Source organism: Marinomonas polaris DSM 16579, assembly GCF_900129155.1.
Lineage (GTDB): Bacteria > Pseudomonadota > Gammaproteobacteria > Pseudomonadales > Marinomonadaceae > Marinomonas > Marinomonas polaris.
Window position 1 is genome coordinate 1 of sequence record NZ_FQVF01000013.1, and the last position, 57,671, is coordinate 57,671.

Below are 57,671 nucleotides of genomic sequence, written 5' to 3' on the forward strand. Positions count from 1 at the left end.
TTTTAGTTGTCGAACCCATCGGTCCATTGCAGATTTGCTGACGTTCATAGCCTTAGCTGCTTCGATAATTGAATAGCCTTGCTCTGTCACCAATTGCGCAGCTTCAAGTTTGAACTCTGTACTAAAAGTGCGTCTTGTACGATTTTTCATATAGTCACCTGTCTAGTTCTGAGATGCATCTTAACATCCCTAATCAGGTGGCCAAATTAACTATGCCACTACAGCAGTGGGTAAAAGGGGATACAGATAAAGCGGAAACTTCATTCTTCAATATTAATATGAAGGGAACTCCGTTAGATCCCCTTGAAGAATTGCTACTAAGGAATAGAAAAAGACCTGTACCAATTGCTGCAAGAGCAATAATTAGAGCTGGCAAAGGTCATCGTTATTGGTCTTTATTTGAAAAAAGCAAAACAGAGATTATTGAAGCTCAGTCTCTTAAATTACATCGTTTATTATTTGACCCGGAGATTAGAAAACCTATCAAAACTTTAGATTTACCGCTAAGTGGTTCTAAAGGAATCAGAAGCGCCATTCAAATACTGATTGATTTTATCTTAATTGCCAATGCTAGCCAGAAAAGTGGAGTAATGAAAATAGATAAATATCCTGAAGACTTTACTGGTGAGGGCACCCTAGATGTATTGAAGAAAACTATTACGTTGGCATCCAGAATCACAGGAAATGAACGTGGAAGTCTTGGTCTACATCCTGCCATATATTTCTATGGCCCAACAGGTCGTCACTCAAGTGCAATGTTTTTAGGTGTCGTAACGCTTTTCAATGAAAAGCTAGTACAAAACAACAAATCATTTTTCAGTAAATTCACAAGTATCAGAGCAGAATTAGAGGAAATACTGATTAGTAACAAAGAACTTATTGCTACTATATTACAAAAACATATTAGCCATAAACGAGTTAATATATTCAAAATTTTACTAGATAAAATTGTCTCAAAATTAGTCGACAACCAAGATATTACCCAAAATGACTTAATTATATTTTCTCAATTAGACGGGAAATTAATTTCTGGAGATGTTCAAAATGGCAGCTCTAAAATATCAGACGAACAAAAAAGTAAACTATTTATCAATGTTGCTTTAAAAAATGCTCTTACATGTCCTGTTTGTAATGGCTATTTAGATGTCGACAAATCTGTATCTTATGATCATATACAAAGAGTTAGAGAAGGTGGTTTGGGAAGTGCAGACAACGTACAACTCACACACCCCTATTGTAATCAATCAATAAAGCAGTAGAACGTTATAAAAAATTGCTTAAAGAAAAAGAAAAAGAAAAAGAAAAAGAATTAGAGTTAGTAATCGCATCGTAATTATATAACGAGGGGTTCCAACTAAACATTTACCCTAGGGTAGTCACAAAACTACTCCTAAAACTTGTCACTCTTCAACCGCTCTATCAGTCTCATTGCTCCGTCTTTATTCTTGGTTCTATCTGGATAGATGAGGTAGTAGGCTTTTCTTAGTGGAAGTGTGATTGGGCTGAGTGTGACGAGTTGCCCTGTTTCCAGGGCGTTTTGGATGAAGAGTCCTTGGCCGAGTAGCAGGCCTTTGCCTTGTATGGCGGCGTCGATCGCCATGCTGGAGAGGTTGAATTGTGGGCCTTTGTTGGATTTTCGGTTGTGGTAACCTGCGGCAGTTAGCCAGTCTTGCCAGTTGGGTAGGTATGGATTCTCGTCGCCCCAGTCGATATGGATCATTGGTTTTTCAAGTAATGCATCTAAATCCCCCTGCGCTATTCCGTTAACGAGTGATGGACTGGCGACGAGGTGTACTTCGTCTTGGAATAGAAAATCGTGGTTTAGTGATTTGTCTTGTTTACCAAAGCTGATGCTTGCATCACAGCGGCTCAAGTTGAAGTCTACCGATGTATGGCTGGCTTCCACTCGTATTTCTAGGTCTGGGTGTTGTTCCATTATGTGCAGTACTTTGGGCATTAACCATAAGCTAGCAACTGAGGGTAATGTGTGCAGTGTAAAAATCCTTTGCTGCTTTAATTGGTCTAGGCTGGCTTGTCCACGTTGCAGGCTTTCAATCGCTTGGTTGGCAAAGTATAGGTATTGCTGACCTGCCTGAGTCAGTTCCACACCCAGTTTTGAGCGTTCAAACAGCGTTGTGTCTAGATGAGATTCTAGCTGTTTTATTTGTTGACTGACGGCCGCTGGCGTTATGCACAAGGCTTTTGCCGTTTTCGCAAAGTTGCCTGTGTGCGCTGCGTTTATAAAAGTGATTAAGCTATTCAGGTTAGGCAGTTTTAACATGATGCTCTCGTAGAATGAAGGCTGTGCAAAACGTGGTCACTTATTAACATTATTGTTAAGCAAAAATTAATGATGAGTGTATAAAATATTGATTTAACTGTTTTGCTAACTTCATTAATCTGGACTATATCCTTGGCAATATAAAAGATCAAAAACTAAAGGGGAACACTAATGTCGTTATGCAATATTATTAATGAGACAACTTACCCTATTGAAGATAATGACTTTAGAGAAGATTGTAAAAAGACTTTGGCAGAAAACGGGGCTTTGGTCTTGCCTGATTTCCTCAATCATAAGGCGATTCAAGCCGTTATTGAGGAAGGCGAGGCGAAGAAAGGTCTTACTTGGTATACCAAGTCTACTCATAACGTTTACTTAACGAATGTCGATCCAAGTTATGATGCTGATCATGCGAGAAATAAGCAGGTCATTTCGTCTAAAGGCTGTATTACGGACGATCAAATTGCTGAAGACTCGCCACTACGACAGCTTTATGATTCGCCTGTATTTCGAGCCTTTCTTGCCAGTGTGTTAGACGAAGAGGCGCTATATAACTACGCTGATAATCTTTCGTCGATCAATTTGCATTACGCCAGCGAAGGCCAAGAGTTAGGTTGGCATTTCGATAACTCATCTTTTGCCATTACTTTGTTAATTCAAAAACCTGAGGGCGGCGGTGTGTTTGAATATATTGAAAACATGCGTGACGCCGATGCTGGAGAGATGAATTATAGCGGTGTTAGTGAAGTTCTCGCGGGACAGAAAAAAGTCAAAAAATTGGCAATCGAACCAGGTGCTTTGGTGCTTTTCCGTGGTCGAAATGCCATTCACCGAGTCACACCAACACAAGGCGATACCACTCGTATGTTGGCGGTTCTCGCCTATAACTCACAGCCCGGAATTGCGTTATCAGAAGCGGCAAGCAAAACCTTTTATGGTCGAGTGAATTAAGGACAATACGAACGCTTTAAAGCGCTCGCATCATGACTTTGGCATCTTCGCCGTAGCTCTCGTTTGCTTGTTGATTCGTCACTTCAACAAAGCCATGTTTTTGCCAAAACGGTACTGAAACCAATAAAGCGCTTTGGAAACCCGCTGTGGTTAGTCAGTCTTTCAGCTTAGATAAATACGAATGTTCATCACCCAAAATCAAGATACAACTAAGATTACTTAAGGTGTTTCTGAGGAAGTTGAGATCGCCCTAATACAGCAACGATAAGGATGGAGTCAGTTTCTTTGATGTAATACGCAACATGTTTACCCACTGGGAAGTAAAAACCATTGTGGTGTATGTCATCACAAGGCCTTCCTAACTCAGGGTTATCAGCTAGCGTCTGAAAACCTGAAAGTAATGTGGCTTTGTATTTACGCCATTGAGGTTTAAAAGATCAAAACCTAAAGAGGAACACCAATAAGTGTTGGGGTCAGATCAAGAAACTAGAAACACAATGTCACATGATGACAATGAGCATTAGTCAATAAAGCATCACATGATTCGCCAAAATGATTAGTTTTTGATCTGACCCCAAACTCGCCAAACTCGCGAGCAAAAGCGTATGAACTGGGCGTAACGACATCATACAGTTGCCCCAGAGCGAGTAACGACAACCTTTTTGCTGAGTCACTGTTTAAAACGCCCGGATGGGGCTTCTCATGGGTTCAAAAGTCTAGAAGAGGCGGGCGGTGGGTGTTAACGTTTACGCGCTGGTATAACTATGAACACAAACACAATCAACTTAGGTTTGTGACGCCGCCTTAGCGCCACACGGGACAAGATAAATCGATGAAGACGAAAACGATGAAGACAATCATGATGATGAAGAGGATAATAGCACAACATCGCGTCGCTCGGCGGTGCTTCTCGACAGGACCCGTGGCAGCGGCTTATGAACTCAAGGTGGACGCGGGGGAGGTGCGACGAGATGACGCGCAAGTCGCTCTGGCGGCAAAATTCGATGTCCTGCACGAGTCTCTTGCCTTGCTCCCACCAGTACCCGTACGCATCGACGATCCGACAGAGAGCAGCGCTACAAGCAGCAGTCCACTGTTACTGGCGCGCTCCCTGGCATCCGCCCAGTCCTTTCTTCGAAAGAAGTTCCATTTGTGGTTTTTTGGTACACCACCGCGAGGTATGTACATTTATGGACCGGTCGGGGTCGGCAAAAGCTTTTTAATGGATCTCTTTTACGCGTCGGTTACTGTTCCTGATGATGATTCTTGCTGTAATAATAACAGCCTTAAACACACAAAGATTACCAAACGCCGCGTCCACTTTCATGAATTCATGCTAGACGTCCATCATCGAATCTTTATCTACAAACAGAAGCACCCACGAGGTGATGCACTTCCCATCATTGCGCAACAATTGGCACAAGAAGCCCAACTCCTCTGTTTCGATGAATTTCAAGTGACAGACATTGCCGATGCCATGATTTTGAAGCGACTGTTTTCACTATTATTGGATTGGAATGTCGTGATGGTGGCCACCTCGAATCGAGCCCCCGATGCCTTGTATAAGGGAGGCATTAACCGATCCCTCTTTTTGCCATTCATCGACATGTTGAAACACACGTCCGACATTATTTCCATGGAAAATTCCCGAAAGGATTATCGACTCGAAAAACGAGCGTGTGGTCAATCCTATTTTTGGTCAAACAAGGATGTTCATGGCGATAATAGTATTAATAGGGACATGCAGGCGCAGTTGGAAGAAATATTTGGTGGCACTGCATCCGGAACTGAGGCCGAGATCATTCCCGTCCTCTTTGGTCGCACAGTCCAGGTCGCCCGATTGAATGACCGGTGCGCCTGGTTTGACTTTTCCGAGTTGTGCTACCAACCGCTCGGGGCGGCCGATTATATTTCCCTCTGCCGCCGATTTCCGGTCATCATCATGGAACGCGTCCCCCAACTGGACGCCAATCACCTCAACGAAGCACGACGATTCGTGACCCTCATTGACGCATGTTATGAATCTCGCACCCGCTTGGTGCTGGCGGCACAAGTCCCGCTCGACGAATTGTTTGTCGATTTTGCAGCGCAAGTCGAAAGCAGTGACGGAGAGGAAGAATTGATTGTCAATGATAAGGGAGGAAACTCGAGTTCCTTTGCGACCACCATGATTCGCACCAAAGAGGGGGAATATTATGAGTGGTCGGCGACGGGTCGAATTGGCGTGTCACTGGCACAATTATCGTCCACCAATGATCTCGCCTTTTCCTTTCGACGAGCCGCATCTCGGTTAGAAGAAATGGGTGGAAAGGAATGGGGACGGCAATGACGAAAGGTCTTTACCTTGCAAACCACTGAACCTATGGCAGAGCAAGGGCTTGCACTAGGCTGTGCCGCAAAAGTGGCAGGCTTCAGTCTCCATGCAGGTGTCATGATGAGCAACGCACAGGATAGAAGTAAACTCGAAAGGCTATGCCGTTATATTACCCGCTCTGGAGTGTCGGAAAAAAGGTTAGCAATCGAACCATGTGCTTTGGTGCTTTTCCGTGGTCGAAATGCCATTCACCGAGTCACACCAACACAAGGCGATACCACTCGTATGTTGGCTGTTCTCGCCTATAATTCACAACCTGGAATTGCACTTTCCGAAGCGGCAAGCAAAACCTTTTATGGGCGAGTGAATTAGGAACGTTACGAGCGTTTTAAAGCGCTCGCATCATGACTTTGGCATATTCACCGTAGCTCTCACTCGCTTGTTGATTCGTCACTTCAACAAAACCGTTTTTTCCAGAATAGTACTGAAATCAATAAAGCGCTTTGGAAACCCGCTGTGGTTAGTAAGTCTTTCAGCTTAGATAAATACGAATGTTCATCACCCAATATCAAGGTACAACTAAAATTACTTAAGGTGTTTCTGAGGAAGTTGAGATCGCCCTAATACAGCAACGATAAGGATGGAGTCAGTTTCTTTGATGTAATACGCAACATGTTTACCCACTGGGAAGTAAAAACCATTGTGGTGTATGTCATCACAAGGCCTTCCTAACTCAGGGTTATCAGCTAGCGTGTGAAAACCTGAAAGTAATGTGGCTTTGTATTTACGCCATTGAGGTTCGGCAAAATGCTCCACTGTGTAGCTTTTTATCTTGAGCCAATAGGCTCAGTTTGAAGTGTTTATTTTGCATATCGGTGTAGTGAACAATCAAAGAGAGTTTAGAAAAGTCGCACCATCAACCACGACACCGCTGTCGACATCTTTTTTTGCTGATTCAAAACAGTATTTGAGGTAATCGACCTTCATTGCTTCTAGTTCTTCGAAGTCTTTCATCGACATAACAACAACTGTATCTTTACTATTTTTACTAATGATCACAGGCTCACGCTGGGCGCTTAAAAGAAGCTCGCCAAAATTTCGTTTTGCGTCATTTGCCGTTAATGTGTTCATTGTAAAACCCCTCATTCAAAGTTATGAAAAGTATAGCTTATCGTGCGAATCGATTAAAGCGATCGAATCGTGCGATTTTAAAAGTAAAACCTTGTTGAATTTATTCTGCGCAATGAACTATAGAAAAGCCAAAATCTAACAAGCCATAACTAGATTTTAAGTATGCCGTTTTTCTACTCTTTTGTTTGTCCCTAAGCTTCCTCGAAGCGGCTCCCACAAGAAAGATTCTCTCCTAATAGGTATCTAGCAAGCAAACTAGGCAGATGCAGAGAAAGGCCGCCTTGTATAAGGTGCCGCCATCGCAACAGCTATCGTTGCCATATTTTGTCGGTTAGAGTAACAGTATGATATTGTCATACTGTTTTGAATTAAGGGTTCTAGCTATGGGCATGCATAGAAAAACAATCACGCTGACTGAACAACAAAACAATTGGGTAAAGAGTCAAATCGAAAGTGGTCATTTTGGCAATGACAGCGAGTATATCCGTGATCTAATTAGAAAGGATCAACAAGCCAAAGAGCATCTTGCCATTCTTAGGCAGGCTCTCGTTGAAGGCGAATCGAGCGGAGAATCTAAACCACTTGATATATCAGCCATCAAGACGGCAGGTCGCAAAAGAATAGATGCAGCCAAGTAATGCTCAGGCTTAGCATTACACCGAAGGCAGAATCAGACCTAATCGGAATTTGGGTTTATACCTGTGAAGAATCGGACGTTGATCAAGCAGATACTTGCATTGATCAGTTGGAAACAGAAATGAAACAATTAATGAATCACCCATCTCTCGGTACCAATTATGCCCATGTTTTCCCAGGATATCGTCGATTACTGCTTGAACATCATGCTGTTTTTTATCAAGTACTTGAAACTGAAATACTTGTTGTTCGTATATTACACGAGGAAATGGACGCCCCCGAACGACTTCTTGATTAGCGACAGTTATAGATAGTTTACGTAATCAAGCTCCGAGCTCACTTTGCGGAACCAGATGATGAGACCAAACACCTTAAAGCGCTCGCATCATGACTTTGGCATCTTCACCGTAACTCTCGCTAGCTTGTTGATCCGTCATTTCAACAAAGCCGTGTTTTTGCCAAAATGGTACTGAGTCTTGTACAGAAACCAGTAAGGCTTTTTGAAAGCCAGACGAGACTGCAGTATCAAGTAAATGCTTAACCATTTGAGAGCCCACTCCCCTTCCCACGGCACGTTTTGATAGTGCTAGGTCGTGCAGAAACAATGTGGGGCCATGGCTTCCTTCTGGTAGGGTTTGGTATAACTTGGGCGGCGTTTCACCGTGCCAAGCATGAGCCAATAAATATCCCAATATGTTCTTTTCTTGCCCGCTTTGCTCTTCTAGCTCACTTTTTTCTTCTAACCAGCTTCGTTCTCCTAAATAGGCAAAACAGCAGTCTGGGGATTGCTGCCATTTGCTTTGCAGTACTTCTAGGCTTTCAGGTTCAATGTCTGAATAAGCTTCAGCTTGGATCTTTAATATCTCAGCCCACATGGTTTGGGTAATTGGCTGTATCGGCATGATCGTCCTTCAATGGTGGCATTTGTCTCTGATGCACCTTATTTTTCTATTTCGTTTAAGTCAATAATGACACTAATACTCTTTCCATTTTTTAAACGGCCAAACTGCCTATCTTCAATATACACAAGCCTCGACAAACATTAATCAGACAAAACCGTTTACAGTTAGCCGATTAGAAATTAAATTAGTCACGCTCATTTTCTTCAGAAAATAGCTCTCTCTAAAAGGCATTCAGCTGTGACTAAAGCACTGAACCTTTCCTCCCAAATACAAAATGTGGAAGCTATGAACGAAAAAGTTACGAATGTGCCTAATACGCCACCATTCAAGGTGATTAGTATTGCCTGTGTAGTGTGTCTAATCTTGGGCTTTGGAATTCTGAATCCTGGTAGTTTGCCAATTAACTCTGTGGTGTTGGCGATTGGACTGATGATTTTCCTTTGTGTTGCGCGAGTTCCTGTCACTATTGCTCTAATCGCTTCCGCTTTGGTGGGTGGTTTGCACAGTGGGCTTTCCACTCAAGAAGCCATTGCGGCGATCAATGACAATTTGTTGGTCGGTTCGCAAGTCGGTATGACCTACATTATGGTGGGTGCTCTTGCGGTTGCTCTTGCTCGTAGCGGTGTGCTCGATTTGCTCGCTAGAAAGTTAGTGAGCATGCTGGGCAATGAAGATACTCGCCACCAAAACAAAGTGAAGTGGCTGCTTTATGGAATTTTCATGGTCGCTTCGATCTTATCTCAAAATGCCGTGCCGGTTCATATCGCTTTTATTCCAGTGATGATTCCACCACTTTTGGTTATTTTTAATAAGCTGCGTATTGACCGTCGCGCTATTGCTTGTATTTTGGCGTGTTCAATCAGTTCTAGTTATTTGTTACTGCCTACAGGCTTTGGGGCAATTTTCTTAAATGAAATTTTATTGGCAAATGTCAATGAAGTCGGTTCTGCATATGGTCTAGCGGTAACGGCTGACATGGTCCCAAAAGCCATGTTTCTTCCTGTTATGGGCATTCTTGCTGGTATGTTGGTGGCGATATTTTTCACTTATCGTAAACCTCGTGACTACACGACAAATGAAGCCGCGCAGCAGCATCTTGATAAAACCAAAGATACTGTGTTGAAACCTTTCCAGCTGGTTATGACGCTAGTCGCTATATCGGTCACTTTAGTGTTTCAAATCACGTTTGATTCGCTGCTTGTGGGTGCCATGATAGGTTTTATGATTCTATCGATTTCAGGCATATTCCGTTGGAATCAACAGGATGATGTCTTCACTGAAGGCATGCGAATGATGGTGCAGATTGCGGTAATTATTACCATCGCGTCTGGCTTTGCGGGTGTGTTAGAAGCGACTGGGGAAATCAAACCTTTGGTACAAGCTTCCGCTGAAATGATCGGTGATCACAAAGCTTTAGCAGCGGCTATCATGTTGATTGTTGGGTTGTTTATTACGATTGGCTTTGGTGATTCATTTGCCAGTGTGCCAATTCTAGCGCCTATTTATATTCCTCTCGCACTAACTTTAGGCTTCTCGCCAATGGCGGCGGTTGCATTGTTGGGTGCATCTGCGGCACTGGGTGATGCGGGCTCACCAGCTTCAACTATTACTCTTGGCGCGACCTCTGGACTCAATGCCGATGGTCAACATGATCACGTTCGCGATTCGGTTATTCCTACCTTTATGCACGCTAACTTCGGCATGATGATCTTTGCTTGGATTGCAGCCATGATTCTGTAAGGCATGTAACCCCTTTTTTGACTCCTGTACGAAAAGGCTAAAGTACAAAAATACCTTTTCAACAGCGATATAAAGCCCCAGAGACGGGGCTTTGTTTCCTAATTGATACGAAGAAGTAAAGGTGTTATCAGCGAAAATAGTGACGCTATAAAATCACTCTTTAGCTGTCGTACTAACAGCAGAAGCAAAATACGCTATAATTTCTGCTCTAGTCATTTCTTTCGTTTCATTAGAAAAACAATAGTAATCAGGACGTTGATCGCTGAAATATTGCATGTCCATTTCAATACCATCAAGGTTTGAGAAAATCCCTACTGACATGTTATAAGCGCCGCTTTCTTTCAACTTATAAAATAAATGTGTACCGCATTCTGCACAAAAACTCCGTGAAGCCCATGCCGAAGAATCATACTCTTTGATGTGAACTTGACCTTCAATAACCACGTCAGTACCACATTGAACCGCAAAAAAAGGCGCACCACTCCACCCACGACAAGAATCACAGTGGCAAACGGTGAATTTTGGATTAATCTGATTGGCCATAATGGTCACCGCGCCACATAAACACTGTGCTTTTGCTTTTAGCATTAGGCTACTCCTCATTAAATAAAAGCTTTTGAATGTATGTCTCAATACATTTTATGATCACCTAATGACAGCACTATGTCAGGGGTAAAAACTTATTTATAATAACGATGAAACCATCAACCATAACGACAAAAATAGTCTTCTAGCGTCATATCGTGGGGCGCAAATGTTTCAGAGAGTAAATCAAGGTTTTGTATTCTATCTAAGCGGAAGTTTCTAAAATCTTGTCGTAAACGACACCATGCAACCAGTATCCAGCTATTTCTCGTACTTAATAAAGCAAAAGGTTCAATACGTCTTTGCGTCAATAGACCGGCTTCATCCGTGTAGCCGATATCAATGAGAAAAAAATTCGTTAACGCACATTGTAGCGTCGATAAATTATCGCTGTTTTTCTCTTGCATCTTCATTTGGCTAAATTGCGTTCGTTCAGAGAGAAGATTAACCTTCGCTTTGCTCTCACTATTAAGCGACGACTTAATTTTATCAATGGCATCAGAGTAATCTTTTACCAGCGAAGAATCCTTATTATGAAGTACCAACTGCTCAACCATCACCAAAGCATTAGCCTCGTTTTCGGTAAACATAATAGGCGGCAAACGATAGCCGTCTACCATTCGATAGCCTTTACCTTCTTCTGTATAAATAGGGATACCCGAACTTTCTAATGCTCGAATGTCTCGGTAAATCGTCCTGACACTTACAGAAAACCGAGCCGCCAACTCAGTCGCCGTAACTAACGATTTCGCCTGTAATTGTGTCGTAATCGCTGTTAACCGCGAAAGTCGTTTTACATCACCGTCACCCAAAGTACTTTCCCCATTTAAAGATCTGAAGTCTTGATGCTTGCGTATTATTAGCTAAGTTCTACTGTTGAATTTAAAGTATAAGCCCAAATTATAAGCTGCTATTAACCTAAAAGTGATTTTTCCATGTTTGTGATCAAACTCTTTCTTGCCTTGATTCTTGTGCTTGTTCTAGCGGTTTATATCGTTAACCTGAACATTATGTCCAAAGTTAATCCCATCAAGGAGGTCACGTCTGCGCCTTATAAAGATGCCAAGTTTCATAATACTGCACCGCGCAAGCCTATGTCTTTTGCAGACACGGCTACTTTGTGGGTGCGCTTTTTTACTGAGAAAAAAGTCGATACTACGCCAAACATCAATATTCCGGTACGTGCTGTTAGCCGAGTAGATTTAGATATGCTGAGTAATGATACGCTGCATATGGTTAAGCTTGGGCATTCTTCTATTTTGCTCAAGGTGTATGGCGAATATTGGCTGATTGATCCTGTATTCTCGGATCGCGCTTCGCCCTTTCAGTTTGCTGGACCAAAACGATTCCACCAGCCACCCATTAGTTTAGAAGACTTACCGCCTATCGATAAGGTGTTGATTTCCCATAATCATTACGATCATTTGGATAAAGCGAGCATCAAGGTTTTATTAGCCAAAACGAAGCAATTTTTGGTGCCAAAAGGCGTTGATGGTGACTTAGTTGATTGGGGCGTTGAGGCAAATAAAATTACTACTTTCGATTGGTGGCAGGAGCTTCAAACTAGCCAAGGTTTGGTAGTCTTTACACCGGCTCAGCATTTTTCGGGACGTGGTATGGGCGATGGCAATGCGACCTTATGGGGAGCTTGGGTAATCAAAACACCGCAGGAAAGTATCTTCTTTAGTGGCGACTCTGGTTACTTTTCAGGTTTTAAAGAAACGGGCGATAAGTACGGGCCATTTGACCTCGCTATGATAGAAACAGGCGCTTACGATAAAGACTGGGCCGATATTCACATGAAGCCAGAAGAAAGCGTTCAGGCTCATATCGACTTACAAGGAAAAGTGATGATGCCGATTCACAATGGCACTTTCGATCTGGCTTTTCATACATGGCATGATCCGTTTGACCGAGTGGTTGCTGAATCAGAACGTCGAAATGTGACCTTAAGTACACCTGAATTTGGTCGTATTTTTTCTATTAACGATTTGCCCCCTCTAACGACTTGGTGGCAAACAACACCTTAATTTTTCTATTCGCCTTCGTTCTTTTCAGCACTTTTACTCTCTGTTTTTGGGCAGTAAAAGTGCTGCTAACAAGACAATAGAATTAACTCTCTAGACTTAATAAAAGGTCTTAGCTTCTTCTCTTAAGTATTGAATCAATGTGTGCATTTTTTTCGGTAAATGACCAAAAGGATATTGTAGGTAAACAGGTAATGATTTGCCCTTCCACTCAGGTAAACAAGAGACAAACACTTCAGGATGGCGCTTTAAATGTTTTTCAGCAAAATAATGTGGCAATAATCCAACACCTTTTCCTCGGATAATAGCCTCAGCGTGAAGTATGTATTGATCCACTGTAAGACGAGACTTAGGTAAATCAAAAGACACATCTCCCTGCGTTTCATGCTCTAGTACTATGTTGTTTTGCTCATTTTTAAGCGTATCGACCCAAGCATATTGATTTAGCTCGCTTGGATGTTTCAACATGCCAATTCGCTCTAAATATTCGGCGCTGGCATATAAACCTTGGCTTAATGTGCCTATCTGTTCTGAGCGTAGTTGATCGTTGATAGGCTCTCCCACCCAAACACAAATATCATTACTTTTTATCTCTTGAGATAGCTGATTACCTGTACGTACCTCAATATTAACTTGAGGAAACTCATCCAAAAAATCAAACATTAGCCAAGAAAACCAACCTCGAAGCAAGGTTGTATGAACATAAACCACTAAAGATCCACTAATTTCATCTTTTAATTCTTCGACGGCTTTATGACCTTCATCGGCGACATTGAGCATTTTTTTTGCAAAAGGTAAAAACTTAATTCCTGCTTCATTAGCGAAAAGCCGATTGGCTTGACGGCGTAATAACGGCTGATTTAATGCTTGTTCCAAATGGCTAATACGACGGCTCAGGGTAGACTTAGATACCCCCAATTTTTGAGCACTTTCTTTAAGACTGCCCGTTTCCATCACAGAAACGAATGTCCTAACTTCGTTCAGATCGTACATTCACTTTTCCCCTGATCTACCTATAAACATCCCTAAGATGCAGTCCAAATTTTGCTTTTCTGTTCGCTTTAATACGGCCCCCATAAAACCAGCTGATCTTGAGGTCTCTTGTAGGTGTTGCAAAAAGAGGAACAGAACGTGCCACCACAAAAAATGAATATTATCAGATAATACAAATGATAAGCATTCTTAATATCTTTTGTATGACAAATTATACGAGATAAACTCTACTTCTACTACGGAGAAATTGTTCATAATGACCCCTTCAACTCGCCATTATAAACTGACCACTTTAGCCGCACTAATCAGCGCCACAACGTATTCTGCAACGCTGCTAGCAGAAGAAAGCACTGTCGACCTAGATAAATTGGTTGTATCTGCTTCTGGCTATGAACAACAAATTTCTGATGCGCCAGCAAGCATATCTGTTGTGACTCGCGCAGACTTAGAAACCAAGCAATTTCGTGACTTAGCAGAAGCATTAGCTGATGTAGAGGGAGTTGATGTACGCGGAGGAACAGGAAAAACAGGTGGGTTAGATATCAGTATACGCGGCATGCCGAGTGACTACACCTTGATATTGATTGATGGCCGCCGCCAAAACGTTGCAGGTAGCGTCACTCCAAATGGATTCGGTGCTGCGTTAACAAGCTTTATGCCCCCGATTTCCTCTATTGAGCGGATTGAAGTGATTCGCGGCCCGATGTCGACCCTATACGGCTCAGATGCTATAGGCGGCGTAGTCAATATCATTACACGAAAAATAGCGGCAGAACCTAGCGGCTCTATACGCATAGAGATGGGGTTACCAGAAGACTCTAAATGGGGAGCCTCTCAAAAAACAGATCTGTACGTGACCAGTCCAATAATTGACAACAAATTAGGAGTTGCAGTTCGCGGTAGCATTTATAATCGCGAAGCATCAGATTGGATCTTAGCACCAGGGGCATCAAAAAGCGGCCGTAATCCAGCGCCAGCAGAAACACAACAATACAATATTGGAGCTCTTTTTACATTAACTACAAACACCAATAACGACATATGGTTAGACCTAGATACAGCAAAAACGCATTACAATAACGACGATGGTCGACTAGGAGGTCGAGACGCTACCATTCTTGAAAACGGCTCTGGCACATTGCCTGGTTATAAAGATGAACTTAGTTTTAATAGAGACCAAGTTGCCGTTGGACACACTCGTCGATTCTCTGACAGCAAGCTGGAAACCAGTCTAAGTGTCAGTAAAACTGAAACATTAGGACGCACTATTCCTGGTAAATATGCCGATATTGGCAATGCTTTTACAGGTTTCCCTAATATTATTATTGGCGATGATCGCCTGTTAGAGACCACGAATACAATATTGGATACCAAATACGTCAATTATTCCTCAGATTCTCATGTGATAACGCTTGGCGGACAATATTGGGATGCTGAATTAAAGGATGGGTTGATTCCAAATACACTCGATCAGACCATGTTAGCGGTATTCCTTGAAGACGAATGGTCCATTACCGATACGGTTGCGATGACACTGGGTGGTCGTTACGATGATCATGATGCATTTGGTGGTAACTTTAGCCCTCGTGTTTACTTAGTTTGGAACAGTACAGATAACTTAACTCTTAAAGGTGGCATCAACCAAGGCTTCCGCGTCCCTCGTCTAGAACAACTGTCTAACGGCGTGAGTGGTGTTAGCGGTCAAGGTACTAATATAACTATAGGTAACCCTAACCTTGAGCCAGAAATTAGCACTAATACAGAGATAGGTGTTCTTTTCGATAACCATAGAGGAACCACGGCATCAGCTACGCTTTTCCATAATCAGATTAAAGATCGAATTAGTAGCGGCGGTGATTGTACCGTTAACGCCATTTCTAGCTGCTCAGTCAATCCCACCGCGACTTATGACATTAACATTGATGAAGCCAAAACATGGGGAGCAGAACTAGCTGCCAACTTCGAGTTAATTAAGGATTGGAATCTAGGGCTTAATTACACTTGGACAGACAGTGAAATTACTGAAGCAGGAAAGAAAAACGGCAAATTAGGTAATACTCCCAAACATATGGCCAACGCCAGTTTACGCTGGACAGCTAACGAAAAACTGAACTTGTGGCTACGCGGTGAATACCGTGGCGATGCTCAACGATTTACAGGCTTATCATCAAATCTAACCGGAAATGATAAGCTTGCTTATGAAGCCGCAGGCAACTTAAAATCTTATACTGTGTTCAATTTAGGCGGCGCTTATAAAGTATCAGAAGCACTCGTTGTTAATGCAAGTATAAACAACTTGCTAGATAAAGATTTTGCTAAATTTGAAACGTACACAAATACCAACGGCGACGTAGCTTATGTAGGTGAATACTTCCAAAGTGGCAGAAGCACAACAGGAGGTATTATCCAAGGCCGTACTGTAATGGTCGCCGCAACTTACAATTTCTAATAAAACTGTCCTTTCAAAACAAAAAAGCCGTTACGATGGAAATCGTAACGGCTTTTTATTCATAAATTTGACTAGTACATCAAACTTATCTCAAACCAAATTAGTTTTGGTTGATGAAGTAGTTAATCACGTAAGCTGGAAGATCTGCCGCGTTCACAACAATCTGTTCCATAGTGTCACGATCACGAACGGTTACTGGTGCGCCTTCTTGCTCGATAGAGTCGAAGTCGACAGTCACACAGATTGGCGTACCAACTTCGTCATGACGACGGTAGCCTTTACCTACGTTACCGGTGTTTTCATAAAGAATACGACCAAGGCCAAGCTTCTGAAGCTTATTTTTCAATTCTTTAGCAAGAGCAACGATTTCTGGCTTGTTCTTCTTAAGCGGCATAATAGCCACTTTGATAGGCGCTAGGTGCGGTTTGAACTTAAGTACAGTACGAGAAGTGCCGTTTGGTAGCTCTTCTTCCGTATAAGCTTCTGTCATTACAGCCAATAGACCACGGTCTAGACCAGCAGAAGGTTCAATACAGAAAGGCACTTCCCATTTATTTTCTTCAAGATCGCGAATCGCCAACTTAGCCGTTGAATGCTCGTTCTTTTTCACTTTCGCAGAAAGACCGAACTCTTCTTGTGCTTTGGTGTGAGAACCTAGATCGTAGTCTGTACGGTTAGCAACGCCTTCTAATTCTTCAAAACCATGTGGAAACTTGTACAAGATATCCACAGTAGATTTTGAATAATGAGCTAAGTCATCGCCAGTCACATATTCAAACTGGATATTCTCTTCTGCTAGACCTTGATCCAACCACCATTGTTTACGAGCATTAACCCAGAATTCATGCCATTTTTCATCTTCACCTGGCTTACAAAAGAATTCTAATTCCATTTGTTCGAATTCACGAACACGGAAGATGAAGTTACGCGGAGTAATTTCGTTACGGAATGATTTACCGATCTGCGCGATACCAAATGGCAAAGTGCGAGAAGTCGAATCGACAACGTTTTTGAAGTTAGTGAAGATACCTTGTGCGGTTTCTGGACGAAGGTAAGTGTAAGACTCTTCGTTCACCATTGGGCCAACGTTGGTTTTGAACATCAAGTTAAAATCACGAGGCGGAGTAACATTGGTAGAACCACAGTTATCGCATACTTTGATGTCTTTCATGTGGTCAGCGCGCATACGAGACTTACACTCGTGGCAGTCAACCATTGGGTCAGTAAAGGTATCTTCGTGGCCAGAATATTTATAGACGTATTTGTTTTGGATAATCGCAGCATCCAAACCTTCTACATCGTCACGCTCATAAACCATTGAACGCCACCAAGCGGCTTTTAGGTTGTTTTTTAATTCAATACCTAGCGGACCGTAATCGTAAGCACCTTGCATACCACCGTAGATTTCACTGCCTTGGAAAATAAATCCGCGACGTTTACATAGGGAGACGAGTTCATCCATTGTTTTAGCTGGCATTTCTAAACACACCTTAAGCAAAATTCGTTAATGAGGACATAAAAGCCAATCTGGCATCATGTTCAAGTAATAATAGCCGTCCATTGTACTCGTTGACCCTATTTCGCTCAATGGCGATTCCACGCAAGCAATGAATAAGTATTCTTTACCCTTTTTCAAAAACCGGCAGGCAAGATAACACCTGCATATCCCAGCCAAATGGCCATAACAAAAAACTTTACACTTTTATGCACAAAAATAGGACAAAATAAGGAACTGGATTGCTGTTTTAAAGTCCATTTTGTTAGATAATTCGTATTGTTTACATATTCTCATTTACATATAGCATTTATTTAAAGGTAACGGCATGCGTTCTTATAAGCCAGTAGTGGCTACATTAGCAATATTGGGTATTTTTCCATTTCTCTTTGCGACGTATTTGAGCCTAACTAACGGTAGCTTCCTTGGTAAATCTGGAGTGACACTTTTTGCAGCTTATGCAGCTGTTATTGTTAGCTTTATTGGCGGAACAATGTGGGGACGATTAATAGAATTACCTGAAAGTCGTAACGGCGCAAAACTACTTATCTGCTCTTTCGTAACGGTATTTTGCGCTTGGATTTCCTTGCTTTTAAAAACGCCTGAACTGTCAGTCGTGCTTTTATTACTTAGCTTGATCACCATTTTCTGGGTTGATGCTCGTTGGTTAAAACAAGCCAATAATGCAAAGCCGTATTACACCTCGCTAAACTTTGGTCTAACGTCGGTTACCTCTATTATGCATTTGCTGGTGCTGTACCCACACTATTAAGCCTGTAACAACGAGTCAGCAATAACAAAACCTGCAATAACAAACTGATCTAACTCTCTCTTCGCTACGTATCATTACTCGTTAACCACACTAAAAGAGTAATGATACATGCTAACAATCTTCTACGATGGCCATTGCCCTCTTTGCGCCGCTGAAATGCAAACATTACAGTCATTAGATACGCAAAAAAAACTGCAGCTAGAAGACATTCACGCTAAGAATTTCAGTGAGAGGTTCCCTTATATTGATAAGGTCGAAGCTGATAGATTACTGCATGGCCAACTCGCCAATGGAAAAATCATCAAAGGATTAGACGTAACCTGCCTTGCTTGGAAATTGGTCGGAAAACACAAATGGATGCAAACGCTCCGCTGGCCGGTAATTCGTTTTTTTGCGGACATGGGCTACAAATTCTTTGCGCGCTACCGCCACCAAATATCATCTTTTGTAACAGGAAAACCGCGTTGTGAATCCTGTTTAAAAGACCGCTGCGACCTGTAAACCATCTAGTTTATTTTGCTTATTGTCGGAGTTTTAACATGCCATCTTTCTATGCCTTGGTAATTGGCGCAAGCAGCACAATTGCTCAAGCAGCTATTCAACAGTTTGAAGCGGATAAAGATTGCCTTGGTGTATTTGCCATCAGTCGATCCTTACCAAACTCTGAAACCGCCACAAAAACACAATGGCTAGAGTCTGATTATAGTGAAGACAGTATTCAGCAGATCTGTAAAAGCCTTGCGTCCTATTCTGGAAAGATAAGCAAAGTATTGATTTGCAATGGCATATTACACAACGACAGCATGATGCCAGAAAGAAAGTTAGAAGAAATCAGAGCCTCTCAGCTAGAAGCTATATTTCACACCAACACTATTATTCCCATGCTGTGGTTGAGCCAGCTATTACCCATTTTACAAGGTGAACAAGTTACTCAAGTTGCGTTATTTAGTGCTCGAATTGGCAGCATTTCAGATAATAAAACTGGCGGCTGGTACAGCTATCGAGCCTCAAAAGCGGCATTGAATATGCTGATTCAGACCAGCTCGGTGGAATACGCCAGAAGAGCAAAAAACGTTAAGCTCATCGCTTTTCACCCAGGCACTACAGACACACCACTTTCTAAACCTTTCCAACGATCGGTGCCGAAAGACAAACTCTTCACTGCAGACTTTGTGGCGACACAACTTTTATCCATCATGGAAAATGTCACCATGGATAACAAAGCGGCTTATCTTGATTGGAATAACCAACCGATTGAATGGTGATTTTTTCAAACACCATTCAAGGAAGAAGTAGGCGATTTGTTAAATCATGTCCAAGCTTAAAAACAATCGCTTATTCTCAAGGCTTGCCGAAGGCGAACGATGAACCACACCGCGACCCAATGACGTTGGCCATTCGTCACCTTTCATTAACGCCACATCACCCGCCTTTAATTGATTAATACGCCCTTTTTCGTGCAGGCCACTATTGTGATCAGCCACATGACCACCTAGCCCCAAGAGGTCTCTGATCACATGAGCCTCATGTAGCCATTCACTACCGCTTCCAGCATAAGTTGATACCAATCGGCAGGGGATTTTATCTACATGAAAACGCGGACACATAGCAGTGGAAAGAACATTCAAACGTAGACCGACTTCTTTAAGATCAAATAAACACGCAAACATGTCTACCAATAACGTTACGTCTTCCACAAACAAGGCTTTATTTTGAGCATCAGGCAGAAGTTTTGTTAACGTGGCGTTAAGTTGAGTTGAATTTCCTTGAGATTTGAAAACAAAATTCGGGGCAGATACTAATAAAGATTCGGCATATTGCGACAACCGCCCAAGCTGTCGTTGCCAAACTGCCATACTAATGTTGTTTTGATAAATATCGGCAAGAACGTCTTGATGAGACGATTTAACCACCCCCATTAATCTTGGTGTTTTATCTAGACTGTTTTGATCCATTCGTTCTGTATCAACGAAGTTGAGATCAATATTCGTTAAATCAACTGATTGCGACATTTTTTGTAAACTAAGATTCACCTTCAAGATAACTTCCTCTAAAAATGCAGACAGACTAATAACATCAAAAACGAATATGTTACGTTATAACATTTTATAAATAAAGTATTGAAATGAAGTAGGTGAATCCATTATGTTAATCTCGACTTTTAAGAGATGGATCCCATGGAACAGTTAGACTCAACCGATCGTAAGATTCTTAATTTGCTGCAACACGATGGCAGCCTGAGTGCAACTCAAGTAGCGGATAAGATCGGCTTGTCACAATCGCCCTGCTGGCGACGTATTAATCGCCTAGAACAAGATGGTTACATTCGTTCGACGCAAGCGATTTTAGACAGAAACAAATTGGGATTGGGCATCGTCGTCTTGGTAAATATCAAACTCTCTTCCCATGGCCGAAAAATGCTGGATGAGTTCGAGCAAGCCATTGTCGACTATCCCGAAGTGGTCGAGTGTTGGACGATTTCTGGTGCAATGGATTACAGCTTAAGAGTGGTTTCCAACAGCATTGAAAGCTATGAGCACTTCTTGCGTAGCCAGTTATTGCAACTGCCACACATACAAGAAGCGCAAAGTCACTTCACCATGCGTGAAGTAAAAAATATCACCACTCTTCCGCTGGACTTTTAATTATTAACCCAGCAACACTTAATTATTAACCCTGTAACTCTTACTTGAGAAGTGGATCATCTTTAGGTAATAGCTTCTGAATCCACAACGCCAGTTTGTGTTTCATACTTGGCAAGTCTTCTTTGTCCGCAGGCAAACCCACTACCAACTTATCAAGCACTAATAAACGATAAATTGCCTCGGTTTTTTCATTAGCAGACATGGTTGAAGAAAAACCTGCATAACCTCGTTTAAGGGCATAGTTCTCGCCAACTTGAATGGCTTTTTTACTTAGGGCCGCTTCATTTTTAATTTTTTTCATAGTTTCCCCTACCTGTTGGGTAATCAAACAAACCGCCAAGCGAACAAGCCTAGCAAAGCGATTGTCGACACATTTGATCATAACAATATTCAAATGATTCTCCCGACTTTATCAGCTTTTGATATTCAACCAAGCGTTTCTAATCAATAAAGCCCAAAAATCACTTAATAAACACAATGTTAGTAGCTTATCTATCCTCTATCACGCTCACACGTACGACTAAAAGATAAAATCGGAGCCAATAAATTGTCGACAATCCAACTTGATAAATCGAAAAAATACGACTATAACTAGTCACATTGTCAACAATAAAGTGTTTTGTGCATTTATGAACAACCTTATTTCGATCAAATCCGCGACACTGTCTGAAGACATCGCCCAGCAGCTCACCAACGCTATTGTGCAGGGTCATATTCCTCAAGGCAGCAAGATTTCAGAGCCAGAACTCGCCAAGCAATATGGCGTCTCTCGTGGGCCATTAAGGGAAGCCATTGTCAAATTAGAAGGACTCGGCTTGGTCACGCGTACCGCCAATGTGGGCGCTCGTGTTATCCAACTAAACACACAAGACATGCTCGACACCTTCACTATGCGTGAGGCCTTAGAAGGCATGGCCGCTCGATTAGCTGCCACCACTATGCCAGCGGACGAAATAAACAGTTTGTATGCGCTACTCGATAAACATCAAGCGCACCTAGATGCCAACCAAGATGAACACTACGTGCAACAAGGCGGGAATGACGATTTTCACTTACGTATCATTCACGCCAGCGGCAACGCCAAGCTTATTCGTTTATTAACAGAAGAATTGTACGCGGTAATTCGCATGTATCGACGTCACACGTCGGATCAACGCAGCGATCCACGCCAAGCATTACGCGAACACAAAGCCATTCTCGATGCGATTGCAAATCACGAAGGTGATCTCGCAGAACTACTCATGCGCCGCCATATCAGCCGCGCCAGCCAGCTATTAAAGCAAGCGATGGAGCATTCCTCTGTCGCTTCCCGTATTTAATTAAAATCGTTCTAAAGAGAGGAAAATAATGACAATACTTTCAGCAGGCGCCCGTTTTAGACAAGCCGTCGCAACCCAATCGCCATTACAGGTTGTTGGCGCCGTGAACGCTTATTGCGCCATGATGGCAGAACAAACGGGACATCATGCCATTTACTTATCTGGCGGAGGCGTTGCTAATGCCTCCTATGGTTTGCCAGACCTTGGTATGACAGATTTACACGATGTATTAGAAGATGTGCGACGCATTACTTCCGCTTCGAATTTGCCATTACTAGTCGATATCGATACCGGCTTTGGTGGCGCATTTAATATCACTCGAACCATTCAGCAAATGGAAAAAGCTGGCGCGGCGGCAGTGCATATTGAAGACCAAGTACAACAAAAACGCTGCGGACATCGCCCGAATAAAGCCATTGTCAGTCAAGACGAAATGGTCGATCGAGTGAAAGCCTGCGTCGACGCTCGTGTCGATGACAACTTTGTCATCATGGCACGCACTGATGCTTTGGCTGTGGAAGGTATGGAATCGGCTATCGAACGAGCCATTGCTTGTGTTGAAGCTGGCGCGGATATGATCTTCCCAGAAGCCATGATCACCTTGGATCAATACAAAGAATTTGTTGCTGCCGTGAAGGTTCCCGTATTGGCGAATATCACCGAATTTGGCGCGACGCCTTTATTCAGCAAAGAAGAATTGGCCAGCGCTGGCGTGGATTTAGTGCTCTATCCACTGAGTGCGTTTCGCGCAATGAACAAAGCCGCGCTAAACGTGTATCAGCATTTATTGAACGACGGCCACCAGCGAAACGTAGTCGACAGTATGCAAACCCGTAATGAGCTTTATGAATTTCTCAACTACCATGAATACGAAGACAAATTAGACGCGCTTTTCTCTAAAAAATAAGAGCCTAAAAAATAAGATCCCAAGAAATAAGAACTTAAGATAATAACTGGTAAAGCGTTTAAATATTTTCAACGAATCTCAAAACAAATAAAAATATGAGGTAGGAAAATGGCTAAAGTACTTTCTGGCGCAGGTCTACGCGGCCAAAGCGCAGGCGAAACCGCACTCTGCACCGTTGGCAAAGCGGCCTCCGGATTAACCTATCGCGGCTACGACATTGATGTCTTAGCGGACAAAGCGAGTTTTGAAGAAGTCGCTTATCTTCTGCTGTACGGCAAGTTACCTAACCGTACTCAGTTACACGACTACGAACAAAGACTGATGAGTTTGCGTAGTTTGCCAGAAGAATTAAAAACCGTCTTGGAACTTATTCCAGACACAGCCCACCCAATGGATGTGATGCGCACCGGCTGTTCTTTTTTAGGCAATCTTGAGCCCGAGCTCGCTTTTGAAAAGCAACCATCTCTAGCCTTACATACCGCTGATCGATTAGTCGCGACGCTGCCGGCTATGGTCGTTTATTGGTATCGTTTCACCCACGATGGCGTACGTGTTAATACTCATAATGCCAACGTACCTTCTTTGGCTGGTCATTTTCTCACCATGCTGCATGACAAAGAACCAAGCGCTCTTCATACACAAGTGATGAACGCGTCTTTGATCTTGTATGCTGAGCACGAATTCAACGCTTCAACCTTTACCGCTCGTGTTTGTGCTTCCACCTTGTCAGACATGTATTCATGCGTTACTGGCGGTATCGGCAGCTTACGTGGCCCACTTCATGGTGGCGCAAATGAAGCTGCGATGGACATGATAGAACCATGGAAAACCCCTGACGAAGCCGAAGCGGCGTTGATGCAAAAACTTGCCAATAAAGAAAAAGTCATGGGCTTTGGTCACGCTATTTACAGTGAACGCGATCCACGCAATGACATCATCAAAAAATGGGCAAAAAAACTCAGCGAAGACGTTGGCGACGATCATTTATATGCGGTCTCAGAACGTTGCGAAGCCGTGATGTGGCGCGAGAAAAAACTCTTCTGCAACGCGGATTTTTTCCACGCCAGCGCTTATCGCTTTATGGGGATTCCAACCAAATTATTTACGCCAATTTTCGTTTGCTCTCGTGTCACTGGCTGGGCTGCTCACGTCATGGAACAACGGTCGAACAACCGCATTATTCGACCAAGCGCGGATTATATTGGACCAGATCATTCTGAATGGGTTGATATTGACGACCGTCATTAACCCAACATCAGCATTAAAATTTAACGATTAAGGAAAAGAAATGAGTAACAACGTAGATTTAAACAACCGCCCGGATTATGACCAAGTCATTCAAGACATCGCGGATTATGTACTGAATTTTAAAGTAGAAAGCCAAGAAGCCCTCGACACAGCACGCAACTGTTTAATGGATACGCTCGGCTGTGGCTTACTCGCCCTTCGCTTTCCAGAATGTACCAAGCACCTTGGCCCAATCGTACAAGGTACTGTTGTGCCAAATGGTGCTCGTGTACCGGGCACGTCTTTGTCTCTCGACCCTGTAAAAGCGGCATGGGACATTGGTTGTATCATTCGCTGGTTGGATTACAACGACACTTGGTTGGCGGCAGAATGGGGGCATCCTTCCGATAACCTAGGTGGCATTTTGGCGGTAGCGGATCATCTTTCACAAGTTCGACTATCGAAGGGTGAAAGCCCGATGACCATGCGTGAAGTGTTAGAAGCCATGGTAATGGCCCATGAAATCCAAGGCGTTATTGCCCTAGAAAACTCTTTCAACCGTGTGGGTTTGTGTCACGTTTTATTAGTTCGTGTTGCCTCTGTTGCTGTAGTAACCAAAATGATGGGCGGCGACAGAGAACAAATCATGGCGGCAATTTCGCAAGCTTGGGTCGATGGCTCTGCTCTGCGTACTTATCGTCATGCGCCAAACGCAGGCTCACGCAAGTCTTGGGCAGCGGGCGATGCGACTTCTCGTGCAGTTCGCTTAGCGGATATGTCGATGCGAGGCGAAATGGGAATTCCTGGTGTGCTTACCGCAGATCAGTGGGGCTTTTATGAAGTATCTTTCTCGAAAACCAACAAAGACCAAGCCATTAAACCAGAAGCGCAACGCAAGTTTTCTTTCTCGCAAGATTACGGTACATACGTGATGGAAAACGTCTTGTTCAAGATCTCTTTCCCTGCAGAATTCCATGCTCAAACCGCTGCCGAAGCATCTGTAATTTTGCATCCTCAAGTGAAAGATCGTTTGGCAGAGATCGACAAGATCGTTATTCGTACTCATGAATCAGCGATTCGCATTATTTCCAAGTCCGGCCCATTGGCGAATGCCGCCGACCGCGACCATTGCTTGCAATACATGGCGGCTGTTCCATTAGCGTTTGGTAACTTAATCGCCGAACATTATGAAGATGACTTCCATGCGGCAAACCCAATCATCGATGAGCTTCGTAACAAGATGGAAATCGTCGAAGACAAACGCTTCACTGCTGAATATTTAGAAGCGGATAAACGCTCTATCGCTAATGCGATTCAAGTGTTCTTTAAAGATGGTAGCAGCACTGAAGAAGTAGTGGTGGAATATCCAGTTGGACACCGTCGTCGCCGTGAAGAAGGCATTCCGTTATTAGAGCAGAAGTTTAAAAACAACTTGGCAACACGTTTTCCAAACCGTCAGAGCCAAGCTATTTTCTCACTCTGTAAGGATCAAGCCGCTCTTGAAAGTACAGCGGTAAATCGCTTCATGGACTTATTTGTTATCGCGTAAACTTAACAAGCGCTGGCGCTTCCTTGTGGTCACAGTATGATAGAGGCCTTTGCATGATGTCACGAGCAAAGCCAAAACGAGGCGAAGGTCTCTAATAATGTGATCACTAGGAAATTTATTTTTTATGTCTGACAACCACCGCCACTGTTTTATTTTAAAGGGCTCGCCTCGCGAGGTTTTGTCAGACTTTCTTCGTCTGTGTGAAAATTTCTCTACTCCACTAATTGCCGCTCATGATGTGAGCCAGTATGACGAGTTACTCGTTCCGTCGTTAAAAACGAAACAATTTAAAACCTGTTCTTTTAAACAAGTCCGACAAGAACTAGGCAGCAACCATGACGCTATCTTGGTGGATTTGACTCATGGCGTATCTGCCAGTGCATTGGCTATTTTGTCTGGTACGGTTCGAGGCAATGGCCTCTTTGCCATTGCACTGCCTGATGTCGAGTGGTTATCAATGGCAGATCAAGACTTGTCGAGATATTTACCTTGGCCTTATGAGCCAGAACAAGTGACATCGCACTTTAAACATTACCTGCTCGATAAATTACAAGACGCGACATCACCTTTTAAATTATTACTCTCTGGCAAGAATAAAAAACACAGCGTAAACCCGTTACCGGCTTTAAAACCAATAGAACCTAACGCGCAGCTAACCCAAGAACAAGCTGAAGCTCAGTCGTGTTTATTTGCAGAACTAGCCAAATCCTATGTACTGATTGCACCACGTGGCCGAGGCAAATCCACCTTATTGGGCGACAGTCTGGCAAAGCTAGTCAAAGAAGGAAAACGTGTAGCGATCACCGCGCCTAATCAGGACGCTATTGTGAGTCTTAAATCTCGCTTTGAGCAGGTGCTTGATCAAGACAAAACGACTCTGCCTTTTTTTGCTCCTGATGCTCTGATAAGTAACTCGACTCACTGGGATTTTCTCTTTGTTGATGAAGCGTCCATGATTCCTTTGCCCATGCTTATAGAATTAAATCAGAAAGCTGAGCATTGTCTTTTTAGTACCACAGACTATGGCTATGAAGGCGCTGGTAAAGGCTTTGGCATTCGCTTTTGCCACTATTTAGAATCACAAAAAACTTCTAAAACATTGGCGCTGCAGCAACTAACTTTGAGCCTGCCAATTCGATGGGGGGGAAATGACCCACTGGAAAACGGGATCAATGATTGCTTCTTTTTAGCGAAGCCAGAGCCTAACTTTGACGCACCTAATAGCACTAATAAAAGTATGACTAAGCCGACAAACTTTAGTCATCTTACTGGCGCTGATTGGCTAGAAAACACTAACTTGCTCGCCGATACTTTTCAATTATTGGTAAGCGCTCACTATCAAACTTCGCCTGACAACTTGCGCTGGGTGCTAGACGACCCTTCCGTGTCGACATATCTTTATCTATCAGAAGGAAATGCCCAAAGCGTTGCGATTATTACCGAAGAAGGCAACCTGCCAAGCTCACTCTGCCAAGAAGTCATGCAAGGGAAACGTCGACCAAGAGGACATTTAGTACCACAATCTCTACTTGCTCATGAAGGCGTTGAAAACGCCGGACAGTACTGTTACTGGCGCATCAGCCGAATTGCAACGGAACAAAGCCAACAAAATAAAGGCTTGGCGAGTCAACTACTTACGCATATCGAAACCGCAGCCAATGATCGTTGCGATTTTCTATGCAGCAGTTTTGCAGCGACTCCCGATGTGGTGTCTTTTTGGTTAAAGAATGGTTACGTACCTGTTCGATTGGGAACTGCCAAAGACCAAGCAAGTGGCAGCTACTCTTTGATGATGGTGAAGCCAACGACGGAGCACGCCACTAAGCTAGCCTACAAATGGCAAGCACGATTTATTGAACAGTTTCTAATTAACTTGCTGCTGCAATATACCGACTTATCAACCGATTTGGTTATGCTCATTCTAGGTCAAAAATATTATCAACAAAACGAACTTCCCGTGCTGGCTAAATTGTCATCGCAGGACTTGCAGGATATAGAGCTATTTGTAGAGCATCATCGTCAGTTTGACAGTATTCGCCCTGTTTTCCTCAAAGCGACACTGTCTCTTGCTTTAACAGGCCAGTTAACCCCCAAGGATCCAACCCACCAACTATTAATCGAAGCCGCTTTAGGCCGTAATACCGAACATAGCCGTCTAAAAGCGCAATTATCTGGAAAGAAAGCCATGCACCAAACCTTCAAAAAGCTTTTAACACAAACTCTTAAGTGAAAATGGGTGAATAACCACCCATTAAGAATTTAATTATGAGTGTAATCCCCCCTATTAAATTTCTTCCATAAAGCCTAAAAACCACAAATAAAATAATTTTACAAATAAAATCAAACACTTAAATAAAACATAAAGACTTGGCACAGATTGTGTAAACAGTATGAATAGCACCACCTGTTTTGCTTTGTCTGTATCTGGCGAAAAACCAGAAAAAATCAGGCTAAAAAACCGGTACACAATAATAATTCAGTTTTTGGAGTTTTATAAAAATGAAAAAAATCAGCCTTGCTCTAACATCTTTAGCACTTGCTCTTTCTGCTACTACTGCGATTGCTGCCTGCGATCCAGGTGAGCGCGTTGTAAAATTCAGCCACGTAACTGGCGGTACCACTCATCCTAAAGTGGTTGCTGCAAATAGCTTCGCAGAACGTGTAAATAAAGAAATGAATGGAAAATTGTGTGTTGAAGTTTTCCCTAACTCCACACTATTTGGTGATTCAAAAGAACTTGAAGCTCTACTTTTAGGCGACGTTCAACTGCTTGCTCCATCACTTTCTAAGTTCGGTTCTTACACTGATAAATATGGCGTGTTTGACCTTCCTTTCATCTTTAAAGACATGGACCATGCAATTCGCTTTACTAAAACCAAAGAAGGTAAAGCGCTATTAACAGAAATGGATGACTACGCAGGCTTTGTTGGTTTAGGTTACTGGATGTCTGGTATGAAATACTTTTCTGCCAAAAAACCACTTTTGGTCCCTAGCGACGCAAAAGGCATGAAATTCCGCGTACAAACGTCTGATGTTGCAAAACAAATGATCGCGGCAATGGGTGCATCTCCTCAAGCTATGGCGTTTTCTGAAGTATACGGCGCGTTACAAACTGGCGTTGTAGACGGACAAGAAAACACTTGGTCTAACATTTACACGCAAAAATTCTACGAAGTTCAAGACAGCACAACCGATACTAACCATCAGTTGTTGGCTTACTTGTTCATGACATCTTCTGAATTCTTGAAGAGCCTTTCTCCAGAAGACCGCGCTCAATTCACTCAAATTGCGGATGAAGTAACACAAGAAGCAAACTTGAGTGTTAAAGCAGCGGAAGAAGAAAACCGTCAAAACATAATCAAAGCTGGCGGCAAGATCAATACACTTACTCCAGCGCAACGCCAAGAATGGGTGAATACAATGAAACCTGTTTGGCAACAATTTGAAAGCTACATTGGTAAAGATTTGATTGACGCTGCTGCCGGCGCTTAATCTATTTTTATCCCGCAGCGAGCTGACCTTAACAGGTCAGCTCTTGTGGTTTTATTCTGTGCTTTCTTGGTCCGCAATCTCTCATCAGCGACTGATCCTAGAACCTACGAGAAACCCCACAAAGCTGCACTTTAACTTGTTCTGGTCCACTTAGTTAAGGAGACCCCCATGGCACATTGGCCGCATCTTTACTTACTTATTTTTATTATTGTTCTTTGGCTATTAGAAAAGCGCTTCCCAAAAGTCATGGAACGAGCTGAAGAAAACCTACTGATCCTCGTTATTTCGTCAATCATGGCGGTATCCTTTGGTCAGGTAATCGCTCGTTATGGGTTTAATACTGGCTGGGACGCAGCGCTTGAATTCAACATGGTGGCTTTCTCTTGGCTAATTCTATTAGGCATGAGTTACGGTATTAAAACCAACCTTCACCTAGGTGTCGACATTGTTTTAAATGCGGTACCAAAACGCATCGCAAAAGCATTGTCTTTATTTGGTGCTGCAGCAGCCATGCTTTACGGACTTATCCTACTAGACTCTACGTGGCTAGCAATGCTTGGCGTAGACGTTAGTGGTGGCGCTATCGAGTATTGGTTGAAAATGTTCAAAATTGGCATAGGTTCAGAAGAGCTTCGTTACCCTGAATTTGTACAAGAAATGTTTGGTTTACGCCCTCGTGTTCACCGCTGGATAGTTCTTGTTGTTCTACCAATCAGCTTGGCTTTACTTTCTTATCGTTCTTTACAAGCATTCATCGATATTGCCCGCGGCAAACGCGACATGTTGATCAGTGGCCATGAGGCACAAGATCTTGTTAAAGAAAACCAAAACGTCTTGAAAGACTAGCGCAGGAGCATCATTGTGGAATCAATCATTCTATTTTTATTAGTAATCGTCCTGTTGTTTATTGGCTTGCCGGTTGGTATTTCATTGGGCTTATCGTCCATACTGTTTATTGCTTTTTTCTCTCACGACTCATTATCGTCAGTCGCGATTTCTCTGTTTGGGGTTGGTCAGCACTATACGTTGTTGGCTATCCCGTTTTTCATCATTGCCTCGTCTTACATGTCGACGGGTGGCGTAGCGAAGCGTTTAATTAACTTCGCAATTGCCAGTGTTGGTCACTTCCGTGGCGGCTTGGCAATGGCGTCTGTATTGGCTTGTATGATGTTCGCAGCCTTGTCTGGATCTTCTCCAGCAACCGTTGTAGCCATTGGTACTATTGCTATTGCAGGTATGGTTCAAGTAGGTTATTCAAAAGACTTTGCAGCCGGTATCATTGCTAACGCAGGTACGCTGGGTATTTTGATTCCGCCTTCTATCGTTATGGTGGTCTATGCGGCTTCTGTAAACGTCTCAGTTGGCCGTATGTTCTTAGCAGGGGTGATTCCTGGGTTAATTGCTGGCGGTATGCTGATGTTGGCGATTTACGTGGTCGCTCGTATCAAAAACCTTCCTTCTGAAGAATGGAAAGGTTTTGGTAATCTAATTCGTGGTGGTAAAGAAGCAGGCTGGGGATTGTTCCTAGTCGTAATCATCATGGGTGGTATTTATGGTGGTGTATTTACACCAACTGAAGCGGCGGTTGTTGCTGCTGTTTACTCTATGTTTATTGCCTTGTTTGTTTACCGCGACATGGGTCCTTTAAAAGGCCAAACATGGACAAACGATAACGATGCACCACATGCCCGTGTTGGTTTTAACGGTACAGTGTATGGCGTATCTTTCTTCCTTGTGTGGGAGATCATGTCCTTCTTCGCTTTTGCAGACAGTGAAACCGTCACTGGCGGTGATCGTGCATTGTGGGGCGCCATCATCTCGATTGCTATCGCTATTTTCTATGTCTATAAACGTTCAAGCAAACTAGAAGAATCTGTTGGCTCTTGCTTAGCTGCAGGCACACCAATTTGGGGACGCAACCTGTCCATGATGCTACGCGGTTTCTTCCCTTCTTTGTTCGGTGAAGAGTCTCGTAAAGTAATGCTAGAAGGTACTAAAACAACGGTTATGTTGATGTTTATCATCGCCAACGCCTTGTTGTTTGCTCATACCTTATCGGCTGAACGTATCCCTCAAGCAATCACTGAATGGATGCTCGACGTTGGCTTTAACTGGTTCACTTTCCTAATCGCCGTTAACATTTTGTTGTTGATTGGTGGCCAGTTCATGGAACCATCAGGTTTATTGGTTATCGTTGCTCCTATCGTGTTCCCTATTGCAATGGAGCTGGGTGTCGATCCAATTCATCTAGGTATCATTATGGTGGTTAACATGGAAATCGGTATGATCACGCCACCAATTGGTTTAAACCTGTTTGTTACCTCGAGTATAACGGGTATGAGCTTAGCCCGAGTGGTGAAAGCTGCGATGCCGTTCGTATTAGTATTGATGGTGTTCTTAGTGATGGTAACTTACATCCCTGCACTATCTACTGCGCTACCGTACAGCATTATGGGACCAGAAATCGTTCAATAACAATTCCTCTAGTCCTAAGTGTTCTTAGCAACACATGCAAAAAATTTATAAAGTTTAGCGCCCTCCGGGGCGTTTTTTTATACCTACACAAAACGAACGATACGCGACATTTTCGTTTTCTTTTCTCTAAAATCACATCATTGTTTATTTTATGGCTTCACGCAGCAGCGTATTTTTGTTTTGATGGGACCAGACAGTTTCCACTTTCATCAATAAGGATTTTATGATGCTAAAAAAGCGCTGGTTACAAGCCTTAACCCTCGTTCCTTTGCTTGCCGTTAGTCAATTCAGTATAGCTGCAGAACAAGCAGCTGATGGCGTTGCGCCAGAAGATGCGAGTGGTATCGAAAAGAAGAGTCTAGCTCACGCTCAGAAATTCATGGTCGCTACCGCCAATCCAGAAGCCAGTAAAGCCGGTTACGATGTGTTAAAGGCTGGCGGTTCTGCTGTGGATGCCCTGGTTGCGGTACAAATGGTACTTGGCTTAGTTGAGCCTCAATCGTCTGGTTTAGGCGGCGGCGCTTTTGTTGTGTATTACGATGCAGCAAATCAAAAACTCACTACATTTGATGGCCGAGAAACAGCACCTCAAGAAGCCACACCAGAACTTTTCCAAGATGAAAATGGTGAGCCACTGTCCTTCTACGATGCCGTTGTTGGCGGTCGTTCTGTCGGCACGCCTGGCACAGTCAAATTAATGGGCGAATTGCACGACCGCTATGGCACCATGCCTTGGGAAGATTTATTAGCGCCAGCAACTAAGCTCGCGCAAGAAGGCTTTATTGTATCTCCTCGCTTAGCAGATGCGATTAAAGGCAGTGAGGAGCGCTTAGCTCGTTATCCAGAAACCAAAGCCTACTTTTTTAATCTCGATGGCACCCCACTTGAAGCAGGTAGCCGCTTACAAAACGCCCAATATTATGAAACCTTACGCTTCCTCGCCACGTATGGAGCTGATGAATTCTACACAGGACAAATTGCGAAAAAGATTGTCTCTCAGGTACGTGGAGCGCTAGATAACCCAGGAGTTTTATCCGAACAAGATTTTCTCAGCTATCGCGTAAAAGAGCGAGCTCCGGTGTGCTTGCCTTATAAGGAATATGATATTTGTGGCATGGGGCCACCAAGTTCTGGCGCGTTAACGGTCGGCCAAATTCTTGGTATTACCGAACAATTTGATCTAGCGGCTTTAGGTCCAAACTCACCTGAAGCGTGGCAAATCATCGGTGATGCTTCGCGTCTTGCCTTTGCTGATCGCGGTCGTTACATAGCTGATACAGACTTTGTACCTATGCCACAAGGTTTATTGGACAAACCTTATTTAGCCGAGCGTGCAAAACTCATTACTAAAGGCAAAGCCCTTGAAAGCGTTGAAGCAGGTGAACCTGAGTGGCGTCATCCAATTAAACAAGCCGACGACATTGCCATCGAACTGCCTTCCACAAGCCATATTTCTATTGTAGATAAAGACGGCAATGCTGTGTCTGTTACCACCACAATCGAAAATGGTTTTGGCTCGAATTTAATGAGTAATGGCTTTTTACTAAACAATGAACTAACAGACTTTTCATTTAAATCTCACCAAGATGGCTTCCCAATTGCCAATCGCTTAGAACCGGGCAAACGTCCTCGCTCTTCTATGTCACCAACCATAGTGATGAAAGACAACAAGCCTTATTTGGTTGTTGGCTCACCAGGTGGTTCTCGTATAATCGGCTACGTAGCAAAAACACTTATTGCTCATCTTGAATGGGGCATGGACATTCAGGAAGCCATCACGCTGCCAAATATGCTCAACCGCTTTGGCACCTACGACCTTGAAAAAGGCACAGAAGCAGAAACCTACGCTAAGGCTCTAACCGACATGGGATTTAAAGTATCTGTGCAAGATTTAAACTCTGGTGTACAGGGTATTGTCGTAGAGAAAGGCGGCTTACTTGGTGGAGCTGACCCAAGACGAGAAGGTTTGGTCTTAGGCGACTAATATCAAGCCATCTACAAACGTTATAGTAAGGCAAAGGACTGCCATACTAAACGTAACGCCATTAAAGTAAGAACAATATTAAAAATTCGATGAAAGTAACGATCTGGCATACGTTTTAATACTCGAAGACCAACCCAAGTACCAATCGCACCGCTGATAATCATACAAACTAATAAAGGCAACCAAGCTGTTAATGGAAAACCTGCAACCTTAAATACCCCAACCTTCAAAATATGCTGTAACGACATCGCCATAGCAAAGGTTGCAACTGTGCGAAACCGATCCGCATGAATTTGCTTTACAAAGGCTGCTACTAATGGACCTGTTGCGCCAGCAAAAAGCGTAATGAACGTAGTGATAGCACCAGCAAATGCTGTTCCCCAATTACCCAATACCATCTTAGGAAGCTTCGGCCCCCAACATAAATATAAGATAAATAAAGCAATCGTCAGATACATAATGGCTGGCGGCAGAGAAACTAAGACAAAACTACCAATGAAAGCACCCAGCATCGCTCCGGGTAAAAACGTACTAATAAGTTTCCAATCAATATGTCGCCAACTCATCGCTGCGCGTCCAGCATTTGAACCAAGCTGCGCCACACCATGCAGCGGAATTATTAGTTGTGGCGGTAATACTTGTGCCATGACACCAAGCAACATAACACCACCTCCAGCGCCAAAGCTGGCGGTAAAAAAAGACGTTAGTCCAGACACAATAACAAGAAGGGTAAATACATGCGGAGAAACTTGGTCAAAAAGCTGTGCAGATAAGGCCATATAATCGACAGGGGGATCAAAGGAATGAAGTCGAAAGAATAGCAAAATGGGCTGCAGAAATCTCTGCTCGCCCATTCTTGTTCGTTATATAGAAGATACAAAAGTACTAATTATTGTTTGTAAATGTCCTTATCCAAATCATATTTACGCATCTTGTCGTAAAGCGTTTTACGCGGCAAACCAAGCGCATCCATGGTGTCTTTAATAGAGCCTTTCTGACGCAGCAGCTCTTGTTCTAATAAAGTTTTTTCAAAGCGCTCTAACTGCTCAGGGAGCGTCATCACACCGGGATTATTTTCATTGATAATGATCTGATCAAACTCAAACGAACCTGCTTCCCCCATCAGCACATAACGCTCAGCAAGATTACGTAACTCACGCACGTTCCCCGGCCAATCGTAACTCAACAAGCTGTGCATTCGCGCCGCCGACAGTGGCTCAGACTCTCGCTTATATTGTGCAATCGCCACTAAACAAAAATGCTGCCACAGTAGAGAAATATCATCTTTTCGCTCTCGTAATGGTGGAATATCTACTCGCACCACGTTGAGTCGATAATACAAATCTTCGCGGAATGTGCCACCTTCACTCAGTTGCTTCAGGTCAACCTTGGTCGCGGCCAGAATACGCAAATCCAGATCAATCGCCGTATTGGAACCCAAACGCTCTAAGCGACGCTCTTCCAACACCCGCAACAAGCGAATTTGCATCGACATCGGCATGCTTTCAATTTCATCAAGGAAGAGCGTTCCACCGTTAGCATGCTCAAGCTTACCGATACGTTGTGTTTTGGCATCGGTAAAAGCGCCTTTTTCATGACCAAATAATTCAGACTCCATAATAGAATCAGGCACTGCGCCGCAGTTAATCGCCACAAAAGTGTGACCTCGACGAGAGCTATGCTCGTGAATGTAACGCGCCACCAGCTCTTTACCTGTGCCTGTCTCCCCTTGAATAAGAATATCCGCGCCGGTATCTGCTACATGCAACAACGCCTGACGCAAACGATGAATACCTGGCGTGTTGCCGATAATCCGCGGACCTGGCGCATTTTGCGCAGCCAATTCCAGACGTAAGTTGCGGTTCTCTAAGGTTAAATGACGTTTTTCAGAGGCACGACGCACCACTTCTAGAAAGTCTTCATTGGAAAACGGCTTTTCAATAAAATCGTAAGCACCGTCGCGAATAGCGCTCACCGCCATGCTAATATCGCCGTGGCCAGTAATTAGAATAAAAGGGATTTCCGCATCAATCTTTTTAACTTCGTCAAACAGCTCTAAACCACTTTTGCCAGGCAAATTGATATCGCTTACAATCACGCCAGACCAATCCAGAGACAACTTTTCAATCACGCCTTGAGCCGATGCGAACTCTATAACATCAAAATCTTCAAGCTGTAATGTCTGAGAAATTGCCATACGAACCGCTTGCTCGTCGTCAATTAATATTACTTGCTTGCTGTCCGGCATTAGATTTCCTCTTTAGGATCTATAGATTCTTTAGACTCTCTAGAAAGAGACTGGAATTGAGATAAGTGGTGGTTAAAGCAAGGTAGCCTAACACAAAATTCGGCACCGCCAGAATCTCGATTTTGTGCGCTAATTTGTCCACCCATTGCCTCGACGATACGCTGGCTAATCGACAAGCCTAGTCCTAATCCCAATCCTGAGGATTTGGAAGTAAAGAATGGTTCAAAAAGATGCCGAATAGCGTCATCACTTAAGCCATTCCCCGAGTCTTGAACACAAATCATCACTTGATTTCCTGTGGATATTTGCTCAATGTGAACTCGCCGTGGGTTATTCGGTGTTTCTAAAATTGCATCTGCAGCGTTGGCTAATAAATTCACCAACACTTGCTCCAAAAAGACCATGTCACCATTCACAATAAAGCCTTGATCTTCCGTTACTACCAGCTCAATACCTACTTCTTTATAGCGTGGACTCATAATTTTCAGAGCCCCCATAATGGCAGTCTGTACGGCAATAGGGCCTTGATGAACGTCACCTTTACGAGCAAATACTTTAAAGCGAGCGATAATATCGCCCATGTGATGACCCAGCTGACTAATATGCTGCAAGTTAGCATGGGCTTGTTCGTACTGGCCGCGATCCAGAAACTTCAATCCATTCCCTGCGAAAGCTCGAATCGCAGTCAAAGGCTGGTTCAACTCATGATTCAAACCCGCACTTAATTGTCCTAATACCGCAAGCTTAGCTGTTTGTATCAGCTCTCGTTGCGTGCCTTTATGCTCTTCAATTTCATGGCGAAGACGAGTATTGGCACCTTGTAGTTCAAACGTTCGTTCTTTCACCCGTTCCTCAAGCTCGATACGCGCTTGAGTGATATCTTGCTCGTAACGTTTACGCTCGGTCATGTCATGAAAAGTCACCAAATAACTTAGGCGATTCGGCAATTGCATCTTACATAACGTCATTTCCACCGGAACTGTTTGATCGGAATAACATAAGCGTCCTTCTCGCGTCAGCACTTTAATGCCTAAATCATTAGCAGCTTCCAGAAAATCATTATGAGAAGACAGAGCTAACGCATCTTGCTCGTCGGGTTGAAATAAGACGCCAAGTGGCTGTCCAACTAGAGGAGATAACGGCTGACCAAGCAGCTTTTCAACCGCCGGATTAAAAGATTCTATTTTGTGATGCTCATCCAAGGTTACCAAACCCGCTTGTGTATTTTGAATCACTTCACGAATGTACGCTTGGTTGTGGCGCGTCATTTCATTAGCATCAGAACGCTCTCGTAACATGCGCCGACGCAACATAGCCAAACCCAATAACAACGCTGTAATAGTCACGCCACCCGCAAAAATGGTACGCCACAAAGAGATTTCTTCATTGATGATTTTTAAAGGCGCAAGGATAGAAATTTGAAAGCCTAATAGGCGAATCGGGCGACTCATCCTTAAAAACGACAGCCGCTCTAATTCTTCGGTGCCATCTATAACAGTATTTTCTAACACATCAACAATTTGCGATTTTTCATCAAAAGGCTTTTGATAAACAATTGCCAGCTTTTCAATGGATTTACCATAATAACGCTGTGAATCAGCAATACGCTGCAACTCAGTATGAGACAACTCGCCCAATACCCGATACAACCAGTTAGCACGCGAGCTGCTAAACACAATGCCATCCGGATCGAGTAACAAAAATTCATAATGCTGATTGGCAAAACGTTTTTCGAATTGAGTCAAATCCACTTTTACAACGGCAATACCAATAATCGAATCGCCTTCATAGACAGGATAAGAGAAGTAATAACCGCGGCGATTCGATGTCGTACCAAGCGCATAATAGCGACCCGGTTTTCCTTGAATCGCGTCTTTAAAATAAGGTCGAAATGCGAAGTTACGACCGACAAAACTAGTGACTTCCCGATAGTTAGACGAGGCTATCGTTAGTCCATCTGTGTTTAAAATATAACTGTCTGAGGCTTCGGTGATGCGGTTAATTTGCTCAAGTTCACGATTAAGCTGATTAATATCCGAGTCGAAACCGTCTCGCAGGGCTTTTCTTACTCGGTCATTAGACGCCAATAACGTCGGCATATGTTGGTACTTGGCAATCGCGCTTTCCAACACACTGGCAAGTTGGTTTAACTGCTCAAAAGAATCAATACGCAACGCTTTGATCTGTTGATTACGCAGGGCTTCACCGCCTTTCCAAATCAACAAAACCACCACAAAAAAGGCACCAAGATACAGCCAAATTAACTGTTTAGATGAAAAAAGCCATCTTATGCTAAAGCCGTATTTTTCTTTCAATGCACTCACCTAAAATACCTTGTTATTATTATCTCGACATTTATTTCAACTCAAAAAGCGCTACCTTGAGTAAAATTATTAAGCCCTAGCATGAGCAAAGGGCAACACCTCAGCAATATGCGATTTATGACACATTAACATCAACAAGCGATCCACTCCTAACGCAACGCCGGCACAATCTGGCAAGCCGTTTTCTAGTGCTGTGATTAATCGCTCATCAAACTGTCGATTCGCCAAGCGCATTTCCTTGCGTGTTTCTTTATCTTCAGCAAATCGTCTTGCTTGTTCCTTAGCATCAGTGAGTTCATGGTAGCCATTCGCTAGCTCCATGCCTTGCCAGTAAAGCTCAAATCGTGCGGCTACTAACAGCCCTTTTTCATCAAGATGAGTCTTGGCAAGTGCGGCCTGAGAAGCCGGATAACTATGAATAAAACAAGGGACGTATTTACCAATAGCTGGTTCTACCACGCTCGAGAAAAGTAACTCAAGCAAGGTATCGCGATCATCTTCCTGCAAACCGTATTCTGTGTGTTCGTGAGCACACTCTTGTAACTGGAACAATGTCGCGGTGAAAGGATCAAGTCCGGTATGACGTAAAAACGCCATTTGATAACTGAGTCGTTCGCAAGTCAGCGCCTCTTCATTCAATAGTGCCGACAACAACTGTTGGATCTCATCCATTAATTGCCAATGATCAAAACCTACTCGATACCATTCCAACATAGTAAATTCGATACTATGTCGGCGGCCAATTTCCTCGGCTCGGAACACTTTTCCCAACTGATAGATAGAACCAGAGCCTGCGCATAATAAACGCTTCATGGCGAACTCTGGGGAAGTTTGAAGATAGTAAGTAAGGTCTTCACCTTGGGAACGCGTTTGGCTGGTTAATACTTCAATATGTGGATCTGTAATACTACCCAAAGACAGACATTGAGTATCCACCTCCATCACCTCACGCGCATCGAAAAAAGCGCGAATAGCTTTTAGTAACTGCGCACGCTTTTGCAAAATCGAGAGATCAGCACTGGGTTGCCATAAAGAAGCGTTGTACATAGAAAAACACTCTAAAAATAAAGTGCATCATAACAAATACAGACTTATATATTCACTTTACTCAGCAATATTTTAATGCCCGCAACGCCAAACATCAGCGCGAAGGCAGCATCAAAGCCGCGTTTCATTTTAAAATAGCTTTGGCGAATTCTTGGGTTCGAAAACAACACAGCGTAGCCCAAATTTATGCAGGCACTTTGAATCATTAATAAGACAATCACAAACAACAAACCTTGTGTGGAAACCGAACTCGGCATCCCCATGGCGAATAACGATCCTAGAAACAAAATCGCTTTAGGATTGGTTAAGTGGATGGCTAAACCACGAAAATAAGCAGTGCGCAAAGACGTTTGTTTAGTCTCTAACGTGGCCAACATTTTGCTCGCATCCAATTTATTAGTCATCGCTGAACGGCAAGATTTATAAGCTAAGAATAATAAATAGACCGCACCAACATAACGTAAGCTTTCGAATAGCCAGACATTCGCATACAGCACAGCACCTAAACCAAAGGCAGCCGAACAAGACCAAAATAGCGAGCCTGTGAGTATGCCTGATGCTAACGCCAAACCTTGCACTCGCCCCTGATTCATTGACGTAGATGCAATCGCCAATGTCGCAGGCCCAGGACTCGCCATAGCGACAAAAGCACCAATTAATATCAGGACATAGTGGATTTCTTGCATGAATCACCTCTCAGTCTTTTAAAGAAACTCAATTTCGGCAATGCCATTTGCCCGACAAACAGACCTAATAAAATCAGCACAGCAGCGATTATCTGATTCGTTTCTATTGGCTCATTGTAAAACCAATAACCACCAAAAATACCAAACACAGGTACCAGTAACGTCATTGGCGCGACACTGGATACTGAGTATTTCATTATCATCTTATTCCAAAACCAGTACCCTAATAGTGTCGTCGGGTAAGCTTGGAACAAAGCGGAAAACAGTGTCCATTGGGTAAATTGATTCGGCAACTCAGTGACGACTTGCGTTCCTTCAAAAATAACCGCTAGTAACAACAAAGGCAAAGGTGCAAACAACATTCCCCAGATATTAAAAGCAAAAATAGCTTTGGTATTCGCGCGTTTTACAATCAAGCCATTAACGCTCCAAAACACCGACGCCATTAATACCAGCACTAAACCTTTTCCAGTCACCGAACCACCTTCGGAGTAGATGATCAAAGCAAGTCCAAGTAAAGCCAATCCAGCGCCCAGCAACTTATTGCGAGTAATGGTTTCGTTTAAACATAACCAACCCACCAGCAAACTACTGACAATACTCATATCCAATAATAAAGATGCCATTCCCGCAGAGACACCAGCGCCAATAGATAAGGTCGTTAATCCCCAAACGCCAACACCAAAAGATAAACCATAAGCGATCAAATAACGCCACGGCACATCTGGCTTCTTAATAAAAAAGATCAAAGGAAACACCGCAAAACTAAATCGCAACGCGGTGAGTACTAAAGGATGAACGCTATTCACGCCAAGCTTGATCACACTGAAGTTCAATCCCCATAACGCCATCAAAGCAAACAGCAACCCAAAGTCTCGTAGTTTCATTATTCGTTCCTAGTAAATAAAATCTGTTGTAAACAATAACGAAGGCGCTCAATTACACGCGGTGTTTCTATTCGAAACTACCGCCTACCTCACAGAAACACCGCGTGTAACTGAACATAGCTAAGCATTTCCTTCAGAAAGAAGTATCACTAGAAAACCAAAAAGAACACAGATTCAATTTTTGATAAAAATAAGAGTACAATTCAAAGAAAGGAAATACTTTGGGGGAATGTTATGGCGCTTTACGAAACACTTGCTCAGCATTTTATTGACGACATACAAGCGCAAAGACTCCCAGCCGGAAGTCGCTTGCCAGCGCTACGAACCATGGCGAAACAGCATCAAGTCAGCATGACTACTGCGACTAAAGCCTACGATTACCTTCAACAAACAGGTTGGATTTATGCACAGCCACAGTCTGGGTACTTCGTTGCCAATCAACTGGAAAGCACCTCCTTTCCAAGTCTTAACATCAAAAGTATTGAACAACGGGATCCAAAACGCTTTGCGCCGTTAAATGGCTATAACCCTGCCTCGGCGCTTTTTAGCCCGCTTGGCACCTCGATGATTTCGCCAGAATTACAACCTAGCGTCGCACTGCAACGCAGCATTAAACGTGTCACCCAAAGAGCGGGAAAGCATCTCTTTCAATACCCAGAAACACAAGGCGACAAAGGCCTGAGAAGCGCCCTTGCGGAACATTTCCGCCATGACAATCTGGCCTTTTCAGCAGCCGACTTTGTGATCACCAATGGCTGTATTGATGCGGTAAGACTGGCGATAGAAAGCGTTAGCAAAGCGGGTGACACCATTGCCATTAGTTCCCCTTGTTTTAGTGGCTTGCTCGATTTACTAAGTGCCCTATCTCGCAAAGTGATTGAAATCCCTATTAGTGAGAAAGGCTTAGATTTAGACCATCTAGAAACCTTGATGCAACAAGGTTTGATAAAAGCCTCTCTGTTTAGCACATCGAACATGAATCCAACTGGAATGACGCTGCCCGTTGAACAAAAACAAGCTCTAGCAACACTTGCCGCGCAATACAAAACACCGATGATAGAAGACGACGTCTATTTCGAATTAAGCCACCAGAAACAACAAACGCTGCCAGCAAAATATTGGGATAAAGAGGGATATGTGATTTGGTGCGGATCTTTTTCAAAAACCTTAGCCGCTGGACTGCGACTTGGTTGGTGTGTTCCGGGTCGATATTTAACGTCTTATATCAATCAACATTCCTTAACCAGCTTTGGTGTGAATGGACTTATACAGTCTTGTATGGCGGAGTTTATCAACACCGGCGAATATCGCTCTCATGTGAATAAAATACGTACGGTTTTGAATCAACACATACACAGTTATCAACAATTTTTAATCAAATACTTGCCCACCAATGCAAAAATCAGTGCCCCACAAGGCGGAATCGTACTTTGGGTACAGATCCCCAGTTTAAATGCTGTACAGCTTGAAAAAGAAGCTAATAAACAGGGCATCGACATACGCAGCGGCGCTTGTTTCAGTACCCATGACTTTTATCACGATTGCTTCCGTATAAACTGCGGTTGGCCGCTCGAAAACACTGGGGATAAACACAGTACTTATCAACAATTGATAAGCTTATGCGACATAATCAACAGTCTGATGAGAGCAGAGACTTAACAAAATTGGAGCGATTGCACATTTACTTCTTTAATCTTAACCTTTAGATCAACAAAAATGCTCTAGACTCTATTTCAGGATAAATAGAAATTCATGCACAAAAGGATTCATCTCTATGTCTTACCATTCCGTAAAACTGATAAAACGTCCTGAATTAGAAATCACCGAAGATATTTTCAATATTGTTACTCAAGACATTCCAACGCCAGCAGAAGGCGAAGTATTGGTAAAACTCTCTCATCTTTCTTTAGATCCAGCCATGCGCGGTTGGATGAGCGCGGATGAAAACAGCTACATTCCCCCCGTAAAATTAGGTGACACCATGCGCGCCAGTGGCATAGGTGAAGTCGTTAAATCCAACAATGAAAGATTCCCAGTTGGCGCTCGTGTTATGGGGCTTATGGGTCTAACTGAATATGCGATCAGTGATGGTAATGGCTTAAACGTCATTCCAAAAGAGCTTCCTGCTGAAGCGATTCTCTCTGTTATTGCCTTACCCGGCATTACCGCGTACCACGGTGTCTTTGAGGTACTTAAACCCGAAGCTGGCCAGACGCTTATCGTCACCGCGGCAGCAGGTTCAGTTGGCTCTCTTGTCGGTCAAATGGCCAAGAACCTTGGCTTAACGGTTGTTGGCGTGGCGGGCTCTGATGAAAAATGCCAATGGTTAACCAAAGAACTTGGCTTTGATCATGCGATTAATTACAAAGATGCAGACTTTGTCGAACAATTGACGCAAGCGACGCCAAACGGCATCGATCTTTTCTTTGAAAATACGGGTGGTTTGGCACAAGGTCCTATCTTTGAACGCATAAATCCTCATGGTCGCATTGCTGTGTGTGGCCTAATCGCTGACTATCAAAAAGCCGAACCAGCACCAGGGCCAAGTTGGGTTGGCATCATCAAACGCCGCCTATCGATCCAAGGCTTCACCATGCCAGATCATTTCCATCGTATCCCTGAATACGGCCAAGCACTGGGATCTATGTTAGGCAAAGGAGAATTGAAATATCGTACCCACGTTATTGAAGGAATCGAAAACGCAACTAGTGGCATTAACCTGTTATTTGACGGTAAAAATACCGGCAAGCTGATTGTTAAGCTATAAGCTCTCCAGAGATAAGATACAGTAGAAAAGTAAAAGGGAATGGTCGAATGACCATTCCCTTTTTAATTAAAATAGATTTAATAAGCTTAATGGCGAGTTATAAATCAAATTGTGACGGAAGCATCACCACATCCCGAATCGTCACATGACGAGGACGCGTTAACATAAAGATCAAGGCTTCTGACACATCGCTGGCTTCCATCAAGCTGCCTTTTGACTTGGCTTCTGCGAGTTTTTCCGCAGGCCAATCAGATAATAAAGAAGTAATAACTGGGCCGGGAGATACCGAGCCAACGCGAATCCCATGCTTGCTGACTTGTCTACGTACCGTTTGCACAAAACAATTCATCGCCCATTTTGATGAGGCATAAACCGGTTCCCAAGGTGTCGGAAAATGACCCGCTAAGGAACTGGTTATTAAAATATCGCCCACACCTCGTTCAATCATATGCGGCAAAACATCACGCACGTTCTTGATGACAACGTTAATATTCAGATTTAGCATTCGGTCTATGGCGTCGTTATCGGCATCAACTAAATCACCACCAACATACAAGCCGGCATTGGCGTGAAAAATATCGATCACTTTGGCTTTTTCTAAAATCCGCGGAACCATCGCCGAGCAAGCGGCAGGATCCAACAAATCGACTGCAAGGGTGATGACTGCATCGCCATGTTTGTCTTGCAAGGCTTGTAATGCTGTCTCATCACGATCCACGATCACGACCCGAGCACCTTCAGCTATCATGCCTTCGACACTAGCAAGACCTATTCCTGATGCGCCACCAGTCACAACGGCGACTTTTCCCATTAATGCTTTAGACATGTTTTATCCTGTTTCTTGTTATTTATAGAGATAACAACACGCTACCATTCTATAGACTGCAAACTCTGCTACTTTTTTGCCTATAACTGATCCAAATTAGCCTTTAAGCCGTCGTAATACACAGTGACAGAGAATCCAATAAAATTAGTAGAGATTCTCAATAACAAGAGAGTTTCAGCCAAATATTGGCATCAAAATCGTAGATCATTTCGATAGTTCAATTTTTTTGATCATTAACCTCAAAATACTCCGTTACACTATTCTGTTTTTTTTATATATAGTGCCTACATATTAAGTAACACCAACCCAACACTAAGGTAATTCAAAATGACAACATCGTTAATCCAAAAAATCACTAACACAACTTCTGGTATCGCTAGCACAATTTTGCGTATTCCAGTGGGTCTAATCCTAATGGCACATGGCGCGCAAAAATTGTTTGGTGCGTTTGGCGGTTACGGTCTTGAAGGCACTGGTCAGTGGATGGCATCTATTGGTCTAGAACCTGGTTATCTGATGGCTCTTTTAGCAGGTAGTGCAGAATTCTTTGGTGGCTTGGCACTTGTTATCGGTTTGCTTGTTCGTCCAGCTTCTGCAGTTATTGCTTTCACTATGCTAATGGCAATCTTCTCTGTGCATATTTCAAACGGTTTGTTCATGGCAAACAACGGCTATGAATACGCACTAACACTTTTGATTGTTGCCGTTTCTTTAGTATTCAGCGGCGCGGGCTCTTTCTCCGTTGATAAAGCGATTTCTGCTAAAAACTAGCCTAATAATACATTACTTTAAAAGCTTCGATGGTCCGCTATCGAAGCTTTTTCATATACACGCTATCTAAAAACAGCAAAATCGATTCAGGAACAATGTCTTACCTTTATGGTAAAAAAACATCGATGTAATAAAAAATAATAATCAAAAACATAAATAGTTTATTTTATAAACAATACTTCTCTTTAATAGTTTCATGAGGTATGTTTTAGAAAGGTCGAACTAAAAATAATAAACAAAGTGCCTAAAATCGATCTACACTTACGGAAATACAGTCGCCATCTTGTTGATAGAGAACTGATTCATCTTTAAGGAAAATACTGGCACCTAGTTGTTTGACAACGCGGAGGCCATCATGATTGAAAGCTTTTTGAATCAACTTTTACCGAAGATTTATAGTTGCGTACAGCACCCAAATCGATGGATAAGTATTCTTGATGAGCTACGTGAAAAGTTAGAAGTGGAAAGCATTGCTGCTCAAATACACGAACTATCGGACAACTCTAATCCATCTGAAATTTGGCTGATGCGCGACTCCCAGTCGACTATAAATGCAGACTTGCACGATAAATGGGTTAATAATTCTGATAATCCCCGTCTAGATTATGATTTTAGCGAATACACAGCCATAATCCGCGATGAAGAGCTCTTCTCTGACTCCTGCCCACGATATATTGATTTCCAAGAGCGGCTCGCGAAGGCAGGGTTAGGATTGGCGATTTCCCTAGAAATGAAAATTTCTCCTAATCGCTATCTCAACTTAATTGCTCACCGTAAACACGGTGATTTGCGCCTCTTTGACCACAACTGCGAATCATTACTTCAGCAACTTGCGCCTCATATACAACAAACCATTCTTTTGTATGATCAATTTCAGGCGCTATCGAGCAGCAATACTATTATTAAACAAATCGCAGATAAATTAACCACAGGGATCATGCTAATAAATCAGTATGGCAAAGTTAGCTGGTTTAATAGCAGTGCAGCTTCCATAATATCGGAATCAGATTACCTAGAATTGATAGATAACGAATTGCGCTTTGAACACAAGGCAGACAGAAATATTTTCATACAGCTATTGCGCCAAACACAATCGCCTACAGGAATAACATCTCACCCTCTTGCTAGAATTGGGGAGCATCAAACTAGTCAAATACAGTTGCTACTTACCCCTATTTTGTCTTCTATATCAGTCGGCCTGATACAATCCAAACAGCCTCTCACTTTTGCCCTATTTTTATCCAATAGCCATAATGAAGTGATACTTTCAGAGCAGAATATTGGTCGCTTATTCAGCCTTACACCTGCAGAAGTAAAACTAGCGAGCGCTTTAGCAAATGGTTTTTCGTTGACGGAATACGCTATAGAAAAAGGCATAACCGTTGGCACCGCACGAATCCAACTAAAAAGTATTTTTTCAAAAATGGGAGTCACCCGCCAACCAGAACTAGTAAAAATACTGTGGTCTTCAATACTTCCCCATGTAAGCCAACTAGAAAATACGCCTTTCTCACAAAAAATAAGCTAATGATAGTTTGGTCTATCCTATTTGGGATATGACAAGCTGAAGCGAACCGAGCATTATTTGTTTTATAGACAAACAATTGTCTAGTTAAACTTTAATCAAAATGAGAGAGACAGACATGCAAACAAAAATAAAAAACATGCAATGTTTTATGGGCGCAAGCTTACTATCTTCAATCGTTCTACTCCCAATAGCTGCACACGCCGCATCAGAAGTAGACCCAATAGTTGCGGGAATTGGTCCAGTATCTGAAGTTCCTATTGCCATCCAAAACTTACGCTGGTCAATGCTCGATGGCGATGTTAATACACTAACATTTCGCTCGATGGATACTTTATTCACCACACGCCAAGTTGGTCATTCAGGAAACGTCACCCCATTTGTCCACAATGATAAGCCATTAGATTTTACCTACGAGTATGAAGGTAACAACTATACGCCAGAGCAATTCTTAGACAGAACCTATACCAATGCGATGATCATTATTAAAGACGACAAAGTCGTCTATGAAAACTATCGCAACAACAGCAACCAAGATACGCACTTCATGGCTTGGTCAATGACCAAATCTATGGTATCTATCTTGGTTGGTGTTGCCCTTGAAGAAGGTCGTATTAAATCATTAGACGACGATATCACCACTTACCTACCTGAATTATCTGAAGGTGCCTATAAAGGCGTGACTATTCGTCAAATTCTTGCCATGAAATCCGGTGTCGATTACGAAGAGCGTTATGACTTTGCCAATCCAGGTATAGCAGCTAAGAACCATATTTTGGCTTTAGTTAAAAATGTAGCGCGCTTTGTTGAGCCAGCAAAAACCATCAAGCGCCTTCATAAACCAGGTACTTTCTTAGCCTATAAAACCATCGATACGGCAGTGTTAGGCTTGTTGCTTGAACGTGTCAGCGATGGCGGTAATGTGGCCTCTTACATGCAGCAACATTTATGGGAGCCAATAGGTGCTGAATCAAATGGCTTCTTCATCATGGATGGACAGCCAGGTGTTGGACGAGAATTCACTGGCGCAGGCTTCAATGCAACCGTTCGTGATTTTGCTCGTGTGGGTCAAATGATGCTGCATAACGGCAAGATCAACGGCAAACAAATTGTTTCACCAGAATGGGTTAAAATATCAACAGCCCCGGTAGATAAAGAAGACCCTAAATTAGGTGGATACGGCTACCAATGGTGGACCATGCCAAATACAAATGCTTATTCAGCAATCGGCTTACAAGGTCAGTTCATTTACGTGAACCAAGATGAAAATACTGTCATTGTCAAAACGAGCTATTTCCCTCAAGACCAAATGGATGCAGCAGAAGTTGAAACACTAAACTTCTTTGATAAAGCAGCTAAATGGAAACCTGCTAATTAAACTGCATTTTTGATAGGCCTCCCTTTTATTAAGAAGTTATGATGAGAAACACTTCCTCATAGCTTCTTAATTTTTTAATTCGTCTTCCTGCTAAACACCTTAGAAAATCTAAAGGTTCAAATACAATCTCAGCATGTCTTGATGTTGAATACCCTGTTCAAAAATGGGTTCTAAGTAATGATCCAAAAAGTAATCTTTGGCAACAGAATCAACACGAAAACCTGCACGTTGATAATAGGTCAACTGATAACCAAAACAGCCTGTTCCTAACTCGACTCGCTTGAAGTTATGTTCTTTAAGCTCTAACAAGACAAAATCAAGTAACGCAGAACCAATTCCCTTACCTTGATGTGAAGACCAAACAGACATATTTAAAATCTCTGCACAGTCATCCGTAAGAGACTTCACCACGCAAGCACCAACAATATCTTCGCCCTCAACAGCTGCAAAACATAATGAGTTCTGTAAAGAGGAACATACTTTTGATTCTGAAGGATCAGCCTCTAATAAAAGCGATATTGGAATCACGTCAGAATGAATTTCAATATACTTCACCGTATTCTCTCAATTTTAAGTACTAAACACGAGATATCACAAACTCCGCTAACCAGACTTATATCGATACTTACAAAACAGCGCTCTCTTTCATTATAGAACAACAATTTATGCTATTTACAATATGCATATACATATAAATTTTCCGTTTGAAAGGTTTGAGAAAACGTATTCCAAGGTAAAAAATCATAAAAACCTATGCAAATAACAATTTTGATCAGGACAATAATAAAAATAAAGCAAAATTGGTCAGTACAATTTTTTTAAATTGTACTGTTTACTTTTCGTATTGATCTGCTATCTTGTCTAGATAGCTAGGGTCAGAATGCTATACTTAATCAACTTAATTTAGACTCTAGGTAAAATGATGAGCGGCGTTACAAAAAGACTGTACATAAAAGTTGCAAACGAAATTATTGAGCAAATCAAAAATAAACAATACGAAATTGGAGACTGCATTCCACCTGAGCGAAAATTAGCAGAACAACTTGGCGTTAGTAGAACGGTTGTCAGAGAAGCGATGGTGTATCTGGAAATGCTAGGGATTGCAGATATTCGTAAGGGTTCAGGAGTATTTGTTATTCGTAGTACCCCGAAAATGGGGATTGGAGTCGCACCAGAAGTGACTCCCTTTGAAATACTTGAAGCCCGTTTATTGATTGAGCCAGAGTTAGCAGGCAGAGCAGCAGAAAACAATACTCCAGAGTTGATTGCTGAATTATCACAGTGCATTCAAATGATGGAATCTTCGATGCATTTTTCCGAAGAATCCTTGAGACAGCAGACATCCGTTGATGCGGACCGGAAGTTTCATAAGACAATCAGCGGCGCCTGTAACAACCCGCTTTTAATTAAATTTTATACAGAATTAAGCTCATTACATATGGAAGGCGATATGTGGATGAGGATGGATGAATTAGCGAATGAGCCAGCGGCCAGAGGACAGTGGGTCAATGATCATAAGGCTATTTTTAATCAAATTAAAAAAGGAAATTCAGAAAAAGCGCGTGAAGTAATGTATCAACACATTAGTAACGTCATCAACGAAATCGCAACGTAGAAATATTTAATCCTAAAAAAAACAAAAAAGGTAAAAATATGAATATCAAAGCAAAAATACTAGCCCCTTTCTTAATTGCCGCTATTCCCATGGCAGCTATGGCCAATGACTACACATTAAAAGTGTCGATGTCTGTTGGCGAAAAAGATCCTATGTTTGCAGGGGCTCAGTATTTAAAGACAAATGTTGAAAAACGTACCGATGGGCACTTAAAGGTCGAAATATTCCCAAGTGGTCAACTTGGCTCTGTTGAAGGGGTTCAAGAAATGGCGATGTTTGGACAAAATGTTGCAGCTATTACAGATAGCGGTCGTTTAAGTGTTTTTTCAAAGGAAATTGGCGTTATCGGAGTGGCTTATGCTGCTAAAGATTACGATGAAATGAAAAAAATTGTTGAAACCGATTTGTTCAAGTCTTGGGAGAAGAAACTAGAAAAAGAAGGTCTGCACGTATTGTCCTTCAACTGGTTCCAAGGAAGTCGTAGTTTCATGACAAATAAACCTGTCAATAAACCTGAAGATCTAAACGGCATGTTGATTCGTACTCCAGGTTCTGCTGTTTGGTCTGAATCTATTAGTGCATTAGGAGCTACACCAACTGCTTTACCTTGGGCCGAAACATATCCAGCTATGCAACAAGGAGTTGTTGATGGCTTTGAAGCCCAATTACCCGCGACTATTGCCGCAAGTTTGCAAGAAACAATTAAGTATGTTGCCGAAACAGAACACTTTCAGTTAATGACTGCATTAGTTGCAGGTGAAGAATGGTTTAGCTCTTTGCCAAAAGAATATCAAAAAATTCTACTTGAAGAATCCTCCAAAGCTGGAGCCTATGCTTCTGACATAACAAATAAAAATATCGCTGACTATAAGCGAACTATGGAAGAAGACTATAACGTCAAATTTATTCCTGTAGATAAAACACCTTTTATAGCTCGTGCCAAAACTGTATTTAAAAAGTTAGGGTATGAAAAAGAATATAAAGAACTTCAAGACGCATTGAAGTAAATTTATCTGGCTATAAAGAAGGTTAGGGTCAATGAAGTATTTAGCTATAATTCACCTTAAAATGATGAAATGGGAAGGTAACTTAGCGTACCTATCTCTATTTTTAATTGTCTTCCTAGTCTTCTTTGCGGCACTTCTACGCTTAGTAGGAGTGCCTCAAGCTTGGATGGGAGATTTGAGTAAAATATTATTCGCTTGGGTTATTTTTCTGGGCAGTGACGTAGCAATGAACGTAGGACGTCACATTGGCGTAGAGTTTTTTGAAGAGCGACTACCCATATTATGGCGTAAACGAATAGCGCAACTCTGGTCAATTCTTATTGTGGCATTCTTGTCATTCATTACTTATTACGGTTGGTTTTTAACTCAAAAAAGTAGAAGAGAGTTTGATTCTATTATGGTAAGTGATTTTTCACTAGCAATTGGGTTTTCTACATTTTTAATTTTTTGTGTTGCATTTGATTATTTTAAAAGCGACCAAAAAAACAAGAAAATCTATCTAGCAATTATTTCTGGCATTATTCTTATAACCGCCTATTTATTGATTACTATAGATTTTAGCCATACAGCAGAAAATATTAGCTACTCTTACCTTATCGCATCTGTCCCAATCGGATGCATATTAATGATTCGAACAACGTTTATTTTATTTATTAAAAACTGGAGCTTGAAAAATGTTTGAATCTATAATTTTTTCAATCTCTCCTATGACAATTTTAGTAATAAGTTTTACTGTATTCCTTGTACTAAGAATGCCACTAGCCTTTGCAATAGGTATTTCAAGTGTGCTGTTTTTTTTAGCAGATGGAAGCTCATCTTTTATAATACCTATACAAAAAATGGTAGTCGCCTCTCAAAACCCTGCATTGCTTGCTGTTCCATTTTTTGTCTTTGCTGGTAATCTAATGAATGCTGCAGGCATTACTCAACGGCTTATCGTATTTTGCTCAACTATTACTGCACACTTAGCCGGTGGCTTAGGTCACGTCACAGTGCTACTAAGCGCCATCATGGGTGGTGTGAGTGGATCTGCGGTTGCTGATGTGGGAATGCAATCTAAGATTCTTGGTCCTTCTATGCTCAAGGCCAATTATTCAAAAGGTTTTGCAGCTGCATCGATTGGCTTGAGTGGTCTTATTACTGCAACTATTCCTCCTAGTATTGGCTTGATCCTATATGGTTATGTGGGAGGAGTATCTATAGGTCGTCTATTTTTAGCTGGAATCATTCCGGGTATACTGATGACGATATTTTTAATGTATACCGTCAGTATCATTGCAAAAAAACGTGGATACGCTGCAAGCCAGAAAAAAGCAGCGCCGGCTAAAAAAATTATTTCAACTTTCCTTCAGTGTTTTTGGGCTATTCTGTTTCCAGTCTTATTAATTGTAACAATAAGATTCGGTATATTTACGCCTTCAGAAGCGGGATCTTTCGCTGTTTTTTATGCCATGTTTATCGGTCTTTTTGTTTATAAAGAGTTAACTTGGAATAAAATTGTCGAAGTACTAAAACAAACGGTGATAGATAACGCAGTTATCATGCTGATTATTTCTTTTTCAAGTATTTTTGGCTTCATCATTGTTGATAACCAAGTACCGCAAACATTATCACAAGGTATTTTAGGAATATCTACAGAAAAGTATTTCCTACTAATTAGCATTCTCCTTTTCTTGGCTCTTATAGGTATGTTTATGGAAGCAACTGTTAATGTTTTGCTTCTTACTCCAATATTTTTGCCAATAGTTCAAAGTGTTGGAGTGGACCCTGTTCATTTTGGTATTTTGATGATGACAATTGTGACTCTTGGAGGAATGACACCTCCTGTTGGAGTAGCTATGTTTACAGCATGTTCAATATTAGATTGTCCTACCAAAGATTATATAAAAGAGTCTGTTCCATTTCTGATCGCGATTTTTATTTTATTAGCTCTACTAACCATTTTCCCAGATCTCGTTTTATTTCTCCCTAATGCTGTTTATGACTAAAAGGTTATTTCACTCTTTGATGCTGATAACCTTTTAAAAATTAAAAAATAGACTGAAATTTTATATACAAACTTTCAGTCTATCCCTTAAACATTGATCTAATTTAATATTTATTTTACTGAGGCCAATAATGAAAATTGTTAAGGCAGAGGTTTTTGTAACCTGTCCAGATCGAAATTTTGTCACCTTAAAAATCACAACCAGTGAAGGGTTTGTAGGCATTGGTGACGCCACACTAAATGGACGAGAGCTATCAGTAGCCTCTTATTTAGAAGATCACTTATGTCCGCAGTTAATCGATTTAGATCCTTCTCGAATTGAAGATATCTGGCAGACTTTTTATAAAGGGGCTTACTGGAGACGTGGACCAGTTACCATGACAGCTATTGCGGCAATTGATATGGCACTATGGGATATAAAAGGAAAAGTAGCGGGATTGCCTGTTTACGATTTACTTGGTGGCGCTTCTCGTGAAGGTGTGATGGTTTATTGCCATGCTACCGGACACAGCATTAATGACCTACTAGACGATTACGCAAAACACAAAGAAATGGGATTTAAAGCGATTCGAGTACAAAGCAAAGTCCCAGGAATTGAGCGCAGTTATGGTATCAGTAAAAATCAAGGCGAGGCTTATGAGCCAGCAGCAAAAGGAATAAGACCTAATGTTGAGTCTTGGTCATCAGAAAAATATTTGAATTTCGCGCCAAAAATGTTCGATGCTATTCGTAATAAATTTGGTTTTGATGATCATGTTCTACATGACGTCCACCATAGATTAACCCCTATTGAAGCCGGACGTTTAGGAAAGAGCATTGAAGAATACAGCCTTTTCTGGATGGAAGATCCAACACCTGCAGAAAACCAAGAAGCATTTCGTTTAATTCGCCAACATACCACAACCCCTATTGCTGTAGGCGAAGTGTTCAACAGCATTTGGGATTGCAAGCAACTGATTGAAGAACAACTTATAGATTATATTAGATCTACGGTGACTCATGCTGGTGGTATCACACATATGCGCCGTATTGCTGACTTTGCCGCTATGTATCAAGTTAAAACAGGTGCTCATGGTCCTTCAGATATATCTCCAATTGGCATGGCTGCAGGTTTGCATTTGGATATGTGGGTACCAAACTTTGGTGTTCAAGAGTTTATGGGATACTCAGAAAAAATGTTATCGGTATTCAATACAAATTGGCGATTTGAAAATGGCTATATGCACCCAAGTGATAAACCTGGGTTAGGCATAGAGTTTAATGAAGTGGAAGCTAAAAAATATCCCTATCAACCAGCCAGTTTACCAATAGCTCGACTTGAAGATGGCACGCTTTGCAATTGGTAATAATATTCATCAAGAGTGGTTCTTGACGGTCAACCTCACAGTTAAGTTAAAGAGATATAATGAGAACTAATGCAACAACAGCGCTACCACAGCAAGTTATTGTGCCTGCCTATGATCGTAATCGCCTAACTACCAAGATAGTGCATTTTGGTTTTGGAGCCTTTCACCGTGCGCACCAAGGTGTTTACACGGATGAATTGGCTAATCAATTTAATAGTGACTGGGGCATTTGCGAAGTCAGTTTATATAGTGGTAAGCCGCTGCTCGAACAGTTGCAACAACAGGATCATTTGTATTCCGTCGTTGAAAAAAACGCAATTGGACCTGTGATTAAAGTCATAGGTTGTGTACGTGAATCAATGCATCCAGATATTGATGGTAAACAAGCAATCATAGATAAAATGGCAGAGCCACAGATAGCAATTGTTTCATTAACTATCACGGAAAAAGGCTATTGTTGCGACACTAATACTGGCCAATTAAATTCTTTGCATCCTCTTATCCAACACGACCTGCAATCACCAACAGCGCCTAATTCAGTTATCGGTTATCTGGTTCAAGCATTAAGAGTTCGGCGTGATAAAGGCCTACCCGCTTTTACCGTGATGTCTTGTGATAATTTGCAAGAGAATGGACATGTCACTCGTGATACGGTAGTGGGTTTTGCCCGTTTACTTGATACCTCTCTCGCAGATTGGATTCAAAAAAACGTGACTTTTCCTTGTACCATGGTAGACAGAATCGTTCCTGCTGTAACAGAAGATTCCTTAGATGAAATAACAAAGTTATTAGGTGTTAGTGACCCATGTGGCGTGGTTTGTGAAGCATTTCGTCAATGGGTTATTGAAGATAACTTCGTTGCAGGACGCCCTGATTGGAACTTGGTTGGTGCAGAGTTTGTGAATGACGTAATTCCGTTTGAAGAAATGAAGCTTAGAATGTTGAATGGCAGTCATTCATTTCTGGCTTATTTAGGTTACCTAGCAGGCTACGAATATATCGCTGATGCCATGGCGGATCCTGCCTTTAAAAAAGCAGCATTAGCACTCATGCTAAATGAGCAAGCTCCGACATTAACGATGCCGAAAGGTACTGATTTAGAGGTATATGCTGCTTCGCTAATTGATCGTTATTGCAATACCAATATAAAGCATCGTACTTGGCAGATTGCCATGGACGGAAGTCAAAAGTTGCCTCCGCGATTATTGAACTCCATTCGATATCATCTAAAGAACGGATCTGATTTTACACATTTAGCTTTAGCCGTAGCGGGTTGGATGCGCTATGTATCAGGTGTGGATAAACAAGGTGAAGCAATTGATGTTCGTGACCCACTAGCAGCTACTTTAAAATCTATTTGTGATAAACACGGGCCTAATGTTTCCGTTGTCAAAGCGTTGGTTTTAGTCGATGAGATTTTTGCTAAAGACTTAATCAAGAGCGAAGTATTTATAAATTCTATTGAAATGGCTTACCAAACACTGTTGCTGAAAGGCGCAAAACATTCTGTTGCAGAGCTATAGGAGACAGTTATGAAAGAATTTATGGGTGATGATTTTTTATTGACGAACCCAACTGCCTATCGGCTGTATCATGATTACGCCAAAGACTTACCAATTTTTGATTATCACAGCCATTTAAGTGCTAAAGATATTGCGGAAAATCGACAATATAACAACTTGGCTGAAGCTTGGCTGCAAGGTGACCATTACAAATGGCGGGGGATGCGTGCCGCGGGTATTGATGAGTCATACATTACTGGAACTAGGTCAGATTATGAAAAATTTCAGGCATGGGCAAGCACTGTACCGAAATGTTTAGGCAACCCACTGTATCATTGGACGCATTTAGAATTACGCCGTCCTTTCGGTATTAATGATATTCAGCTTGAACCTGAAACTGCGGATAGTATTTGGGCTCACTGTAATGAAAAACTCTCACAGCCTGAATATTCCAGTCGCGGTATTTTACAACAAATGAATGTTCATATGGTTGGTACCACTGACGACCCCATAGACTCCTTAGAATATCACGCCATGATTGCCAAGGATGACAGCTTTTCTGTAGCTGTTTTGCCAAGTTGGCGACCTGATAGAGCTTTTAAAATAGAAAATGAAGGCTTCTCGGAATATATGCAAGCGCTGGAAAATGTCACAGGCATTGATATAGTTCGCTTTGAAGATTTGCTTGCTGCATTAAACTTACGCCTAGATCACTTTAACGAACATGGTTGTTGTACAGCGGATCATGGCATTGAAATATTGCGTTATGCCGAGATCCCAACACTTACTAAGCTTGATGACATTTTACAATTGGCTATGAAGCAAAAGCCATTAACCGAAGATCAAATCGCCCAATTCACTACCGCTGTTTTAGTCTGGTTAGGGCGTCAATACACCCGATTAGGCTGGGTAATGCAATTACATCTGGGCGCGTTAAGAGACAACAATAGCCGTATGCTGGTCACCATTGGGCCAAATACAGGTTATGACTCTATCGCTGATACTAGTTATGCAAAGGAATTGTCATCTTTGCTGAATGCGATGGATATGACGGATGAGTTACCCAAAACAGTACTCTATTGCTTAAACCCAAGAGATAACGAAATGCTGGCAACCATGGCTGGAAATTTTCAGGGTGGTGGCATTGCCGGTAAAATTCAGTTCGGTTCTGGTTGGTGGTTTAACGATCAAAAAGACGGTATGGAAAGACAACTCCAGCAGCTTTCTCAGCTGGGTTTACTCAGTCAATTTATCGGTATGTTGACGGATTCTCGAAGTATTCTGTCTTTTACTCGTCATGAGTATTTCAGACGAATTTTATGCAATATGTTGGGCGAATGGGTTGAGCAAGGAGAAGTACCAAACAGGGATGATTTGCTAGTTCCTATTATCAAAGATATTTGTTTTTATAATGCACAACGCTATTTTATAAGTAATAAATAAACCGAAGTGCAAAATAATTTTTTAAAGAAACAAAGCAATTAACTTAAAACAATTAAAAATAAAAAACCTCCAATGCACTGCATTGGAGGTTTTATTTAATTCAGCAAAAAATTGCTATAGTGTTACTTTCCTGTTGCGCGAGAAACGTAGTCGCCAGTACGAGTATCAACACGAAGAACTTCACCGATGTTGATAAACAGTGGTACACGAACCATAGCACCAGTTACCAAGAAAGCAGGCTTAGAACCGCCGTTAGCCGTATCGCCTTTTACACCTGGATCCGTTTCTTTTACTTCCAGTTCGATGAAGTTAGGAGCAGCAACCGCCAATGGCGCACCGTTGTATAGAGTTACAACGTATTTTTCTTGCTCTTTCAGCCACTTAATCGTGTCGCCTACTGCTGTTTCATCTGCTGCGTGTTGTTCAAAAGAACCATCT

Annotated in this window: 54 protein-coding genes and 1 pseudogene (1 of these 55 running past the window's edge); 34 read left to right on the top strand and 21 right to left on the bottom strand. The window is 42.3% G+C overall.

Annotated features, from left to right (window positions below; all coding sequences use genetic code 11):
* On the bottom strand, positions 1 to 150 hold a 150-nt coding region (locus tag BUA59_RS14125), incomplete at its 3' end, for a transposase (RefSeq protein WP_139248885.1).
* Positions 151 to 212: 62 nt separating this feature from the next.
* On the opposite strand from BUA59_RS14125, the gene BUA59_RS14130 reads away from it, so the two are divergent.
* On the top strand, positions 213 to 1,259 hold the full coding sequence (locus BUA59_RS14130) for an HNH endonuclease signature motif containing protein (RefSeq protein WP_072840344.1): 1,047 nt from the start codon (positions 213 to 215) through the stop codon (positions 1,257 to 1,259).
* Positions 1,260 to 1,390: 131 nt separating this feature from the next.
* On the opposite strand, the gene BUA59_RS14135 is transcribed toward BUA59_RS14130, so the two are convergent.
* A complete protein-coding gene (locus tag BUA59_RS14135; protein WP_072840345.1) occupies positions 1,391 to 2,281 on the bottom strand; it encodes a LysR substrate-binding domain-containing protein in 891 nt (296 codons plus the stop codon).
* A 171-nt stretch (positions 2,282 to 2,452) separates the two neighbouring features.
* Here BUA59_RS14135 and BUA59_RS14140 point away from each other — a divergent pair, with 171 nt between their 5' ends.
* Positions 2,453 to 3,232: a HalD/BesD family halogenase gene (locus tag BUA59_RS14140; protein ID WP_072840346.1), complete on the top strand. Its 780-nt coding sequence runs from the start codon at positions 2,453 to 2,455 to the stop codon at positions 3,230 to 3,232.
* 215 nt (positions 3,233 to 3,447) lie between these two features.
* Here BUA59_RS14140 and BUA59_RS14145 read toward each other — a convergent pair.
* Positions 3,448 to 3,651 (bottom strand): annotated as a pseudogene (locus tag BUA59_RS14145) (type II toxin-antitoxin system RelE/ParE family toxin); the annotation flags it as partial.
* Positions 3,652 to 4,064: 413 nt separating this feature from the next.
* On the opposite strand from BUA59_RS14145, the gene zapE reads away from it, so the two are divergent.
* Entirely contained in the window at positions 4,065 to 5,561 is a 1,497-nt protein-coding gene (gene zapE, locus BUA59_RS14150) for a cell division protein ZapE (RefSeq protein ID WP_217653739.1), read from the top strand.
* Positions 5,562 to 5,576: 15 nt separating this feature from the next.
* Positions 5,577 to 5,918, top strand: a complete 342-nt coding sequence (locus BUA59_RS24280) for a transposase (RefSeq protein WP_072840347.1) — start codon at positions 5,577 to 5,579, stop codon at positions 5,916 to 5,918.
* A gap of 213 nt (positions 5,919 to 6,131) precedes the next feature.
* Here the strand turns inward: BUA59_RS24280 and BUA59_RS14160 are convergent, their stop codons facing one another.
* Complete coding sequence (locus BUA59_RS14160) at positions 6,132 to 6,377, bottom strand: type II toxin-antitoxin system RelE/ParE family toxin (RefSeq protein WP_342742497.1); 246 nt, start codon at positions 6,375 to 6,377, stop codon at positions 6,132 to 6,134.
* 57 nt (positions 6,378 to 6,434) lie between these two features.
* Positions 6,435 to 6,677 carry a type II toxin-antitoxin system Phd/YefM family antitoxin gene (locus tag BUA59_RS14165; RefSeq protein WP_072840348.1) on the bottom strand — a complete coding sequence of 81 codons (243 nt, stop codon included), beginning with the start codon at positions 6,675 to 6,677 and terminating at the stop codon, positions 6,435 to 6,437.
* A 383-nt stretch (positions 6,678 to 7,060) separates the two neighbouring features.
* Between BUA59_RS14165 and BUA59_RS14170 the strand changes: the two genes are divergently transcribed.
* Together BUA59_RS14170 and BUA59_RS14175 are read left to right on the top strand one after the other, a co-directional pair.
* The gene (locus tag BUA59_RS14170) at positions 7,061 to 7,315 is read left to right on the top strand and encodes a type II toxin-antitoxin system ParD family antitoxin (protein ID WP_072840456.1); all 255 of its coding nucleotides are present in this window, start codon (positions 7,061 to 7,063) and stop codon (positions 7,313 to 7,315) included.
* Positions 7,315 to 7,611, top strand: a complete 297-nt coding sequence (locus BUA59_RS14175) for a type II toxin-antitoxin system RelE/ParE family toxin (RefSeq protein ID WP_072840349.1) — start codon at positions 7,315 to 7,317, stop codon at positions 7,609 to 7,611. Before BUA59_RS14170 ends, BUA59_RS14175 begins: the two co-directional genes overlap by 1 nt.
* Before the next feature lie 73 nt (positions 7,612 to 7,684).
* Here BUA59_RS14175 and BUA59_RS14180 read toward each other — a convergent pair whose 3' ends face one another.
* The gene (locus BUA59_RS14180; RefSeq protein WP_072840350.1) at positions 7,685 to 8,215 is read right to left on the bottom strand and encodes a GNAT family N-acetyltransferase; all 531 of its coding nucleotides are present in this window, start codon (positions 8,213 to 8,215) and stop codon (positions 7,685 to 7,687) included.
* 399 nt (positions 8,216 to 8,614) lie between these two features.
* Here BUA59_RS14180 and BUA59_RS14185 point away from each other — a divergent pair, with 399 nt between their 5' ends.
* The gene (locus BUA59_RS14185) at positions 8,615 to 9,955 is read left to right on the top strand and encodes a Na+/H+ antiporter family protein (RefSeq protein WP_072840457.1); all 1,341 of its coding nucleotides are present in this window, start codon (positions 8,615 to 8,617) and stop codon (positions 9,953 to 9,955) included.
* 153 nt (positions 9,956 to 10,108) lie between these two features.
* Here BUA59_RS14185 and BUA59_RS14190 read toward each other — a convergent pair whose 3' ends face one another.
* Positions 10,109 to 10,543: a GFA family protein gene (locus tag BUA59_RS14190; RefSeq protein ID WP_072840351.1), complete on the bottom strand. Its 435-nt coding sequence runs from the start codon at positions 10,541 to 10,543 to the stop codon at positions 10,109 to 10,111.
* 116 nt (positions 10,544 to 10,659) lie between these two features.
* Positions 10,660 to 11,352, bottom strand: coding sequence for a helix-turn-helix transcriptional regulator (locus BUA59_RS14195; protein ID WP_072840352.1), 693 nt, complete (start codon positions 11,350 to 11,352; stop codon positions 10,660 to 10,662).
* 123 nt (positions 11,353 to 11,475) lie between these two features.
* Between BUA59_RS14195 and BUA59_RS14200 the strand changes: the two genes are divergently transcribed.
* Positions 11,476 to 12,570, top strand: a complete 1,095-nt coding sequence (locus BUA59_RS14200) for an MBL fold metallo-hydrolase (RefSeq protein ID WP_072840353.1) — start codon at positions 11,476 to 11,478, stop codon at positions 12,568 to 12,570.
* 96 nt (positions 12,571 to 12,666) lie between these two features.
* On the opposite strand, the gene BUA59_RS14205 is transcribed toward BUA59_RS14200, so the two are convergent.
* Positions 12,667 to 13,560: a LysR family transcriptional regulator gene (locus BUA59_RS14205; protein ID WP_072840354.1), complete on the bottom strand. Its 894-nt coding sequence runs from the start codon at positions 13,558 to 13,560 to the stop codon at positions 12,667 to 12,669.
* A 256-nt stretch (positions 13,561 to 13,816) separates the two neighbouring features.
* Here BUA59_RS14205 and BUA59_RS14210 point away from each other — a divergent pair, with 256 nt between their 5' ends.
* Positions 13,817 to 16,009, top strand: a complete 2,193-nt coding sequence (locus BUA59_RS14210) for a TonB-dependent receptor domain-containing protein (RefSeq protein ID WP_072840355.1) — start codon at positions 13,817 to 13,819, stop codon at positions 16,007 to 16,009.
* 100 nt (positions 16,010 to 16,109) lie between these two features.
* Here the strand turns inward: BUA59_RS14210 and BUA59_RS14215 are convergent, their stop codons facing one another.
* The gene (locus tag BUA59_RS14215) at positions 16,110 to 17,486 is read right to left on the bottom strand and encodes a glycine--tRNA ligase (protein WP_072840356.1); all 1,377 of its coding nucleotides are present in this window, start codon (positions 17,484 to 17,486) and stop codon (positions 16,110 to 16,112) included.
* Positions 17,487 to 17,832: 346 nt separating this feature from the next.
* Here BUA59_RS14215 and BUA59_RS14220 point away from each other — a divergent pair, with 346 nt between their 5' ends.
* The 3 genes from BUA59_RS14220 (at position 17,833) to BUA59_RS14230 (ending at position 19,541) form a co-directional block, all read left to right on the top strand.
* Positions 17,833 to 18,276, top strand: coding sequence for a DUF3429 domain-containing protein (locus BUA59_RS14220; protein WP_072840357.1), 444 nt, complete (start codon positions 17,833 to 17,835; stop codon positions 18,274 to 18,276).
* Between the two features lie 108 nt (positions 18,277 to 18,384).
* Positions 18,385 to 18,777: a thiol-disulfide oxidoreductase DCC family protein gene (locus BUA59_RS14225; RefSeq protein ID WP_072840358.1), complete on the top strand. Its 393-nt coding sequence runs from the start codon at positions 18,385 to 18,387 to the stop codon at positions 18,775 to 18,777.
* 38 nt (positions 18,778 to 18,815) lie between these two features.
* Positions 18,816 to 19,541, top strand: coding sequence for an SDR family NAD(P)-dependent oxidoreductase (locus tag BUA59_RS14230; protein ID WP_072840359.1), 726 nt, complete (start codon positions 18,816 to 18,818; stop codon positions 19,539 to 19,541).
* A 39-nt stretch (positions 19,542 to 19,580) separates the two neighbouring features.
* Here BUA59_RS14230 and BUA59_RS14235 read toward each other — a convergent pair whose 3' ends face one another.
* Entirely contained in the window at positions 19,581 to 20,309 is a 729-nt protein-coding gene (locus BUA59_RS14235) for a DUF1826 domain-containing protein (protein ID WP_245813162.1), read from the bottom strand.
* A 144-nt stretch (positions 20,310 to 20,453) separates the two neighbouring features.
* Between BUA59_RS14235 and BUA59_RS14240 the strand changes: the two genes are divergently transcribed.
* Entirely contained in the window at positions 20,454 to 20,921 is a 468-nt protein-coding gene (locus tag BUA59_RS14240; RefSeq protein ID WP_100187915.1) for an Lrp/AsnC family transcriptional regulator, read from the top strand.
* A gap of 40 nt (positions 20,922 to 20,961) precedes the next feature.
* Here BUA59_RS14240 and BUA59_RS14245 read toward each other — a convergent pair whose 3' ends face one another.
* Positions 20,962 to 21,222 (bottom strand): DUF5062 family protein, encoded by a 261-nt coding sequence (locus BUA59_RS14245; RefSeq protein ID WP_012068645.1) that lies wholly within the window; start codon positions 21,220 to 21,222, stop codon positions 20,962 to 20,964.
* 328 nt (positions 21,223 to 21,550) lie between these two features.
* Between BUA59_RS14245 and BUA59_RS14250 the strand changes: the two genes are divergently transcribed.
* From BUA59_RS14250 to ggt, 9 genes are all read left to right on the top strand, one after another.
* On the top strand, positions 21,551 to 22,240 hold the full coding sequence (locus BUA59_RS14250) for a GntR family transcriptional regulator (protein WP_072840361.1): 690 nt from the start codon (positions 21,551 to 21,553) through the stop codon (positions 22,238 to 22,240).
* A 28-nt stretch (positions 22,241 to 22,268) separates the two neighbouring features.
* On the top strand, positions 22,269 to 23,147 hold the full coding sequence (gene prpB, locus BUA59_RS14255) for a methylisocitrate lyase (RefSeq protein ID WP_072840362.1): 879 nt from the start codon (positions 22,269 to 22,271) through the stop codon (positions 23,145 to 23,147).
* Positions 23,148 to 23,255: 108 nt separating this feature from the next.
* Positions 23,256 to 24,395, top strand: coding sequence for a bifunctional 2-methylcitrate synthase/citrate synthase (gene prpC / locus BUA59_RS14260; RefSeq protein WP_072840363.1), 1,140 nt, complete (start codon positions 23,256 to 23,258; stop codon positions 24,393 to 24,395).
* A gap of 40 nt (positions 24,396 to 24,435) precedes the next feature.
* Entirely contained in the window at positions 24,436 to 25,923 is a 1,488-nt protein-coding gene (gene prpD, locus BUA59_RS14265) for a 2-methylcitrate dehydratase (protein ID WP_072840364.1), read from the top strand.
* A 124-nt stretch (positions 25,924 to 26,047) separates the two neighbouring features.
* A complete protein-coding gene (locus tag BUA59_RS14270) occupies positions 26,048 to 28,153 on the top strand; it encodes a tRNA(Met) cytidine acetyltransferase TmcA (protein WP_072840365.1) in 2,106 nt (701 codons plus the stop codon).
* A 269-nt stretch (positions 28,154 to 28,422) separates the two neighbouring features.
* Entirely contained in the window at positions 28,423 to 29,415 is a 993-nt protein-coding gene (locus tag BUA59_RS14275) for a TRAP transporter substrate-binding protein (protein WP_072840366.1), read from the top strand.
* Positions 29,416 to 29,583: 168 nt separating this feature from the next.
* Positions 29,584 to 30,261, top strand: coding sequence for a TRAP transporter small permease (locus tag BUA59_RS14280; protein ID WP_072840367.1), 678 nt, complete (start codon positions 29,584 to 29,586; stop codon positions 30,259 to 30,261).
* A 15-nt stretch (positions 30,262 to 30,276) separates the two neighbouring features.
* The gene (locus BUA59_RS14285; RefSeq protein ID WP_072840368.1) at positions 30,277 to 31,890 is read left to right on the top strand and encodes a TRAP transporter large permease; all 1,614 of its coding nucleotides are present in this window, start codon (positions 30,277 to 30,279) and stop codon (positions 31,888 to 31,890) included.
* A gap of 226 nt (positions 31,891 to 32,116) precedes the next feature.
* Positions 32,117 to 33,874 carry a gamma-glutamyltransferase gene (gene ggt / locus BUA59_RS14290; protein WP_245813156.1) on the top strand — a complete coding sequence of 586 codons (1,758 nt, stop codon included), beginning with the start codon at positions 32,117 to 32,119 and terminating at the stop codon, positions 33,872 to 33,874.
* Between the two features lie 20 nt (positions 33,875 to 33,894).
* Here the strand turns inward: ggt and BUA59_RS14295 are convergent, their stop codons facing one another.
* From BUA59_RS14295 to BUA59_RS14320, 6 genes are all read right to left on the bottom strand, one after another.
* The gene (locus tag BUA59_RS14295; protein WP_245813157.1) at positions 33,895 to 34,728 is read right to left on the bottom strand and encodes a sulfite exporter TauE/SafE family protein; all 834 of its coding nucleotides are present in this window, start codon (positions 34,726 to 34,728) and stop codon (positions 33,895 to 33,897) included.
* A 35-nt stretch (positions 34,729 to 34,763) separates the two neighbouring features.
* Positions 34,764 to 36,122 (bottom strand): sigma-54-dependent transcriptional regulator, encoded by a 1,359-nt coding sequence (locus tag BUA59_RS14300; protein WP_072840370.1) that lies wholly within the window; start codon positions 36,120 to 36,122, stop codon positions 34,764 to 34,766.
* Positions 36,122 to 38,446, bottom strand: coding sequence for an ATP-binding protein (locus BUA59_RS14305; protein WP_072840371.1), 2,325 nt, complete (start codon positions 38,444 to 38,446; stop codon positions 36,122 to 36,124). The genes BUA59_RS14300 and BUA59_RS14305 overlap by 1 nt, the downstream gene beginning before the upstream one ends.
* A gap of 69 nt (positions 38,447 to 38,515) precedes the next feature.
* Positions 38,516 to 39,493, bottom strand: coding sequence for an EF-P lysine aminoacylase EpmA (gene epmA, locus BUA59_RS14310; RefSeq protein ID WP_072840372.1), 978 nt, complete (start codon positions 39,491 to 39,493; stop codon positions 38,516 to 38,518).
* 44 nt (positions 39,494 to 39,537) lie between these two features.
* The gene (locus BUA59_RS14315) at positions 39,538 to 40,179 is read right to left on the bottom strand and encodes a LysE family translocator (protein WP_072840373.1); all 642 of its coding nucleotides are present in this window, start codon (positions 40,177 to 40,179) and stop codon (positions 39,538 to 39,540) included.
* Positions 40,155 to 41,066 (bottom strand): EamA family transporter, encoded by a 912-nt coding sequence (locus tag BUA59_RS14320; RefSeq protein WP_072840374.1) that lies wholly within the window; start codon positions 41,064 to 41,066, stop codon positions 40,155 to 40,157. The genes BUA59_RS14315 and BUA59_RS14320 overlap by 25 nt, the downstream gene beginning before the upstream one ends.
* A gap of 234 nt (positions 41,067 to 41,300) precedes the next feature.
* Here BUA59_RS14320 and BUA59_RS14325 point away from each other — a divergent pair, with 234 nt between their 5' ends.
* Both BUA59_RS14325 and BUA59_RS14330 read left to right on the top strand, forming a co-directional pair.
* Positions 41,301 to 42,725 (top strand): aminotransferase-like domain-containing protein, encoded by a 1,425-nt coding sequence (locus BUA59_RS14325; protein ID WP_072840375.1) that lies wholly within the window; start codon positions 41,301 to 41,303, stop codon positions 42,723 to 42,725.
* A 115-nt stretch (positions 42,726 to 42,840) separates the two neighbouring features.
* Positions 42,841 to 43,833 (top strand): NADP-dependent oxidoreductase, encoded by a 993-nt coding sequence (locus BUA59_RS14330; protein WP_072840376.1) that lies wholly within the window; start codon positions 42,841 to 42,843, stop codon positions 43,831 to 43,833.
* A gap of 97 nt (positions 43,834 to 43,930) precedes the next feature.
* Here the strand turns inward: BUA59_RS14330 and BUA59_RS14335 are convergent, their stop codons facing one another.
* Positions 43,931 to 44,659 carry an SDR family oxidoreductase gene (locus tag BUA59_RS14335; RefSeq protein ID WP_072840377.1) on the bottom strand — a complete coding sequence of 243 codons (729 nt, stop codon included), beginning with the start codon at positions 44,657 to 44,659 and terminating at the stop codon, positions 43,931 to 43,933.
* Between the two features lie 327 nt (positions 44,660 to 44,986).
* Here BUA59_RS14335 and BUA59_RS14340 point away from each other — a divergent pair, with 327 nt between their 5' ends.
* The 3 genes from BUA59_RS14340 (at position 44,987) to BUA59_RS14350 (ending at position 48,333) form a co-directional block, all read left to right on the top strand.
* Positions 44,987 to 45,430: a DoxX family protein gene (locus BUA59_RS14340; protein ID WP_072840378.1), complete on the top strand. Its 444-nt coding sequence runs from the start codon at positions 44,987 to 44,989 to the stop codon at positions 45,428 to 45,430.
* Between the two features lie 355 nt (positions 45,431 to 45,785).
* Positions 45,786 to 46,958 carry a helix-turn-helix transcriptional regulator gene (locus BUA59_RS14345; RefSeq protein ID WP_072840379.1) on the top strand — a complete coding sequence of 391 codons (1,173 nt, stop codon included), beginning with the start codon at positions 45,786 to 45,788 and terminating at the stop codon, positions 46,956 to 46,958.
* A gap of 115 nt (positions 46,959 to 47,073) precedes the next feature.
* Positions 47,074 to 48,333 (top strand): serine hydrolase domain-containing protein, encoded by a 1,260-nt coding sequence (locus tag BUA59_RS14350; RefSeq protein WP_245813158.1) that lies wholly within the window; start codon positions 47,074 to 47,076, stop codon positions 48,331 to 48,333.
* A 108-nt stretch (positions 48,334 to 48,441) separates the two neighbouring features.
* On the opposite strand, the gene BUA59_RS14355 is transcribed toward BUA59_RS14350, so the two are convergent.
* Positions 48,442 to 48,888 carry a GNAT family N-acetyltransferase gene (locus BUA59_RS14355; RefSeq protein ID WP_072840381.1) on the bottom strand — a complete coding sequence of 149 codons (447 nt, stop codon included), beginning with the start codon at positions 48,886 to 48,888 and terminating at the stop codon, positions 48,442 to 48,444.
* A gap of 367 nt (positions 48,889 to 49,255) precedes the next feature.
* Here BUA59_RS14355 and BUA59_RS14360 point away from each other — a divergent pair, with 367 nt between their 5' ends.
* The 7 genes from BUA59_RS14360 to uxaC all read left to right on the top strand — a co-directional run bounded on the left by BUA59_RS14360 (position 49,256) and on the right by uxaC (position 57,233).
* Complete coding sequence (locus BUA59_RS14360) at positions 49,256 to 49,948, top strand: FadR/GntR family transcriptional regulator (RefSeq protein WP_072840382.1); 693 nt, start codon at positions 49,256 to 49,258, stop codon at positions 49,946 to 49,948.
* A 38-nt stretch (positions 49,949 to 49,986) separates the two neighbouring features.
* Positions 49,987 to 50,955 carry a C4-dicarboxylate TRAP transporter substrate-binding protein gene (locus BUA59_RS14365; RefSeq protein WP_072840383.1) on the top strand — a complete coding sequence of 323 codons (969 nt, stop codon included), beginning with the start codon at positions 49,987 to 49,989 and terminating at the stop codon, positions 50,953 to 50,955.
* A 31-nt stretch (positions 50,956 to 50,986) separates the two neighbouring features.
* Positions 50,987 to 51,637, top strand: coding sequence for a TRAP transporter small permease (locus tag BUA59_RS14370; RefSeq protein WP_072840384.1), 651 nt, complete (start codon positions 50,987 to 50,989; stop codon positions 51,635 to 51,637).
* Positions 51,630 to 52,943 carry a TRAP transporter large permease gene (locus tag BUA59_RS14375; RefSeq protein ID WP_217653741.1) on the top strand — a complete coding sequence of 438 codons (1,314 nt, stop codon included), beginning with the start codon at positions 51,630 to 51,632 and terminating at the stop codon, positions 52,941 to 52,943. The genes BUA59_RS14370 and BUA59_RS14375 overlap by 8 nt, the downstream gene beginning before the upstream one ends.
* Positions 52,944 to 53,073: 130 nt before the next feature.
* Entirely contained in the window at positions 53,074 to 54,288 is a 1,215-nt protein-coding gene (gene manD, locus BUA59_RS14380; RefSeq protein ID WP_072840385.1) for a D-mannonate dehydratase ManD, read from the top strand.
* A 59-nt stretch (positions 54,289 to 54,347) separates the two neighbouring features.
* Positions 54,348 to 55,811, top strand: a complete 1,464-nt coding sequence (locus BUA59_RS14385; RefSeq protein WP_072840386.1) for a mannitol dehydrogenase family protein — start codon at positions 54,348 to 54,350, stop codon at positions 55,809 to 55,811.
* 9 nt (positions 55,812 to 55,820) lie between these two features.
* Positions 55,821 to 57,233, top strand: coding sequence for a glucuronate isomerase (uxaC, locus tag BUA59_RS14390; RefSeq protein ID WP_072840387.1), 1,413 nt, complete (start codon positions 55,821 to 55,823; stop codon positions 57,231 to 57,233).
* Between the two features lie 122 nt (positions 57,234 to 57,355).
* On the opposite strand, the gene efp is transcribed toward uxaC, so the two are convergent.
* On the bottom strand, positions 57,356 to 57,671 hold the 3' portion of the coding sequence (gene efp, locus BUA59_RS14395) for an elongation factor P (protein ID WP_072840388.1). Its footprint extends 260 nt past the window's final position; the window shows 316 of its 576 coding nt (coding positions 261–576); its start codon lies off the right edge, out of view; the stop codon is at positions 57,356 to 57,358.

Bases quoted from the DNA above. Each gene is read 5' to 3' on its own strand.
- BUA59_RS14200 (WP_072840353.1), top strand. From the start codon at position 11,476: ATGTTTGTGATCAAACTCTTTCTTGCCTTGATTCTTGTGCTTGTTCTA.
- BUA59_RS14315 (WP_072840373.1), bottom strand. From the start codon at position 40,179: ATGCAAGAAATCCACTATGTCCTGATATTAATTGGTGCTTTTGTCGCT.
- BUA59_RS14225 (WP_072840358.1), top strand. From the start codon at position 18,385: ATGCTAACAATCTTCTACGATGGCCATTGCCCTCTTTGCGCCGCTGAA.
- BUA59_RS14335 (WP_072840377.1), bottom strand. From the start codon at position 44,659: ATGTCTAAAGCATTAATGGGAAAAGTCGCCGTTGTGACTGGTGGCGCA.
- prpB (WP_072840362.1), top strand. From the start codon at position 22,269: ATGACAATACTTTCAGCAGGCGCCCGTTTTAGACAAGCCGTCGCAACC.
- prpC (WP_072840363.1), top strand. From the start codon at position 23,256: ATGGCTAAAGTACTTTCTGGCGCAGGTCTACGCGGCCAAAGCGCAGGC.
- BUA59_RS14360 (WP_072840382.1), top strand. From the start codon at position 49,256: ATGAGCGGCGTTACAAAAAGACTGTACATAAAAGTTGCAAACGAAATT.
- zapE (WP_217653739.1), top strand. From the start codon at position 4,065: ATGAAGACGAAAACGATGAAGACAATCATGATGATGAAGAGGATAATA.
- BUA59_RS14350 (WP_245813158.1), top strand. From the start codon at position 47,074: ATGCAAACAAAAATAAAAAACATGCAATGTTTTATGGGCGCAAGCTTA.
- BUA59_RS14170 (WP_072840456.1), top strand. From the start codon at position 7,061: ATGGGCATGCATAGAAAAACAATCACGCTGACTGAACAACAAAACAAT.
- BUA59_RS14270 (WP_072840365.1), top strand. From the start codon at position 26,048: ATGTCTGACAACCACCGCCACTGTTTTATTTTAAAGGGCTCGCCTCGC.
- BUA59_RS14245 (WP_012068645.1), bottom strand. From the start codon at position 21,222: ATGAAAAAAATTAAAAATGAAGCGGCCCTAAGTAAAAAAGCCATTCAA.
- BUA59_RS14210 (WP_072840355.1), top strand. From the start codon at position 13,817: ATGACCCCTTCAACTCGCCATTATAAACTGACCACTTTAGCCGCACTA.
- BUA59_RS14165 (WP_072840348.1), bottom strand. From the start codon at position 6,677: ATGAACACATTAACGGCAAATGACGCAAAACGAAATTTTGGCGAGCTT.
- BUA59_RS14325 (WP_072840375.1), top strand. From the start codon at position 41,301: ATGGCGCTTTACGAAACACTTGCTCAGCATTTTATTGACGACATACAA.
- BUA59_RS14215 (WP_072840356.1), bottom strand. From the start codon at position 17,486: ATGCCAGCTAAAACAATGGATGAACTCGTCTCCCTATGTAAACGTCGC.
- BUA59_RS14220 (WP_072840357.1), top strand. From the start codon at position 17,833: ATGCGTTCTTATAAGCCAGTAGTGGCTACATTAGCAATATTGGGTATT.
- BUA59_RS14385 (WP_072840386.1), top strand. From the start codon at position 54,348: ATGAGAACTAATGCAACAACAGCGCTACCACAGCAAGTTATTGTGCCT.
- BUA59_RS14250 (WP_072840361.1), top strand. From the start codon at position 21,551: ATGAACAACCTTATTTCGATCAAATCCGCGACACTGTCTGAAGACATC.
- BUA59_RS14280 (WP_072840367.1), top strand. From the start codon at position 29,584: ATGGCACATTGGCCGCATCTTTACTTACTTATTTTTATTATTGTTCTT.
- BUA59_RS14365 (WP_072840383.1), top strand. From the start codon at position 49,987: ATGAATATCAAAGCAAAAATACTAGCCCCTTTCTTAATTGCCGCTATT.
- BUA59_RS14230 (WP_072840359.1), top strand. From the start codon at position 18,816: ATGCCATCTTTCTATGCCTTGGTAATTGGCGCAAGCAGCACAATTGCT.
- ggt (WP_245813156.1), top strand. From the start codon at position 32,117: ATGCTAAAAAAGCGCTGGTTACAAGCCTTAACCCTCGTTCCTTTGCTT.
- BUA59_RS14370 (WP_072840384.1), top strand. From the start codon at position 50,987: ATGAAGTATTTAGCTATAATTCACCTTAAAATGATGAAATGGGAAGGT.
- BUA59_RS14180 (WP_072840350.1), bottom strand. From the start codon at position 8,215: ATGCCGATACAGCCAATTACCCAAACCATGTGGGCTGAGATATTAAAG.
- BUA59_RS14300 (WP_072840370.1), bottom strand. From the start codon at position 36,122: ATGCCGGACAGCAAGCAAGTAATATTAATTGACGACGAGCAAGCGGTT.
- BUA59_RS14345 (WP_072840379.1), top strand. From the start codon at position 45,786: ATGATTGAAAGCTTTTTGAATCAACTTTTACCGAAGATTTATAGTTGC.
- prpD (WP_072840364.1), top strand. From the start codon at position 24,436: ATGAGTAACAACGTAGATTTAAACAACCGCCCGGATTATGACCAAGTC.
- epmA (WP_072840372.1), bottom strand. From the start codon at position 39,493: ATGTACAACGCTTCTTTATGGCAACCCAGTGCTGATCTCTCGATTTTG.
- BUA59_RS14190 (WP_072840351.1), bottom strand. From the start codon at position 10,543: ATGCTAAAAGCAAAAGCACAGTGTTTATGTGGCGCGGTGACCATTATG.
- BUA59_RS14205 (WP_072840354.1), bottom strand. From the start codon at position 13,560: ATGTACGATCTGAACGAAGTTAGGACATTCGTTTCTGTGATGGAAACG.
- BUA59_RS14275 (WP_072840366.1), top strand. From the start codon at position 28,423: ATGAAAAAAATCAGCCTTGCTCTAACATCTTTAGCACTTGCTCTTTCT.
- BUA59_RS14330 (WP_072840376.1), top strand. From the start codon at position 42,841: ATGTCTTACCATTCCGTAAAACTGATAAAACGTCCTGAATTAGAAATC.
- BUA59_RS14340 (WP_072840378.1), top strand. From the start codon at position 44,987: ATGACAACATCGTTAATCCAAAAAATCACTAACACAACTTCTGGTATC.
- BUA59_RS14175 (WP_072840349.1), top strand. From the start codon at position 7,315: ATGCTCAGGCTTAGCATTACACCGAAGGCAGAATCAGACCTAATCGGA.
- manD (WP_072840385.1), top strand. From the start codon at position 53,074: ATGAAAATTGTTAAGGCAGAGGTTTTTGTAACCTGTCCAGATCGAAAT.
- BUA59_RS14240 (WP_100187915.1), top strand. From the start codon at position 20,454: ATGGAACAGTTAGACTCAACCGATCGTAAGATTCTTAATTTGCTGCAA.
- BUA59_RS14295 (WP_245813157.1), bottom strand. From the start codon at position 34,728: ATGGGCGAGCAGAGATTTCTGCAGCCCATTTTGCTATTCTTTCGACTT.
- uxaC (WP_072840387.1), top strand. From the start codon at position 55,821: ATGAAAGAATTTATGGGTGATGATTTTTTATTGACGAACCCAACTGCC.
- BUA59_RS14135 (WP_072840345.1), bottom strand. From the start codon at position 2,281: ATGTTAAAACTGCCTAACCTGAATAGCTTAATCACTTTTATAAACGCA.
- BUA59_RS14130 (WP_072840344.1), top strand. From the start codon at position 213: ATGCCACTACAGCAGTGGGTAAAAGGGGATACAGATAAAGCGGAAACT.
- BUA59_RS14375 (WP_217653741.1), top strand. From the start codon at position 51,630: ATGTTTGAATCTATAATTTTTTCAATCTCTCCTATGACAATTTTAGTA.
- BUA59_RS14320 (WP_072840374.1), bottom strand. From the start codon at position 41,066: ATGAAACTACGAGACTTTGGGTTGCTGTTTGCTTTGATGGCGTTATGG.
- BUA59_RS14140 (WP_072840346.1), top strand. From the start codon at position 2,453: ATGTCGTTATGCAATATTATTAATGAGACAACTTACCCTATTGAAGAT.